Below are 57,160 nucleotides of genomic sequence, written 5' to 3' on the forward strand. Positions count from 1 at the left end.
TCTCGCTCTCCCAGGAGTACGCGGCCCGGCACCGGCTGCGGGTCGGCAGCAGACTGCCGGTGCGCTTCGCCGACGCCCGCAGGGCCACCTTCACCCTGCGGGCCCTGACCACCAGCCAGGGCACCCTCTTCGGGGACGACGCCACCTTGACGATGGGGCTCGCCACCGCCGAGCGCTATCTGCCGCAGAGCCAGGACGCCGCCCTCTACGTCAACGCGGCGCCCGGCACCGCCAAGCCGGCCCTCCGCGCCCAGCTGGAGAGGGCGCTGAAGCCCTATCCGCAGGTCGAGGTCCGCGACCAGGCCGACTACAAGAAGCTGGTGCGCACCCAGATCTCCGTGCTGCTCACCCTCGTCTACGCGCTGCTGGGGCTGGCGATCCTCATCGCGGTCCTCGGCGTCGTCAACACCCTTGCCCTGTCGGTGGTCGAGCGCACCCGCGAGATCGGGCTGCTGCGGGCCATCGGCCTGTCGCGCCTCCAGCTCCGGCGCATGATCCGCCTGGAGTCGGTGGTGATCGCCGTGTTCGGCGCTGTGCTGGGTCTCGGGCTCGGCCTGGTGTGGGGACTGGTGACGCACGAGGTGCTCGCCCTGAAGGGCATCCGAGCGCTCACGGTGCCCTGGACGACGGTCGGCGCGGTCATGGCCGGCTCCGTGGTCGTCGGCCTGGTCGCCGCCCTGCTGCCCGCGCTGCGCGCCTCGCGGATGAACGTGCTGGCGGCCATCGCGCACGAATGACGCCCCTGCCGGACGGTGGCCGGGAGTAGGGTCGTCCGGCCGGTTGCCGGTGACACGAGGAGGCCCGTATGGAGCGGCGGTTCCGGTTCGGCGTCAATCTGCTCGACCCCGCCTCGGGCGCGGACTGGGCGGCCAAGTGCCGGCGCGTGGAGGAACTCGGCTACGACGTCCTGCTCGTCCCCGACCACCTCGGCCGGCCCGCCCCCTTCCCCTCTCTCGTCGCGGCGGCGCACGCCACGCGGCGGCTCCGGCTCGGCACCTTCGTGCTCAACGCCGCCTTCTGGAACCCGGTGCTGCTGGCCCGCGAGGTCGCCACGACCGCCCTCCTGACGGACGGACGGCTGGAACTGGGCCTCGGCGCCGGCTATGTGCGCGAGGAGTTCGAGCGGGCCGGACTGGCCTACGGCACCGCCAAGGACCGCGTGGACCGGCTGGAGCACACCGTCACCGCGCTGCGCCGCCTCCTGGCCGAGACCGGGGAGGGGGCCGCCGCCCCCGCGCCCCCGCCGTTGCTGCTCGGCGGGAACGGCACGCGGATGCTGCGGCTGGCCGCCCGGTACGCCGACGTCGTCGCGTTCACCGGCGCGGAGGCAGAACCGGGCGAGGACGACGGCGCCCTGCGCCTGCTGCCGGCCGCCGCGATGGACGCACGGGTCGCCGCCGCCCGGGCCGCCGCCGCCGCGCACGGCACCGACCCGGAGTTCAACATCCTCGTGCAGCGCGTCGTGCTCACCGACGACCGGCAGGCCGCCGCCCGGGAGATCGCCGCGCACCTGCACCACCCGCCGGAACGGGAGCTCCTGGAGCTGCCGACCCTGCTCATCGGCAGCCCGCGCGAGATCGCCGCACAGCTGCGGCGCGGCCGTGAACGCTTCGGCTTCGGCTACGTCACCGTGCTGGAGCCCGCGATGGAGGACTTCGCCGAGGTGATCGCGGAACTGCGCCGGAATGATCCGTAAACCCCTCGACCCGCGCCCGGACGGCCTGCTTGGGTGAGGACCGTGGACGATCTGCGAATACGCGGCGCGGCGGCTGCCGACGCCGAAAGGGTGCTGGCGTTCTGGAAGGACGCCGCCGAGGGCACCACGGTCAGCGACGACCTGGCAGGGGTGAGCGGCCTCATCGCCCGGGACCCCGAGGCGCTGCTCCTCGCCGAACGCGGCGGGGAACTCGTCGGCACCGTCATCGCCGGTTTCGACGGCTGGCGCTGCCACCTCTACCGCCTGGCCGTGCACCCGCAATGGCGCCGCCAGGGTGTCGCGACCGCGCTGCTGGACGCGGCGGAACGCCGTTTCGCCGCGCTCGGCGGGCGCCGCGGGGACGCCATGGTGCTCGTGCGCAACGAGCGGGCCCACCACGCCTGGCGGTCGGCGGGCTATCTGCCGAACGAGCAATGGCGGCGCTGGACCAAGCCGCTGGTCGACGTCCGGCCGCCCGGCCCTCCGGCGGCCGGGTAGCCCGCCCGGCACCGCCGTCCCCCGCGGGGGCACGCGCCCGTTCCACCGACGGTGGCAAAAGCGCGCGCGCCACCGTCCGCTGACCGATCATGGGATCGAGGTGTCCCGATGACCGAAGTGCTCCTGCTGGCCGTCGCGCTGCTGCTCACCCTGGCGTGCGCGGTCTTCGTCGCCGCGGAGTTCTCGCTGACCACCGTGGAGCGCGCCGACCTGGAGCGCGCCGCGCGGGCCGGTGAGCGGGGCGCGTCCGCCGCACTGCGTGCCGTGCGCACCCTGACGCTGCAGCTGTCCGGGGCCCAGCTCGGGATCACCGTCACCGGCCTGGTGATCGGCATGCTGGCCGAGGCCTCCATCGCGAAGCTGCTGGCCGGGCCACTGCGCGCGCTCGGGATGCCGCGTCCGGCGGCGATGTCCCTGGCACTGGTCCTGGGCACGGCGATCTCGACGGTCGTGCTGATGGTGGTCGGCGAGCTGGTCCCGAAGAACTGGGCGATCTCCCGTCCGTTGCCGGTCGCCAGGGCGGTCGCCCCGGCGCAGCGGGCGTTCACCGCCGCCTTCGGTCCGCTCATCCGGCATCTGAACAACTCCGCCAACCGCATTCTGCGGCGCCTCGGCATGGAGCCCGCGGAAGAGCTCGCGTCCGCCCGCAGCCCGGAGGAGCTGGTCGCGCTCGCCCGGCACTCGGCGCGGGCCGGTGCCCTGGAGGCGGACACCGCGGAACTGTTCGTCCGCACCCTGGGCCTGGCGGAACTGACCGCCGAGAACGTCATGACGCCCCGGGTCCAGGTCACCTCCCTGGACGAACGGGCGAGCTGCCAGGACGTCGCCGACGCCACCCGGGCCACCGGCCTGTCCCGTTTCCCCGTGCACCGCGGCGGCCTGGACGACGTGATCGGCATCGTCCACATCAAGGACGTGCTGGCCGTGCCGGCCGAGCGCCGACCGGGCCACCCGCTGACCCCGCTGCTGCGTGAACCGCTGCTGGTGCCCGAGTCGCTGACCGTGGACCGGCTGCTCGACCGGCTCGCCGGCGACACGGGCATGGCCGTGGTCATCGACGAGTACGGCGGCACGGCCGGCGTCGTCACCCTGGAGGACATCGTGGAGGAGGTCGTCGGCGAGGTGCGCGACGAGCACGACCCGCAGGAGACGCCCGACCTCGCCTTCATCCACCAGGACCGCACCGGCCGCCGGGTCTACGACGCCGACGGCGCCACGCGCACCGACCAGCTCGCGCAGATCGGGCTGCGGGCGCCCGAGGGACCGTACGAGACGCTGGCCGGACTGATCGCGGAACGGCTCGGCCGGATCCCCGTCACCGGGGACACGGCCGAGGCCGCCGGGTGGGTGCTGGAGGTCACCGACGACTCCGGGCACCGGGCGGCCCATGTGCGGCTGATCTCCCCGCCGCCGTGCGAGGACCCCCCGCCCGGCCCGGCCGCGGAGCACGGGACCGACGACGGCGCGGCGGAGGTGCGATGACCTTCCTGCAGATCCTCGTCGGGTTGCTCACGCTGGTGGTGAACGCGTTCTTCGTCGGCGCCGAGTTCGCCATGATCTCCGTGCGGCGCAGTCAGATCGAGCCCCGCGCCGAAGCCGGGGAACGCGGCGCGCGCCACGTCCTGTGGGGCCTGCAGCACCTGTCGCCGCTGCTGGCGGCGGCGCAGCTGGGCATCACCCTGTGCACCCTGGTGCTCGGCATCGTGGCCGAGCCCGCCATCGAGCACGTGCTGTCCCCGCTGTTCCAGGCGCTGCACGTCCCGGAGAACGCGGTCCACGTGGCGTCGTTCGCCATCGCGCTGACCCTGGCCACGTACGCGCACATGCTGCTGGGCGAGATGGTGCCGAAGAACATCGCGCTCGCTGAGCCCGAGCGCACCGCGCTGGCGCTCGGGCCGCCGCTGGTGACGCTGGCGCGGGCGCTGCGCCCGGTGATCTTCGCGATCAACGCGTTCGCCAACGGCCTGCTGAAGCTGCTGCGGGTGGAGCCGAAGGACGAGGTCGCCGCGGTGTTCTCCGACGACGAGCTGGCCCGGATGGTCACCGACGCGGGGGCCGCCGGGCTGCTGGACGAGCGGGCCGCGATCCGGCTGCAGGACGCCCTGGAACTGGGTCGGCGCCCGGTGGGCGAGGTCGTGGTGCCCGCCGACCGGGTGGTCACGGCGCGCTCGGACATCACGCCCGAGGGGCTGGAGCGGCTGAGCGCGCGTTCGAGCTTCTCCCGCTTCCCGGTCGCCGAGGACTCCGGCCGCGTCCTGGGCTACCTCCACGTCAAGGACGCCCTCGCCTTCGGGCCGGACCACCGCGACCTTCCGTTCCCGCGCGGCGCGCTGCGGCGCATCACCCGCGTGGGCGCGGCGACGCCGCTGGACGACGTGCTGGCGGCGATGCGGGCCAGCGGCGCGCACCTGGCCGCGGTGGTCGACGACGAGGGGCGCGGCATGGGTCTGGTCACCATGGAGGACGTGCTCAGGGAGCTGATGGGGCACACACCGGCCGCCTGAGGCGGCGGCGGGACGGCCCGGTAGGATCACGGCCGCCATGGAGATGAATGCCACCCACACCAGCTTCGTCGCGCTCGGCGACTCCTTCACCGAAGGCATGTCGGACGCGCTGCCCGACGGCACCTACCGCGGCTGGGCCGACCTCCTCGCGGGTCGGCTCGCCGCCCACAGCCCGGACTTCCGCTACGCCAACCTGGCCGTGCGCGGCAAGCTGATCCAGCAGATCGTCGACGAGCAGGTGGAGACCGCCGCCTCGATGGGCGCGGACCTGGTGACCCTGGTCGGCGGGCTGAACGACGTACTGCGGCCCAAGTGCGACGTCCCGCGGGTGTGCGCCCTGCTGGAGGAGGCCGTCGAGCGGCTGGCGCCGAGCTGCCGCCAACTCGTCCTCATGCGCAGCCCCGCCCGCCGTGGCCCGGTCGCGGTGCGCTTCCTGCCCCGCATGGAGGAGCTGTTCGGCTTCATCGACACGCTGGCCGCCCGGCACGGCGCCCTCGTCGTCGACCTGTACGGCGCGGACGTGCTGGGCGACCGGCGGCTGTGGGCGGACGACCGGCTGCACCTGGACGAGGAGGGTCACCGCCGGGTCGCCGAGGCGGTCTGGCAGACCCTCGGCCACACCCCCCGGTTCGACTGGACCGAGGTCCTGCCCGCCGAGGTGAAGCTCCCCTGGACCGTCCGTCGCACGGCGGACCTGCGCTTCACCCGGCAGCACCTGGTGCCGTGGATAGGCCGCCGCCTCACCGGCCGCTCCTCGGGCGACGGCCTGGCCCCCAAGCGCGCCGAGCTGCTCCCGCTCCCGTCCGTGGACGCCTGAGGCCGGGCCCCGGGCGGGGCCGGGCGCTACGCGCATAGACCACGCCGGGACGCTGACCTGCGCGGACGCGCAGTAGAATCTCGCTACGTGACTTCCAAGCCCCGCATCCCCGACGTCCTGGCCGGCCGCTACGCATCCGTGGAGCTCGCCACCCTGTGGTCCCCCGAGCAGAAGGTGGTGCTGGAGCGCCGCCTGTGGCTGGCGGTGCTGCGGGCGCAGAAGGACCTCGGGATCGAGGTGCCGGACGAGGCGATCGCGGATTACGAGCGGGTGCTGGAGCAGGTGGACCTCGCGTCCATCGCGCAGCGCGAGAAGGTCACGCGGCACGACGTGAAGGCGCGCATCGAGGAGTTCAACGCGCTCGCGGGGCACGAGCAGATCCACAAGGGCATGACCTCGCGCGACCTCACGGAGAACGTGGAGCAGCTGCAGATCCGGCTGTCGCTGGAGCTCGTGCGTGACCGCACGGTGTCCGTGCTCGCCCGCCTGGGCCGGCTGGCCTCCGAGTACGGCGAGCTGGTGATGGCGGGGCGCTCGCACAACGTCGCCGCCCAGGCCACCACGCTCGGCAAGCGGTTCGCGACCGGCGCCGACGAGCTGCTGGTCGCCTTCGCCCGGGTCGAGGACCTGCTCGGCCGCTATCCGCTGCGCGGCATCAAGGGCCCGGTCGGCACCGCGCAGGACATGCTGGACCTGCTGGGCGGCGGGGCCGAGGGCGAGGCACGGCTCGCGGAGCTGGAGCGGCGGGTGGCGCAGCACCTGGGCTTCTCGCACGAGTTCACCTCGGTGGGCCAGGTCTACCCGCGCTCGCTGGACTACGACGCCGTGACCGCGCTGGTGCAGCTGGCCGCCGCGCCCTCCTCGCTGGCCAAGACGATCCGGCTGATGGCCGGCAACGAGCTGGTCACCGAGGGCTTCCAGCCCGGGCAGGTCGGCTCCTCGGCCATGCCGCACAAGATGAACACCCGCTCCTGCGAGCGCGTCAACGGCCTCGCCGTCGTCCTGCGGGGCTACGCCTCGATGGTCGGCGAGCTGGCCGGCGACCAGTGGAACGAGGGCGACGTCTCCTGCTCGGTGGTGCGCCGCGTGGCGCTGCCGGACGCGTTCTTCGCGCTGGACGGGCTGATGGAGACCTTCCTGACCGTGCTGGACGAGTTCGGCGCCTTCCCGGCCGTCATCGCCCGCGAGCTCGACCGCTACCTGCCGTTCCTGGCGACCACGAAGGTGCTCATGGCCTCCGTCCGCGCCGGGGTCGGCCGTGAGGTCGCGCACGAGGTCATCAAGGAGCACGCCGTGGCGTCCGCGCTGGCGATGCGCGAGAAGGGCGCCGACCGCAACGAGCTGCTGGACCGGCTCGCCGAGGACGAGCGCATCCCGCTGGACCGCGCGCAGCTCGACGCCCTCATGGCGGACCGGCTCTCCTTCACCGGTGCCGCGTCCGCGCAGGTCGCCGAGGTCGTCCGGCGTGTGGAGGAGGTCACCGAGCGCCATCCGCTGGCGGCCTCGTACCGGCCCGGGGCCATCCTCTGACCACCCGCAGGCCGACGCGGGACGAGCTGGAGGCCGCCCGCGAGCGCACCGTCCCGGATGTGATCGCGGACGGTCTGAGCGTGCTCTTCTGCGGTATCAACCCCGGGCTGATGTCCGCGGCCACCGGCCTCCACTTCGCCCGGCCGGGCAACCGGTTCTGGCCGGTGCTGCTTCTCTGCACTTCACCCGATCAGGTGAGCTGAGCTGCCGACAGTCATCGTGAGGCCGGATGCACGTCTTCGGACCTTGACGTCGTGGCAACGTCGGTAGGTGGTCTCCCGAGGCCACATAGCGACGTTCGTGGCAGACTCCACGGATGCTGATATCTCGCCTCCGTACTCGTGCCCGGGGGATCGACGACAGGGAGTTGGCCGCGCTGCTCGCGGACAGGGCGCTCTGGGAGATTCGCGTATTGGCCGTCGACGCGAGATCGCAGACTGGGGAGGACTCGTCTGCCGAGGCTGTCGAGAAGATCAACAACTGGGCCGACTTCTGCCACGCGATGCTGGGAGTCTCCAAGAAGCACCATTGGCCACCCTCCCGCGGCACGCCCAGCAGGCGGGAGCAGGCGATGCTGGATCGGCCGATGAGCTATAGGTGGACCGTCAGCAGTCCCGAGAGACGCGCCTGGATCGTCCGTCAAATCGACAGTGCCGGGTTCGACTGGACGCCCCCGCCTCCTCTCCCAAGGCCCCGTATCGGTGTGCCTGCCCTCAGCATGTGGCAGCACCTTCGCTTGCTGAAGGGCTGGCCGGTGAAGACGCCTCCCGGCCGTCAGCGGCTGCCCCGTCAGGCTCGCGTCCTCAAAGCCCTGGACCGCGAAGCGATCTTCGCCCTCTACGAGGAAGCGGGGCGCCGGCGTCTCGGCCTGGGAAAGGCCAGCCCATGGCTCCACGCTCACCTCGACCCCGACGCCCCGCACTTCCTGTTCCCTGATCCCGCTGACTACTACTGGCCCGCTCCGGACACGGGACGCCCCTGGTGGCAGTGCCGTGTGCTCCTTCGTATGGTCGACGGCGAGCAGGTGGGCGGCAGCCTCGCTGTACTGCCCGAGACGTTCACCGCCCTGCCCTCGACGGTCCCCCGCCTCCGGCAACGCCGCTTGGCCCTGATTGCGCGTGCCACCGAGCGGGACGCGGGGCTCTGGAACCGGGACCACAAGTCGGACTGCGGCCCAGAGACCTGCGAATACGCACCAGCCCACGACCCCGGAGTGAAGTCATGAGCCTGGCTGTGGACGTGTTCACCGTCGACGAGCACGACGAGCTCAATGTGCTCGATGTCCCAGAGGGCCAATCGGACTTGGCCGGCTTCGAGAGCTGGCGCACCGCCGTGTGGGGGTCAGATGCCGTTCGGACCCTGGGCACGCGGTTCTTCCCGGTCTTGGCCGACGGCGACCTCAAGGTTGCCCCGCACCAGGTGGGGGATTTCCTCCGCGAATGCGCCCTGGTCCGGAGCAGCATTGAACTCGTTGCCCCCAGCACTGATCCGGCGAAGTCGCACGCCGAGTACGTCCGGCAGATCTCGCAGCGTCTGAAGAACATCGAGGAGGCGGCTCGGCGCGCGCAGAGCGTCTCGGGCGGGGTGATCATCTGGTAACGCTTCGTGGGCTAGGAATACCCAGGTCGACTGCAGGGCGACGCACTCGCCGTTCGGTGTCTTCTCTCTTCGCGCGCAGGAACCTCAGCGTGAGGTTGATGCCTTCGATCTCGCCGACCCAGCCCTCGCCCTCGGCTCGGTGCAGGCGGGCGAGGAGGTCGGCTTCAAGTTCTTCGAGCCGACTCAGCATCTTCGGGTTGATGTGGAGCATCGGGCAGCGGATACAGGCGTGTGCGTGTTGGCAGGGGGTGCCGTAGGGACGTCCACACGAGCCGAGTTCCACCTTGCGGCGGTCGAAGTGCTCATCGAACTCCGCCCACTCGTCCTTCGTCGTCTCCCGGTACTCGTCGACCGGGCGCACCTGCCGACGCTGGTGGAGGTGAGCCTGGTAGTGGCGGATGACGTCCTCGTTGAAGACCGCCACATAGCCGCGAGTGGTTTGGATGTTGATGTGGCCGAGAAGGGCAGCGCCGATGTGGATTGGCAAGCCGCTATTGACGAGTTCCGTGGCGAAGATCCTGCGAAAGTCGTGCGGGGTGAACTTCAACCCACGGAAACCGGGATGGCTCTCAGCGAGCGCTTCGCCGCGCCTACTGATCATCTCTTGAACTGCCCGGCGGCGCGTGGTTCGCCGATCCGCGCGCCGCGATCGGTCCGCAGGAGCGGACGGTCGGCGACACGCGGATCTGGGCCCTGCCCAACCCCAGCGGGCTCAACGCCGGGTGGACGACCGGGGCGATGGTGGAGGAGTTCGGGCGACTGCGGGCCGCGGCCGGTGACTGAGCCTCAGCAGCGCGGCACCGGCTTGGTGTACGTGGTGCCGCTCAGGGTCGCCACGTAGTGGTCCGAGACGTAGCGGCCGCTGTCGAGCCGGTCCCAGATCTTCGTGGTGCCGACCGCCGACCCGCTCCTCTGGCAGATCACCCAGGCCAGCGCCCCGTTCGCCGCCGAGCCCTGCGCGGCGTACGAGCTGCCGGGCCCGGCACGCACGGTCAGGCCGCCGCTGGCGGTGACCTGGTAGGGGTAGACGCAGCGCGGGAGGGGTGCGCTGTAGCCGGTGGCCGAGGGTGTGCTGACGTAGTGGTCGGTCACGTAGGTGCCGTCGGTCAGTTTGTCCCAGACCGTCGTGGAGCCGACCTTCGGGCCGGGCGTCTGGCAGACGACCTGGAGTGCCGAGCCGGACGCGTGGGTCCGCACCAGGGGGTAGCTGCTCGACGGCCCGGAGCGGGCGTTGAGCGCGCCGGGGCTGGTCACCGTGTAGGTGTACGCGACCGTGGCGACGGGGGCGTCGAGACGGTCGTTGTCGATGTTGACCGTGACGCCGCCGTAGGTCTCGTCGTGGCTGCCCCGGTACTGCTTGGCCCGCTGGTGGACGGACCACTTGCCGTCCGCGACGCCGGCCCAGCCCTTGAGGGTGTCGGTGCCGTCGTAGCGCGCGATCCACAGGGCGTCGGGGCGGGCGTAGGAGGCCGAGGTGAAGGCGTCGGACAGTTGCTGCGCCCCGAGGTTGAGGTTCATGTAGACGCCGGAGAGGTAGCCGAGGCGGTGCAACTCCTTGGTCCAGCCGGACACATAGCTCAGTACGGCGGTGCGGCAGCCGACGTCGGCCTGCGCGTAGTTCTCGATGTCGTTGTAGAAGGCGCTGCCGGGACGCATGCCCAGCGCCTTGGCTGCGGCGACGGCGTCCCCGGCCGCGGCGGTGCCCTGGGTACGGGCGGTCGCGGCGGTCCGGCTGATCTTCGCGTCGGTGGGGCGGCCGCCGCACGGCGGTTGCAGGCCCTTGTGGATGGGCAGCAGGCGCCACTTCAGCCGGGACACCGAGCTGACCCAGTCCGCCGTCAGCTGGGGCTGGGCGCAGGTGCGGTTGACACCGCTGATGTACACGCCGAGCGCGCGGTACGGGGAGGCGCCCCAGGCCTGGATGGTGGTCAGCGGCGGCGCGGTGCAGGCGTCGAAGGCGAGTCCGGAGAAGCGGGTCGCGGTGGCCCCCGCCGGGTAGCCGGTGCTCGTGGCGGGTTCGGCGGCGGCGGCCGGTGCCAGCACCAGTGCGGTGGCGGCGCCCAGGACGGCGGCGAACGACGCGGCAAGCAGCCGCCGGAGCCACCGTCGGAGAACACGGTCGGGCAGGCGGTGAAGGATACGGCGCGGGTGCGGCATGGCGGTCCCCCTGGGTGGCGCGGCGCGGCGCCGGGACCGGTGGACGTCCAGCCGTCGGCCCGCCGGGAGTTTCGGTTCGCCGGACCGAATCGGGGACGTCTCCGGGCGCGCGCCGCCGCGCTTGATCTCGCGTCAGAACTGTCCTGCACGCAGCGTAGGCGTGCGGTCACCCCACCGTCGAGCACCGTGGGCGGGAAAGCCGCTCTAAGGGATGAGGTCCGTGTCGGCGACGGCGGCCAGCAGATGGGGCCGCGCGTCGGCTATCGCTATCCAGTGCCGGTCGACCCGCCAGGTGAAGGCCTCGTCGGCATGCCCGCTGAGCACCGCCAGCGGCGCCGCGACCGGCTCCCCCAGGGCGGAACGCTCCAGGTGGGTCCGGAGGTCGACCAGCACGGCCGGCGTGCCGTAGCGCGCGGTGAGTGCGGCGACGAGGGACTCGCAGGCCGCCCCCACGTCGTCCTCCCCTTCCGGGAGCAGTGGCTCGTCGGGGTCGCGGCAGCCGTCCCCGGCGGCGAGGTCCGCGAGGTGGAATCCGGGGTCGCCGCCGGCCGCGTCGAGGCGGGCGCGCAGCGCCTCCACGGCGGCGAGGTGGCGTACGAGATCCATGGGAACAGTAAACCCCCAGGGTCGGACACTTGACGTCACGTCACGGAAGCCTCCGCCGGGCCACTCGCCGCGGACGGCCCGGACGGGTACGATCCGGCCAACACGCGCGCAAGCTGGGAGGACGTACGTTGGGGCGGCTCACCGGCGGGGATCCGTCCCTGCTCCGGCGGATCAATTCCGCTGTGGTGCTGCACGCGCTGCGTGGTGCCCCCGGCCCGAGCCTGACCGAACTGGTGCACAGCACCGGGCTGTCGCGCCCCACCGTCGAGGGCGTCATCGAGGGCCTGATGGAGTCGGGCCTGGTGGTGGAGGCACCGCAGGAGCCCGGGGACGCGCGCAAACAGGGGCGGCCCGCGCGCAGGTTCCGCTTCCACGCCGAGGCGGGGCATCTGCTCGGCATCGAGATCGGGGCCCGCCAGGTGCGGGCGCTGCTGTCGGACCTGAGCGGCCGGGTCCTCGGTTCCCTGGCGCACGACGTGGCCGACGCCACCCCCGCGGAGGAGCGGCTGGAGCGGGTGCGGGGCGCCGTCGCCGAGCTGCTGCGCAAGGCGGGAGTGGCGCGCAGCACGCTGTGGGCGGTCGGTGTGGGCAGTCCGGGAATCGTGGAGACGGACGGCGCGGTGCGGCTGAGCACGGCCCTTCCGGGCTGGACGGGGCTGCCCCTGGGCGAGCGGCTGCGCCGGTCGTTCCGCTGCCCGGTGCTGGTGGAGAACGACGCGAACGTGGCGGCCGTGGCGGAGCACTGGAAGGGCGCGGCCGTCGGTACCGACGACGTCGTCTTCGTGCTGGCCGGGCTGAGCCCGGGGGCGGGCTCGCTGATCGGCGGCCGGCTGCACCGGGGCTTCGGCGGGGCGGCCGGCGAGATCGGCGCCCTGCACCTGCTCGGCCGCGAGGCGACGCCGGAACGCCTGCTGTCGACGACCGGCACACCGCTGCACCCGCTGGACGAGCCCGCGGTGGCCGAGGTGTTCGCGCTGGCGAGGGCGGGCGACCTGCAGGCCCGCGAGGCCGTCGACCGCTTCCTGCACCGCCTGGTGCACGACGTGGCGGCGCTCGTGCTGGCCATCGACCCCGAACTCGTGGTGATCGGCGGCTGGGCGGCGGGGCTGGACGGTGTGCTGGAGCCGCTGCGCGCCGAGTTGGCCCGTTACTGCCTGCGGCCGCCGGAGGTGGCGCTGTCGGCGCTGGGGCAGGAGGCGGTGGCGACCGGAGCGCTGCGGCTGGCCCTGGACCACGTCGAGGAGCAGCTCTTCGCGGTGGCACGCACCTCGCTGCTCAACCGCTGAGCAGAATCGGGCGCCCGGAAAGCCGATTCCAGGGCAATTCGAGGGCAATTCGGGGGAAATGTGGCGACTTATCGGCCTGCCTGTTTTGCCGTCTAGTCCGACCAGCCGACGATCCGTGCCATCGGCAAATGACGCCGCGCCGCGGTGGCGCGGCCGGTGGAAGGGCGTCCCGCGTGCGGCGAGCTGTGATCCTGGGTGTGTCCGTGGTCCTGGCGGCGGGGGCGCTCACCGCGTCACCCGCCTCGGCCTACCTGCCCGGTCCCGTGGACGACCCCTTGCGGACGGCGGGTGTCGCCCTGGCCGCGGACGCCGCCGCGGACACCGGGATCACCTTCGGCGCCTGCCCCAAGGACAGCGGGCTCGCCGCGCCGGTGCAGTGCGGCAAGGTCAGGGTGCCGGTGGACTACGCCGAGCCGGGCGGCCGCCGGATCGACCTGATGGTGAGCCGGCTGCGCGCCACCGGTCCGGCCTCCGGGCGGCAGGGCGCGCTGGTCTTCAACCCGGGCGGCCCGGGCGCCCCCGGGCTGTGGTTCCCCGCCGTCGGGCTGAAGAGCGCCGGCCCGGTGACCCGCAAGGTGTGGGGGACGGCCGCCAGGACGTACGACCTGATCGGCTTCGACGCGCGCGGGGTCGGCCACTCGGCGCCCATCTCGTGCGTGCGCCCGGAGAACTACCTCCACGCGCCCTCGCCCGACCCCCGCACCGCGAACGCGGCGACCCAGACCCGTGAGCGGGCCAAGGCCCGGGGAATCGCGGACGGCTGCGGCCGCCGCTCGGCGGCGATGCTCGGCCACATGACCAGTGCCGACATGGCGCGCGACCTCGACGTCATCCGCGCCGCGCTCCACGAGACCCGGCTGAACTACTACGGCGTCTCCTACGGCACCTACCTGGGCGCGGTCTACGCGACGCTCTTCCCCCGCCATGTGCGCCGGATGGTGCTCGACAGCGTCGTCAACCCGGACCCGCAGGGCGTCTGGTACGGCGCCAACCTCAGCCAGGACGTGGCCTTCGAGGGCCGCTGGGCCGACTGGCGCGCCTGGGCGGCCCGTTACAACTCCGTGTACGGTCTCGGCTCCACGGCGAGCCGCGTGCAGGCGTCCTTCGACCTGGCGATGCGCAAGCTGGCCAAGAAGCCCGCCGGCGGCACGGTGGGCCCCGGCGAGCTGCACTCCGCGGCGGAGAACGCCGCCTACTACGACCAGCGTTGGGTGACGTTCGCCCACCAGCTGTCGCGCTATCTGCACGGCGACGACAAGCCGCTGGTGGCGGCCGAGGCGCCCGACCGGTCCGGGGCGAAGGCCGCGGAGAACGGCGACGCGGTCTACCTGGCGGTCCAGTGCACGGACGCGGCCTGGCCGCGGGACTGGGGCACCTGGGACCGGGACAACTCGCAACTGGCGCTCCGGCACCCCTTCGAGACCTGGCCCAACGCCTGGATGAACCTGCCGTGCGCCACCTGGCCGGCCCGGGCCGGGGAGCCGGTCGACGTCGGCGCCTGGTCCGCCGAACTGCCGCCGGTGCTCCTGACGCAGTCCGAGCGGGACGCCGCCACGCCGTACGAAGGCGCCCTGGAAATGCACCGCAGGCTGCAGGGCTCGCGGCTGGTCACCGAGGTGGGTCGCGGTTCGCACGGCCTGGTCAGCATCTGGAACGCCTGCCTGGTGTCGCGGGTCGACCGCTACCTGACGTCGGGCGACGTCGGGGACGCGGACGCGCGCTGCGCCGGGCACCCGGTCCCCGTACCGTCCGGCACGCTGGGCGCGAAGGACGCCAACACGGGCCGCTACTACTGAGCGAGCGGCCCGGACCGGTGCCTCAGGAGGCCGCCGCGTGCCGATCGCCGTCGTGGTGGGTGATCTCCATGGCGCCGCTGTCGCCGAAGGTGAGCCGGCAGGTGTCGGCCCGGTAGGTGGAGACCGCCACGGCCGCGACGCGGCCGCCGCAGAAGTAGCGGGTGGTGACGACGAGGACGGGGGCGCCGGGCAGCCGGTCGAGCTGCTTGGCGTCCTCGGCGCGGGCCGAACCCAGCTCCACGGCCCGGTCGTCGCCGTCGAGTTCGAGGGCGCGCAGCGCGCGCAGCACGGCCGGCGCGTGATCGGCGGGCGTCAGGTCGTCGCCCAGGCCGGAGACGGACGCCCGCGGCACGTACAGCAGCTCGGTGGCGACGGACTGGCCGCCCATCGCGCGGACCCGGCGGACGGTGTGGACCGGCTCGTCGGCGGCGATGCCCAGGGCAGTGGCGACCACGGCGGGCGCGGCGGCCTCGGCGCAGCCCACGGTGCGCCAGGCGTCACCCGTGGCGCCCGGCCAGCTGCCGCGCGAGGGTCCGACGGAGACGCCGACCCGGGGCGGCGCGACGGTGGTGCCGACACCGCGGCGCCGCTGCAGGCGGCCCTCCAGCTCCAGCTGCTCCAGCGCCTGGCGCAGGGTGGCCCTGGCGACGCCGAAGCGGGCGGCGAGGTCGCGCTCGTTCGGGAGGATCTCGCCCACCGCGAACTCGGAGTCGAGGGCGTCGACGAGCACGGTCTTGAGGTGCCAGTACTTGGGCTCCGGCACATTCTCGAGCTGCGTGGTCCCCACCCTGTCCTCCGCAATCGGCCTGGCCCCGCCGGGGGGTTGTTCAGCCTTGTTTCCGAACGGCTCTTTATTAAAGGTTCTTGCACTACTAGGGGACGATAGGGCCGCTCCGGCGGCTTGGTCAAGACCAATGCTCGCCGCCGGCGCGCGATCCGGCCGCGGCCGCCGTGCAGCGTTCACAAGGTGTTCGCGCTCGTCACGGGCCGTTCGCACGCTGGTAGCGTTCGTGATCGTCAGGGGACGGTCGAACGGGCGGACGGGCGAGGGGGCAGGTCATGGCAGCGGTCACGGTGGTCACGGGCGGCGGGCGCGGCATCGGCGCGGCCGTGGCACTGCGGCTGGCACGGGACGGGCACGCCGTGGGCATCGGCTACGAGCGGTCGCGCGAGGCCGCCGAGGACGTCGCCCGGAAGGTGCGCGAGGCCGGCGTCGAGTGCGTCGCCGTGCAGGGCGACACCAGTGACGAGGCCGACGTGGAGCGGCTGTTCGACACCGTGCGGGAGAAGCTGGGCGCCATCACCGGACTGGTCAACAACGCGGGGGTCACCGGGCCGCTCGGCCGCTTCACCGAGACGCCGGTCGAGGAGATCCGCCGCGTCGTCGACGTCAACGTGATGGGCGCGATCCTGTGCGCGCGGCGGGCCGCCCTGGAGATGTCCACGCGCTACGGGGGCGGGGGCGGCGCCATCGTCAACATCTCCTCGGGCGCCGCGACGCTCGGCAGCCCCGGGGAGTACGTGCACTACGCGGCGAGCAAGGCGGCCGTGGACGCGCTCACGGTGGGCCTGGCCAAGGAACTCGCCCCGGACGGCGTGCGGGTCAACTCGGTGCAGCCCGGCATGATCCTGACCGGGATCCACGCGGCGATGGGCGACCCGGAGCGGCCGTGGCGGAACCCGGACCGGGTGCCCGTGCGGCGGCCCGGGGAACCGGAGGAGGTGGCCGGCGCGGTGGCGTGGCTGATGTCGCCCGAGGCGTCGTACACCACCGGCGCGGTGCTGCGGGTCACGGGCGGCCTGTAGGGATCAGGCCGGCGCCTGCGCTTCGGATGCGTCCTCTGTGTCCTCGGCGTCGATTGCGTCGATTGCGTCGATTGCGTCGGCGGTCTCGATGGCGCGGAGCACGTCGGCCGCCAGCGCCGCGACCTCGGGGATGACACCCGGGGCGGCGAGGGCGAGATGGCACAGCGACCAAGTGAGCGTCACCACACGGGTCTTGCGGGCCTCCAGGGCGTCCAGCAGGCGGCGGGCGACCAGCCGGGCGGCGTCCTCGCGGGCCGCGGGGTCGACCCAGGCGGTGGCGACGATCGCGAGCGCGGCCGCCTCGCAGACCCAGTCCTCGGCGCCCGCCAGCACGTCGGCCAGGAGAGCGCGGCGCCGGGAAGCCGCCCACGGCTCGTCGGTGCGGTGGTGGGCGAGCCCCAGGCACGCCCAGACCTGCACGGCGCGGATCCACAGGTCGGGAGCCTGCGCCGCGAGCGCCCGGCCGAGTGCGTCGTCGCGCGGGGCGGGCGGGTGGACCAGGACGCCCAGCAGGTCCACCGGGTCGAGGCCGGACAGCACGACCGCGTCGTCGTAGGCGGCGGGCAGGTGCGGCCAGCCGTGCCAGGCGACGCGGCGCACCGCCTCGGCGGCCTCGGGCGAGGGGGGCCGCACGGCGGGGCGTGCGGTGGTGCCCTCGTACGTCCACAGCGCGGTGGTCACCGGGCGGGGCGGCACCCGCAGGTCCGGCTCGGGGACGTCCTGGACGTCGAGGGAGGCACGGGGGAAGGCCGTGCGCAGGGCGAGCAGCGCGCTCGGGGGCTCCAGGGCGGAGACGGTGAGGCCCAGTGCGGCGTCGGCGGCGACCGACTGCTCCAGGGCCTGGTGGAGCAGGCTGACGATCGCCTCGTTGCCGCCGGGTATCCAGTTCAGCCAGGGTCGGCCGCGGCCGAGCCGGGCCAGCAGTTCGCCTGCGTACTCGTGGTCCGGCGCGCCGCGCAGGTGGTCGGCGAGCGCGACGAGGTGGCGCGTGTCGCCGTCGAGCGCGTGGCGCAGCGCGTGCGCGGCCGGGCGCGCCTTGGGGTGGTCGGGGTCCGCCGCGGCGGCGCGTTCCGCCCATTCCAGGCCCTCGGCCGGCCGGCCCAGTGTCTGCAGCAGTTCGGCGATGTCGATGTACAGGTCGAGGTCGGAGGGGTCGCGCCGCACCTCGCCGCGCCACACGTCCAGTGCCTGTTCGGGGCGGCCCGCGCTGCGCAGCGCGTACCCCAGCATGACGGCGGCGGGGTGGCAGGGCTCCAGGTCGTACGAGCGCCCGGCCCAGGCGACGGCGTCCTCGGCGCGGCCCATGCGGCGGGCGAGCGTGGAGCCGCACCACAGGAGCATGGTGTGGCCGGGATGGCGGCCGACGCTCGCGCGGACCAGGTCGAGCAGCGGTGTCAGGGGCGCGCGGTGCTCCTCGTCGACCGGGTCGGGCAACCGCGGGGCCACTCCGGCGGCGGCGCGGGCGACGGTGTCCGGGTCGACGAGCTCCGCGATGCCGGGGCGGCGCAGCCAGGCGACGTCCAGCCACGGCCGGTCCGGCTCGTGGCCCGCGCACTGGGCGAGCAGGGCCACCGCCTCGTCCCACCGCCCCGCGACCGCGCACAGGTGGCCGCGCGCGGCCACGGTCCCGATGTACGCCCGCTTCTCCGGCTCGAACCAGTCCAGGGCCTTCGCGGCGCCCCCGGCGCGGGCGGCGAACTCCGCCAGCGCCTCGTGCGTCTCCGGCAGGCCGGGATCCCGGGCGAGCGCGTCCTCCAAGTGGCGCGCCGCGTGCGTCAGATCACCGTCCGCCAGCGCGATGCGGGCGGTCGCCACCTCCCCCTCGGCCTCCAGCCGCTCAGCGTCCCCGCGCTCCCCGGACCGATCAGCCACGGCCAGCTCCCCACCCTCGCCCCTGCGCCGACTCCGGCACCCTAACCGAGCCCCTCCCGCCCTCCCGCCGCGCGGGGGCCGGGTCACAGCCGGCTGTCGTCGCTCAGCACGGGGCCCGCCGGCGCGACGCCGGTGAGCTTGCCGGGGTTGGTGAGCACGTAGACCGTCGTGACCAGGCCGTCGGTGAGTTCGAGGGAGATCACGGTGTGCGGCCGGCCGTGGGAGGTGAGGACCAGGGAGGGAACGCCGTTGACCTCGCGGAGGGTGAAGGCCGGGTCGGGGACCGGGGTGGGCGCGATCGCGTGGAGGAAGCGGGCGACCTTGGCGGCGGTCTCGATGACGCGGCGCGGGGCCTTCTGCACGCCGCCGCCGTCGCCCACCAGGCGGACGTCGGGGGCGAGGAGGGCGAGCAGGCCGTCGATGTCGCCGCCGACGGCGGCGGCGAGGAAGCGCTCGGTGATCCTGGCGGTCTCGGCGGGGTCGGCGTCGTAGCGGGCGCGCTTCTCCTCGACGTGCCGGCGGGCCCGTCCGGCCAGTTGGCGCACGGCCGGCTCGGCGCGGTCGAGCACGGCGGCGATCCGGGCGTACGGGTAGTCGAAGGCCTCGCGCAGCACGAAGACGGCACGCTCCAGCGGTGACAGCGACTCCAGCAGCACGAGGACCGCGAGGGAGACGGACTCCACGAGGACGACGCGCTCGGCCGTGTCGGGCACGGTGTGCGCGAAGTCGGTGGCGACCGGCTCGGGCAGCCACGGCCCGACGTACGCCTCACGCCGCGACTGCAGTTGCCGCAGGCGGTCGATGGCGAGCCGGGTGGTGACGGTCACGAGGAAGCCGCGCGGTTCCCGCACGGCCTCCCGGTCGGTGGCCGCCCAGCGCAGCCAGGCCTCCTGCACGACGTCCTCGGCGTCGGCGAAGCGGCCGAGCATGCGGTAGGCCACTCCGGTCAGGACGGGCCGGTGCTCCTCGAAGACCGCTGCGGCGGCGGTGTCGTCTCCCACCCTCCCATTCTCCCGGCCACGCCTGGCACCGGCACGGCGGGGGCGGCGGAGGCGGCAGCGGGTGCGGCACGCCGGGGGAACAACGCCGGTGTACACCACACTCGTTGAGCGGTACACATTCGTTAGCGCAAGGAAACACTTCCAAAACCCGAACCGTCCCCCGGGCGTCCACAATCCCCCCAACCATCAGCAGGCCGACGATCGCCGCACCCCGAGGAGCACCATGTCCGCTCAGGCCACCGACGTGGCGAAGGGCTCGCCACCCGCACCGAGCAACCCACTTGACCGCTACTTCCGCATCGGGGAGCGCGGGTCGACCTTCGGCAGGGAGATCCGCGGTGGCTTCGCCACCTTCTTCACGATGGCCTACATCCTCGTGCTCAACCCGATCATCCTGGGCAGTGCGAAGGACAAGTTCGGACACGCCCTGTCAACGGGCCAACTGGTCACCGCTACCGCCCTGGTGGCCGCCGTGATGACCGTGATCATGGGTGTCGGCGGCAATCTGCCGCTGGCGATCGCGGCCGGCCTCGGCCTCAACGCGGTGGTGGCCTTTCAGATCGCACCCCTGATGAGCTGGGACGACGCGATGGGCCTGGTGGTCCTGGAGGGTCTGCTGATCTGCGTCCTGGTGGTCACCGGGCTGCGGGAGGCGGTGATGCACGCGATACCCCAGCCGCTGAAACAGGCGATCAGTGTCGGCATCGGCCTGTTCATCGCCTTCATCGGCTTCGTCGACGCGGGATTCGTCAGCCGCATCCCGGACGCCGCCAACACCACGGTCCCGGTGCAACTGGGCGGCACCGGCGCGCTGTCGGGCTGGCCCGTGCTGGTCTTCTGCCTCGGTGTGCTGCTGACGGTCGCGCTGCTCGCGCGGAAGGTGAAGGGCGCCATCCTCATCAGCATCGTGACGATGACGGTGGTCGCGATCGTCATCGACGCGGTGGCCGACATCACGAGCTGGGGGCTGACCACGCCCAAGGTGCCGGACGACGTGTTCGCGGCGCCGGACTTCGGGCTGCTGGGTCACTTCAGTCTCTTCGGGGCCTTCGGCGAGATCAGCGCGATCACCGTGGTGCTGCTGGTCTTCACCCTCATCCTGTCGGACTTCTTCGACACCATGGGCACGGTCGTCGGCATCACCGCCGAGGCCGGGCTGCTGGACGAGGAGGGCCGGGTCCCCAACCTGGGCCGGGTGCTGCTGATCGACGGCGCCGCGGCGGTCGCCGGCGGCGCGGCCTCCGCCTCCTCCAACACCGCCTACATCGAGTCGGCGGCCGGTGTCGGCGAGGGGGCGCGCACGGGCCTGGCCAACCTCGTCACCGGTGGGCTGTTCGCGGTGGCGCTCTTCCTCAGCCCGCTGCTGACCATCGTGCCGCTCCAGGCGGCCGCGCCGGCGCTGGTCGCGGTGGGCTTCCTGATGATGACGCAGGTCAAGAACATCGGCTGGGACGAGTTCGAGATCGCCCTTCCCGCCTTCCTCACGATCGCCGTGATGCCCTTCACGTACTCGATCACCAACGGCATCGGGGCCGGCTTCGTCGCCTACGTCGTGCTGAAGACCGTGCTGGGCAAGGCCAAGCAGGTGCACTGGCTGCTGTGGGCGGTCTCGGCGCTCTTCGTGGTGTACTTCGCGATCGATCCGCTGGAGCAGCTGCTCGGCGTGAAGTGACCTGTCCTGCCACCGCGGGGCGGCCGTCGCGCGGCGCAGGGTCGCGCGGCGGTCGCGGCGGTGAGGACCCCGACCGGGACGGGGGCCCCCGGTCGGGGCCGCTGGCCGGGCCGGCGCTTTGCGCGACGGCCCGTATCTGTTCGAACTACGGGCGGACCGCCGTAGTTCCCGCCCCGCCCCTGGGGTCCGATGTGAAGTGCGGCACCCCGCCGCGGACGCTCCGCCGCTGCCGTACGAGGCGGCTCACGGCCCGGCCCGTCGCGGGTTACGGGCAGTTGTCGGGCACCCGGACGGCGGCTTGCCCCTATGGGGGCCGCGCGAGCGTTTGATCTCAATTCGGCAACGACAGGTTTGAGTTGCATACGCCCTCTTAACGGCGCACCTGGGTGCTTGATACATATGGTTGCGCGTTCCTGTCCGTCGACGGTCGCTCCTCCCCCACTTCTGCTCGCCGAGTCCTCGGCCGTCCATCTGGAACGCCCATGTCTTCGCGGACCGCGCCCTCGCGCGCCCTGCTGCCGCTCGTCGCCCTCTTCTGCGCCGGGTACCTCGCCCCGTACCTCATGCCGACCGTCGTCGGCCGGCTCTCCGGCGGGCTCGCCCTGAGCGGTTCCCAGGCCGGGGCCGTCGGGAGCGCGCTGCTGCTGGCCTCCGCCTGCGCCGGGTTCGTGCTGGCCTCGCGGGTCGACCGGATCGGCCGGGCGCGGCTGGCACGACGCGGTCTGCTGCTCGTCGCGGGCGGATTCTCGACGGCCGCGGCCACGCACCACGTCGCCCTCGTCGTGGCCGGCTGCGTCGTCGGCGGCTTCGGCTCCGGCACGTCGACGGCGGTGGCCGCCGTGGGCATCTCCGGGCAGCGGGAACCGCACCGGGTCACCGTGCTCGGCCTGCTGGCCACCTCCGCGGTGGCGGGCGCGCTCTACCTCGTCCTGCCGGCGCTCGGCGGCGGTCACGCACTGCCGTTCGCGGCCATCGCGGCCGCCGCCCTGCTCGTCCTCCCGCTCACCCGGTGGCTGCCGGCCGCGCCCGTCGTGGCGTCGCGGTCCGAGACCGCGGGACCGCTGCCGCACCGGCGCTCCGGGATGGTGCTGGCGGCGTCGATGCTGTGCTGGTCGCTGGCGCAGAACGCGCTGTGGGGCGTGAGCGGCCGCATCGGGCTGGACCGGGTCGGCCTTTCGGAGGCGGCGCTCGGCGTGGTCTTCGCGGTGGCGCTCGGCGGCGGGCTGCTCGGGGTCACCGCGGCGGGCGCGCTCGGCCCGAGGCTCGGCCGCACGCTGCCGATCGGCGCGGGGACGGCGCTGATCGCCGTGTGCGTGCTGGTCAGTTCCTCGGCGCGCGAGGCGTCGGCCTTCGCCGCGGGCGAGGTGCTGTGGAACACGTTCTACCCGGTGGTGCTCTCCTACGCGATCGGCCTGGCCGCCGCGCTGGACGGCCGCGGCCGGTGGGCGGTGTACGCCGGCTCCGCCTCGTCCCTGGGCGTGGCCTGCGGCCCGCTCACCGGTGCCGTGCTCGGCGCGCGGCTCGGATTCCCCGCCATGGGCGGTGTGCTGGCCGCTCTGCTCCTGGTCGCCGCCGTGCCGCTCACCGCCGTCGCCCTCGGCTCCGCCGCGGGGGGCCGAGGGCGCGTGGCGGTGGCCGTCCGGCGCCGCAGGAGCGCCGCCGTCGCGGCCCGCTCGGAACTCGGCCGGGCCGCCTGACCGGCGGGCCCGGCCGGGCCGGTCAGCCCAGCGCCTTGTCGAGGTTGAAGGCCGCGCTGATCAGGGCGAGGTGGGTGAATGCCTGCGGGAAGTTGCCGCGCTGCTCGCCGGTCCGGTCGATCTCCTCGGCGTACAGGCCCACGTGGTTGGCGTAGGTGAGCATCTTCTCGAAGGCCAGGCGCGCGTCGTCGGCGCGGCCGGCGCGGGTGAGGGCCTCCACGTACCAGAACGAGCAGATGGAGAACGTGCCCTCCTCGCCGCGCAGTCCGTCCGGGCTCGCCATGGGGTCGTACCGGTAGACCAGGGAGTCCGAGACGAGGTCCTTGCCCAGGGCGTCGAGGGTGGACAGCCACTTGGGGTCGGTGGGCGAGATGAACTTCGTGAGCGGCATCATCAGCACGGACGCGTCGAGCACGTCCTCGCCCTCGCTCTGGGTGAAGGCGCCGCGCTCCTCCGACCAGCCCTCGCGCATGATCCGCCGGTAGATCGCGTCCCGCGCCCCGCACCAGCGGACGTGGTTGGCGGGCAGGCCGCGGTGGTTGGCCATGCGGATGGCGCGCTCGATCGCCACCCAGCACATCACGCGCGAGTAGAGGAAGTTCTTCCGGCCGCCGCGGGTCTCCCAGATGCCCTCGTCGGGCTGGTCCCAGTTCTTCACGACCCAGTCGACGATGCCGCAGACGGTGTCCCAGTGGGCGCTGGAGATCGGCGCGCCCCACTTGTCGTACAGGTAGAGCGAGTCGATCAGCTCTCCGTAGATGTCCAGCTGCAGCTGGCCGACCGCGCTGTTGCCGATCCGGACCGGCGCCGAGCCCCGGAAGCCCTCCAGGTGCGGGAGCTCGTGCTCGGGCAGTTCGGTGCGGCCGTCGATGCCGTACATGATCTGCAGCGGGCCGTCGCACGGACCGGCCGTGCCGTCGCAGGGACCGAGGGCCACCCGCTCGGACAGGAAGCCCATGAAGGCCTCGGCCTCGTCGGTGAACCCCAGCCGCAGCAGGGCGTAGACGCAGAAGGCGGCGTCGCGGATCCACACGTAGCGGTAGTCCCAGTTGCGCTCGCCGCCGATGCGCTCGGGCAGGCTGGTGGTGGGCGCGGCCACGATGGCCCCGGTGGGCGCGTACGTGAGCAGCTTGAGCGTCAGCGCCGAGCGGTGGACCATCTCCCGCCACCGGCCCCGGTAGCGCGACTTGGCCAGCCAGCGGCGCCAGTAGCGCACGGTGGCCTCGAACTGGTCCTCGGCCTCGGTCAGCGGGCAGCCGCGCAGTTCGACGCCCTCGGCGATCTGGTCCAGCGCGAAGACCGCCGTCTCGCCCTCGGCGAGCTTGAACTGCGCCCACACGTCGGTGCCGTCGGTCTCCATCTGCACTCCCGAGGTGAGCGAGAGCGTCTGGACGGCGGATTCGAAGATCGCCTGCACCCCGTGGATGTGCGTGGTGTGCGGCTCCGTGCCGTAGACGAAGCGCGGCGCGACCCGCACCCGGAACGGCAGCATCCCGCGGACGCAGACCACCCGGCGGATCAGCCGGTGGCGGCCCTCGTCGTCGGGGTCGTCCACGACCGGCATGAAGTCCTGGACCTCGCCCATGCCCTCCTCGGCGAAGAAGCGGGTGATCAGGACATTGGTGTCCGGGAAGTAGAACTGCTTGGTGAGGGCCGGCACGTCGGCGGCCAGCTCGAAGCTGCCGCCGCGGTCGGCGTCGAGGATCGACGCGAAGATGCTGGGGGCGTCGAACCGGCCGCAGCAGTACCAGTCGATGGTGCCGTTGGTGCCGACCAGGGCGGCGCTGCGCAGGTCCCCGATGAGTCCGTGGGCGGCGATCGGCAGGTACCGGTCGCCGCCCGCGGCTGCGGACGGGGACGCGAGGGCTTCTGCTGTCACGGTGGCCTCCTCGGTCGCCGGGCGAACCGGATTAAGCGACAAAAGCCACCATTCAGACTAGTCCCCCTGGGCGTCCCCGCTCTCGCTGTGCTCCGCCGGCTCCGCTGACCCCGCCCGCGCGGCAGCAGCGTCATGGTCGTCGCGGTCGTCGCGGTCCGTGTACTCGAGCACGGCGTGCGCCTCGGCGACCCGGCGTTCGGCGACGGTGCCCTGCTGCCCCTCGTACGCGGCCAGCACCTCCCGGGCACGGGCCACCGCCCGCCCGGGCAGGCCCAGATCGGCCTCCAGCCAGGCCGCCATGAGCTGGGCGGCGCTGCGGTCGTCGCCCGGCTCGAAGGTGGCGGCCGCGCGCTCGGCGAAGGCCAGGCCCTCCTCGTACGCGGCACGGGCCGAGCCGTCGTCGTCCTCGTCCCCCGGCTCGTGGGGACAGGCCCGGACGACCAGCTCGCCGCTCTGCCGGTACGTGCCGGCCAGCTCCGCGCGCAGATGGCGTGCCTCGCCCGCGTCACCGGCCGCCGTCGCGGCCTCCAGCGCCGCCTCGCCCTCGGCAACGGCCCGGGCCATCAGGGCGCGGCCCTCGGCGACGCCGCCCCGGCCGTCGTGCAGGGCGATCCAGGCGCGGGCCCGCAGCGTCCTGACCACCTGCGCCGGGCACTCAAGGCCGCGCCACAGCTCCTCGGCGCGGACGTAGGCGCGGACGGCCTCGTCGGCCAGGCCCGCCCGTTCCAGGCAGTCGGCGGCGAGATGGGCGAGGACGGCGTGGTCCCGCTGCTCCTCCCAGCCCTTGGCGATCTCCGCGGCGAGCAGGAACTGCTCCGCGGCGGCCCGCGGCTCGCCCAGGTCCTGCAGGCACTCCCCGAGCCACCAGCGGGCCTGGACGACCCGGCCCTCGTGGTGCGCGGCCTCCAGGTCCGGCAGCGCGGTCTCCAGGACGGTGGCCGCCTCGGCCGCCCGGCCCTGCCGAAGCCGCGCGCCGCCCAGGACGAGCCGCGCCCAGGCGCCCAGACCCTCGGTCTGCCCGGCCTCGTCCGCCCAGTGCGCGCCCTCCAGTGCGTGCTCGGCGGCCTCGGTGTGCCGGTCGCCCGCCGCGAGCGCCGCGGCGAGGACGGTGTGCAGGTGAGCGCGCTGCACGGGTGCGAAGTGGGCGTCGCCGTGATCGAGCGCGGCGCGGGCGGACGATTCGGCGGTGGCGTGGTCGTCGCACTTCAGGGCGAGGTCGGCGAGCATCGCCTCCGCCTCGGCCGCGTACCAGGGCAGGGCGGCCTCGTGCCGGAGCCGGGCGGCCCGGCCGAACAGCGCGGCGGCCGTCCCCACGTCGCCGCGCGAGGCGGTCAGCCGGGCCTGCAGGACCACGGCGTCGGCGAGCCGGGACGCCATCCGCTCCGCGTCGACGTGCTCCTCGGCGAACGCGACGATCCGGGCGACCTCCTGCTCGGTCTCCGGCCCGGGGTCCCGCAGCCGGACGCGGGCCAGCAGCGCCCCACTGAGCTGGCGCGGCGTCGCCCGCCCCTCCGCGTGCAGCGCGCGCAGGGCCTCGCAGGCGGCGTCGAAGGCCGCCAGCGCCTCGTCCGTCGGATCCGCGAGGGCGGTGGCGCAGGCGGCCCGGGCGCGGCAGGCGGCTGCCTCGCCGGGGTCGCCGGCAGCCTCGAAGAGCCCGGCCGCGGTGGCGAAGAGCGGCACGGCGGCGCCGGGGTCCTCGAAGACGTCGATGCCGGCGTGGTCGGCGATGTCCGCGCGGGCCCGGGCGTCGAGCTCCGTCCCGGTGCGCTCGGCGGCGCCGGCCAGTGCGGCCCAGGCGGCGCCCGCTCCGGGGTGCTGGGTCCCGGTGAGCCGTCGCGCCTCCGCGAGCAGCGCGGGCACGTCGTCAGGGGCGGCCGCCGGCGGCTCGGGAACCGCGGCGGCGGGCGGACGCTCGGGCGTCACCAGGCGCTGCGGCCGTACGCCCAGCGGGAGCCGGTCCACGAGCGGGGCCCTGTCGAGCCGCTCGCCCACCCGGCGGCCGACGGCGTCGGTGCCGTTGCGGGCGTCGAAGCGCGCGGCGATCGCGCCGGCCTCGCGCTCGGCGTGGGTGAGCAGTTCCCCGGCGGTCCAGGAGGTGCCGGCCGGGCCCGCGACGGGGCGGCCGGCGTGGCCGAGGGCGACGAGGCGGCGCATGAGCAGCGCGGTGGCCACCAGGAAGTCCATGTGGGCGTCGGGGTCGCCGGTGTCGGTGAAGTAGGCGGGGTGCTCCGCGAGGATCTCCAGGGCGCGGGCCTCGTTGCCGGTCAGCGCGCAGAACTCGACGTGGCCGCTGACCGCGCCGCGCATGCCGTCCATGGAGCGCGCCATGCGGTAGCCACGCAGGTGGTGGGCGCGCGCCTCGTCCAGCCGGCCGAGCCGGACCAGGGGCAGCAGGGAGGAGGCCAGCACATTGTGCGGTTCGTGGGCGCAGGTGTGGACGCCCTGGAGGACGGGGCCCCAGGTCGCCAGCGCCTCCGCGTCCTGGCCGCAGTCCACCTGCCAGGTGCCCTGGCTGTGCAGCTCGCAGGCGTGGCAATCGGTCATGACGTCGCGGTCCGCGGCGAGCCAGGCGGTGAAGGCGGCCTTGGCGCGCACGATGTCGCCGAGATGCCGCGCGATACGGAAGTCGCCCTGGTGCACCGCACGTTCGGAGTGCCCGGCCAGCCGGTAGCGGTGCTCCATCTCGCGCTGCCACTTCTCGATGGAGGCGAGCGGGACGTCGGGCTGGTCGAGCATCCCGTTGGCGACCCACTTGAAGATCCAGTGCAGCTGGGCGGTGTTCGTACCGTCGAAGTCGCCCGGCCGCTCGTCCCACATGCGCAGCAGCCGCGCGAAGGGCACGAAGAACTTGTTCCTCTCGCTGCTGAACGCGTAGGCACTCGCGAGATTGAAGAGGGTGTCGAGGAGCAGCGCGGTGTCGCCGGTGGCCTCGGCCTCGGCGACGAGGCGCTCGGCACCGGCGTTGCGTGCGCGGCCCTCGGGCTCGTCGCGGTTGTGGGCCAGGGAACGGCGTACGGCCTCGACCGCCGGGTCCTGGGTGCTCATCGGCCGTCCTCCTTCTCGCCGTCGGCGGCGTTGGGGTTCTCCGTGGTCAGGGCGGCCCATTGGAGCAGGCCGAGGAAGGCGCGGTTGAGGAGCGCGGAGTCGGCCGGGCGCAGCGGGCGCTGGGCCATCAGCAGTGCCTGCCCGTACAGCGCTTCGGCGGCGGTGCCGGCGAGTTCGGCGTCGCCGAAGCCGCTGATCCGCCGGACCAGCGGGTTGAGGTGGTTGAGCACGAGCCGGGCGCGGGGCGCGCCGCCGCGCAGGGAGCCGAGGATGCCGGCCCACAGGTCGTCGGCCTGCTCCTCCTCCTCGGCGCGGGCGCGTTCGTGCCGCGCGGACCGGTCGTCCAGGTGCAGTGCGGGAACGGTGACGGGGTGGAAGGCGCGCAGGCTCACGTCGCAGCCGAGCGCGTCGAGCCGGGCGCGGGCGGCGGTCAGGAAGCCCGACAGGGCCAGTTCCTCGGCCGGGTCGACGGCGTCGAGGTGGGCGGTGACGGTGTCGGCGTCGAGTTCGGCGACGGAGGTGCCCGGCCGGACGGTGGGCAGCAGCTCCACCAGGTCGGTGTCGTAGGTGTAGCCGCCGTTGACGACCCCGATGCCCTGGGCCGCGGCGATCGGCGCGACCTGGCGGAACTCCTCGACGGTGCGGGTGAAGTGGACGACGGGGTGGCGGCGGGCGAACTCCTCCAGCGACAGCTGCCCGTCGGTGGTCTCGAAGGGCAGCCACGGCAGCATCGTGCGCAGCATGTCCGCGTCGTGGCGGGCCAGCGACTTGACGCCGAGGTGGTGCACGGCCAAAAACTCCGCGAGCCGGTCGGGGTCCTCGGCGGCGAGGCCGGTCAGCCACGCGCGGATGCGTTCGCCCAGCGCCTCGCGGACGGCGGCCAGGGTCTCGTCGGCGTACAGGCTCTCGCGGGAGGCGGTCGGCCGCAGGCTGTCGGTGTCGATGACGCACCGGACGAAGAACGCCCAGTCGGGCAGGAGGTCGTCGGCCCGGTCGGTGAGCAGCATGCCCTTGAGGTGGACGCGGTGCCCGGCGCGCTGGGCGGGGCTGACGGCCGCGGGCAGCACGTAGCCGACGCCGCGCACCCCGGCGAGCGGGACGTCGAGGTCGATGACGTCCAGCGGGCTGAAGCCGAACCGCTCGTGGCAGTGCCGGGCGAGCGCCACCCGGCGCGCGGCGGGGCCGGGGTGCGCGGCCTCCCACACCGGGGGCCTTTCGGTGACGGGGGCGCCGTCCACCCGCACGTCGTACGGCAGCAGCGACCCGAAGTCCTTGGCGAGCGCGAGCACACGCTCCCCGGTGAGCCATTCGCCGCTGCCGGGCCGGGCGGTGAGGTGCACCGTGGTGCCGGGCTCGGGGCGGGCCTCGTCGGGCAGGGTGCGCACGGTGTACGAGCCGTCGTCGCGGGCGGTCCACTCCACGGGCGGCGCGTCCGGTGTGCGGGCGGAGCGGCTGACGACCCGGATCCGCTCGGCGACCACGAAGCAGGCGAGCAGGCCGATGCCGAACTGGCCGAGGAACTCGGCGCGGGCGGACTCCAGTCCGTCGCGCTTGGAGCTGCGGCCGATGGTGGCCAGCAGGTTGTGCACATCGGCCTCGGTCAGGCCGATGCCGGTGTCCTCCACGCGCAGCCGCTCGCCGTCGGCGAACAGCGCGACGCGCGCGGGCGCCCCGGGCTGCTCGGCGCGCCGTGCGGTGATGGCGTCGACGCCGTTCTGGAGCAGCTCCCGCAGGTAGACCTTGGGGCTGGAGTAGAGGTGGTGGGACAGGAGGTCCACCAGGCCGCGCAGGTCGACCTGGAAGGTGTGCGGTGTCTCGTCTGCAGTCATCGTGTCTGCGCCGGCAAGGCCCGTGAGGGCGGCGCGGGTTGGGCGATCTGGTGATCGCGGCCGCCGAATCCGCACATCGTACGGCTGTGCGATCCGGGACGACCAGCGCTTTCCGCCTCCGCGTGGCGATGTGCGGGGCCGGCGGGGGCGCTGTCGACGACCGAGGTGCTGGGCGGTTGTTCACCGGTCGTTCCGGCCGACGGCACACGGTGCGAGTAGGAACGGTGACGGACACTCAAGGGCCCACTCGGTTGCGGACTTCGGAGGTCAGGATGGGACACGGAACGGAGAACGGCGTCGGACGGCGCGCGGTGCTGCGGGGCGGTCTCGCCGCATCGGGGGCATTGCTGGTGCCGGCTACGGTGGCCGCTCCCGCGCTGGCCCTCTCGGGGCGGCCGACGGCGACGTCCGGCGTGCAGAGCGGTGACGTGACGGCGACGGGCGGCCTGGTGTGGGTGCGCTCGGACCGTCCGGCGCGCATGGTCGTGGAGACCTCCGCGACCGGGTCGTTCCGCAACGCGCGCCGCTGGACCGGCCCGCTGGTCGGCCCGGACACCGACTTCACCGGCGTGACCCGGCTGCACGGCCTGCCGCCGGGCGAGCAGATCCACTACCGGGTGCTGCTGGCCGACCCGCACGACCCGCGCCGCACCGGCGAACCGGTCACCGGCACCTTCCGGACCACGCCGCAGAGCCGGCGGTCCGGGGTGCGCTTCGTGTGGTCCGGCGACCTGGCCGGGCAGGGCTGGGGCATCAACCCCGACATCGGCGGCTACCGCATCTTCGACGCGATGGGCGCGCTGGACCCCGACTTCTTCCTGTGCAGCGGCGACAACATCTACGCCGACGGGCCGATCGCCGCGACCCAGGCGCTCCCGGACGGCAGCGCCTACCGGAACGTCACCACCGTGGAGAAGTCCAAGGTCGCCGAGACCCTGGCCGAGTTCCGCGGCAACTTCCGCTACAACCTGCTGGACGGGAACCTGCGGCGGTTCAACGCCCAGGTGCCCTCGATCATCCAGTGGGACGACCACGAGGTGCGCAACAACTGGTACCCGGGCGAGGTGATCGCGGCCTCCGACCCCCGCTACACCGAGAAGAGCGTGGACGTCCTCGCGACCCGCGCCCGCCGCGCCTTCAGCGAGTACTTCCCGGTCTCGACGCTGCGCCCGGCATCCGACGGCCGCGTCAACCGCGTGCTGCGGCAGGGCCCGCTGCTGGACGTCTTCGTGCTCGACATGCGCACGTACCGCAACGCCAACTCCCCCGACGACCAGGCGCACGACCCGCAGGGCATCCTCGGCCGCGAGCAGTTGGAGTGGCTCAAGCGCGAGCTGGCGCGGTCCCGCGCGGTGTGGAAGGTCATCGCCGCCGACATGCCGATCGGCCTGGTGGTGCCGGACACCACGGAGGGGCTGCCGAACATCGAGGCCGTGGCGCAGGGCGACCCCGGCGCGCCGCTGGGACGCGAGCTGCAGATCGCCGAGCTGCTGCGCTTCGTCAAGCACCGGCGGATCACCGGCACGGTGTGGCTGACCGCCGACGTCCACCACACCTCGGCCCAGCACTACCAGCCCTCGCGTGCCGCTTTCACCGACTTCGAGCCGTTCTGGGAGTTCGTCTCCGGCCCGCTCAACGCGGGCGCGTTCCCGGCGAGCGCGCTGGACGGCACCTTCGGCCCCGAGCGGGTGTTCGTGAAGGCGCCGACGGCCTCGAACGTCTCCCCGGCCGAGGGTTACCAGTTCTTCGGCGAGGTCGACATCGACGGCCACTCCGGGGACCTGACGGTCCGTCTGCGGGAGCAGGACGGCAGCGTCCTGTTCACCAAGGTGCTCCGGCCGGGCCTGGTCGGGCAGTAGCGGGCCCGGCAGGGGCGAGGAGCGTCCCGGCGGCGGCCGTCCCGTCCGCCGCCGGGACCGGCCCCACGGCCGGCCAGGCTCCGGGCCCCTGGGGCTTGGCATTCGCAAATCTCCCAGGCAAGAGGGCGAATTCGCGCCTCGTTGGGGCGGCGCGCACGCGCCGGGCGGTACATATGGGGGCCGTGACGGACGGACTCAGCTACGACCATGTCGGCATCACCCGGAACCCCGGCGCGGCGCCCCCGCCCGGCTTCCGCCGGCTGCGGGAGCGCACCCGGCTCGGCGACGGACCGGAGGCACTGGCGGCCGCCGCGCGGGCCTTGTTCGGCTGGCGCATGCACCGCGCGACGGGGCTGTGTGTCCCCGCGGACACCCCGGACGCCGCGCCGGGGGTGCGCGTGCGGCTGCGCATGGGCCCTCTGAGCGCGCCGTGCGAGGTGGTGTGGGCCGAACGCGGCCCCGGGCGGGCCGGGTTCGCGTACGGAACGCTCCCCGGGCACCCGGAGCGCGGTGAGGAGTCGTTCGTCGTCAGCCGGGAACCGGACGGTTCCGTGTGGCTGGATGTCACGGCCTTCAGTGGACCCGGCACGTGGTACATGGGTCTACTGGGCCCCTTGGGACACGTCACTCAGCGTGTCGTAGCCCGTCGGTACGGACGATGCCTGCGCCGATTGTCGCAGGACGAAACTATTGAAAAGGGGAGTTAACCGACATGGGACACCCTTTACCCGTCGGTCACAATGCGTTCGCGACCGCGCAACACGTGTTCGGCATGGTGTTTGCATGCCAGATCTGACGTCCGCCACGACCAACTGCCGTCGGCATCGCCATCATTGGCGCCGCGACGTCCTCGAGCTCGCCGCGCTCCTCGTCGCGGTGGCGACGGCCGAACTGATCGCCGATCTCGTCGGGCACGGCCCGCACAGCCCTGTCCTGCTGTGCTCCTCCGCCGCCCTGATCGCCACGGCCGGCTTCCACACGTGGTGGGCGCGCCGCCACAGCCACTCACCACCGAGCGGCGCCCCCGCCGGAACCGAGGTGGCGGAGCCGGGGGAAAGCTCCGCCGCCACCACGTCCGGTCCGGTCACCGGTCCGGACGCCGGGACCGCGCTGTGGCGCATGCGGACCACGGTGCGCGACGCCCCCGGCAGCCTCGCCGCCGTGACCACGGCACTGGCCGCCCGGAACGTGGACATCCTCACCCTGCAGACGCACCCGCTGACCAACGGGACCGTCGACGAGTTCCTGCTGCGCGCCCCTGCCGACCTGCCCGCCGGGGAACTGGCCCGCGCCGCGGACGCCGCCGGCGGCCGCGACACCTGGATCGAGCGGGCCGACGCACACGACCTCGTCGACACCCCGACCCGGATGCTGACCCTGGCCACGCGCACCGCGATGGACGCGGCCGAACTCCCTCTGGCCCTCCGCCAGTTGTTCGGACGCTGCACCATCGGGTCCACCCCGCCCGGACGGCCCGGCGGCGAGATCGCCGAGGACACGCTGGAGGAGACCGTGATGCGGCTGCGTGACCCCGCCGGAGGGACGATCACCGTGGAACGCCCCTACCTCCCCTTCACCCCGACCGAGTTCGCCCGCGCCCGGGCCCTGGTCGAGCTGGACGACCGGCTGGGTGTCCGGGTCCCCGAGCACCGGGACGTCCTGACCCTGCCCGAGGGCAACGAGATCACCGTCCGCCGCGCCGGCCCCGAGGACCTCGCGGCCGCCCGCGCACTGCACGAGCGCTGCTCGCCGGCCACGCTGGCCCACCGCTACCACGGCCCGGTCGCCGACGTGGACCGCTACCTGAACCACCTGCTCAGCCCGCGCTTCGGCCAGACCCTCGCCGTCCAGACGGTCTCCGGCCGCGTCGTCGCCCTCGCCCACCTGCTGTGGGACGGCGACGAGACCGAGGTCGCGCTGCTGGTCGAGGACGCCTGGCAGCGCCGCGGCATCGGACTGGAACTGCTGCGCCGGCTGGTCGCCCAGGCCGTCGAGGCCGAGTGCGAGAGCGTGTACGCGGTGACCCGGGCGACCAACACCGGGATGATCGCGACGATGCGCCGCCTGGGTCTGCCGCTGGACTACCAGGTCGAGAACGGCACGCTGGTCATCACCGCGACGCTGTCGCCGGCCGAGGCGAACGCTCCGCTGCGCTGAACGCACGGTCCAGGTCGTCCCACAGGTCGTCGACGTCCTCCAGCCCCACCGACAACCGCAGCAGCCGGTCGCTGACGCCCGCGCCCTGCCGGTCGTCCTCGTCCACGATGCGGTGGCTGATCGAGGCCGGGTGCTGGATCAGGGTGTCGACGCTGCCGAGGCTGACCGCCGGGGTGATCAGCCGCACCCCGGCGATCACCTCGTGCGGGTCGCCCTGCACCTCGAAGGCGATCATGGCGCCGCCGATCCGCGGGTAGTGCACCCGCGCCACCCGCGGGTCCGCCGTCAGCCGCTCCACCAGCGCGGCCGCCGTCGCCGACGCGGCCCGCACCCGGACCGGCAGCGTCGACAGCCCGCGCAGCAGCAGGTACCCGGCGAGCGGGTGGAGCACGCCGCCGGTAGCGAAGCGCACCTTGCGGAGCACGCGGGCGAACTCCTCGTCGCAGGCGACGACCCCGCCCAGCACGTCGCCGTGCCCGCCGAGGTACTTGGTGGCGCTGTGCAGCACGATCCGGGCGCCGCTCTCCAGCGGGCGCTGCAGGACCGGTGTCGCGAAGGTGTTGTCGACGAGCAGCGGCACCGTGCCGCAGGAGTGGGCCACCGCCCGCAGATCGACCTCGGCCAGGGTCGGGTTGGCCGGCGTCTCCACGATCACCAGACCGGTGTCGGGCCGGATGGCGTCGGCGATGCCGGCCGGGTCGGTCCACGTCACCTCGGTGCCCAGCAGCCCGCCCGTCAGCAGGTGGTCGCTGCACCCGTACAGCGGGCGCACGGCCACCACGTGGCGCAGGCCCATGGCGGCGCGGGCCAGCAGGGTGGCGGTGAACGCGGCCATGCCACTGGCGAAGGCGACCCCGGCCTCGGCACCCTCCAGGCGGGCGAGCGCCGTCTCGAAGCGCGCGACGGTGGGGTTGTCCAGCCGAGAGTAGACCGGCGACCCCTGCAGCGCGGCGCCCGTGGCGGCGAAGTCGTCCAGCCGGGCGGCCTCGGCCCGGCTGTCCCGGGAGGGGTAGGTGGTGGACAGGTCCAGGGGGACCGCGTGCAGGCCGAGGTCCGTGAGGTCCTCGCGGCCCGCGTGCACGGCCTCGGTGGCGAGGGCACGGGAACGGGATGAGTGCTGGGCTGTCGTGTCCATGGCCCGATGCTGAACAGCTACCGGTCCGTAGTGGTCATCGGCCGTGTTAATTTCGGCCGGTGTCCGATTCTGTGCTTCTGGATCCGGTCGACCTCGAGATTCTGCGCCTGCTGCAAAACGATGCCCGGACGACCTACCGCGACCTCGCCGCCGCCTGCGGGGTCGCACCCTCCACCTGTCTGGACCGGGTCAACCGGCTGCGCCGCACCGGGGTGATCCTCGGCTACGAGCTGCGGGTCGACCCGGCCCGGCTCGGACGGCCCCTGGAGGCGCTGCTGTCGGTCCAGGTCCGGCCGCACCGCCGGGAGCTGATCGGCCCGTTCGTGGACCGGGTGCGGGCGCTGCCCGAGTCGCGGTCGCTCTTCCACCTCACGGGCCCGGACGACTACCTCGTCCACGTCGCCGTCGCGAGCACCGGCGACCTCCAGCGCCTGGTCGTCGACGAGTTCACCTCGCGTCCCGAAGTCGCCCGTGTCGAGACCCGGTTGATCTTCCAGCACTGGGACTGCGGACCGCTGCTCCCGCCCGCGTCAGCAATATGATCCGCAATGGTGATGACGCGGCGGGGCGCTCCGTACCAGGATGTGACCATGTCCGACACCACCAGCAGCGCACTGCCCCGCACGGTCGCCGACGCCTACGTCGACGCGGCCGCCGAACTCGACCCCATCACCGCCACGTACCTGGGCGTCCGGACCGGGCAGGACCGGCTCCCCGACTTCTCACCGGCGGGCCACGAGGCCCAGGCGGACCTGGCCCGGCGCACCCTGGCCGCACTCGACGCCGCCGAGGTGCCGGACGACGACGAGCGTCGCTGCGCCCGGCTGCTCCGCGAGCGGCTCACCGCCGAACTGGCGGTCCACGAGGCCGGCGAGAACCTGCGCGCCGTCAGCAACCTGCACTCCCCCGTGCACTCCGTCCGCGGCGTCTTCATGCTGATGCCCATGGAGACCGACGAGGACTGGGCCGCCGTCGCCGCCCGGCTGCGCGCGGTGCCGGAGGCCCTGGCGGGCTACCGCGCCTCGCTGGAGGAGGGCCTGGACCGCAAGCTGTCGGCCGGGCCGCGCCAGGTCGCCACCGTCGTCGTCCAGCTCGGAGAGTGGCTGGAGGACGAGGCGGGCAGCTGGTTCACCCAGTTCGTCAAGGACGGCCCGCAGTCGCTGCGCACCGACCTGGACGCGGGCGCCGCCCTGGCCACCGGCGCCGTGGCCGCGCTGCGCGACTGGCTGCGCGACACCTACGCCCCCGCCGTCGAGGGCACCTCCGACGCGGTCGGCCGGGAGCGCTATGCCACCTGGGCGCGCTACTGGACCGGCTCCGACCTCGACCTGGACGAAGCGTACGCCTGGGGCTGGGAGGAGTTCCGCCGCATCGAGGCCGAGATGCGCACCGAGGCGGAGAAGGTGCTTCCCGGTGCCACCCCCATGGAGGCGCTGGCCCACCTCGACGAGCACGGCGAGGCCGTCGAGGGCGTCGACGCGGTGCGCGACTGGCTGCAGGCCCTGATGGACGAGGCCATGAGCGCGCTCGACGGCACGCACTTCGACCTCGCCGAGCCGGTCAAGCGCGTCGAGTCCCGCATCGCCCCGCCCGGCAGCGCCGCCGCCCCGTACTACACCGCGCCCTCGCTGGACTTCTCCCGGCCGGGCCGCACCTGGCTGCCGACGCTGGGCCGCGAGCGCTTCCCGGTCTGGGACCTGGTCAGCACCTGGTACCACGAGGGCGTCCCCGGCCATCACCTCCAGCTCGCGCAGTGGGCCTACGTCGCCGACCGGCTCTCCCGCTACCAGGCCACCCTCGGCCAGGTCAGCGCCAACGCCGAGGGCTGGGCCCTGTACGCCGAGCGCCTCATGGACGAACTCGGCTTCCTCACCGACCCGGGCCGCCGCCTGGGCTACCTCAACGCCCAGATGCTGCGCGCCACCCGCGTGATCCTCGACATCGGCATGCACCTGGAACTGCGCATCCCGGACGACAGCCCCTACCGGCCCGGCGAGACCTGGACCCCGGAGCTGGGCCGCGACTTCTTCGGTGCGTACAACGGGCTGAGTGCCGCCATGCTCGACAGCGAGATCATCCGCTACCTCGGCATGCCCGGCCAGGCGATCGGCTACAAGCTCGGCGAGCGCTCCTGGCTCGCGGGCCGGGAGGCCGCCCGCGCGGCCCACGGCGACGCCTTCGACGCCAAGGCCTGGCACATGGCCGCCCTGTCCCAGGGCTCCCTGGGCCTGGACGACCTCGTCGACGAGCTGTCCCGGCTCTGACCGCGCCCGTCCGGCGGCGGTCCCGTACCGCCGCCGGACGGCAGCCGGGAGAGGCGTGGCGGATTCCGCCGAGTGACTGTCCGGTAACGCCCTGTTGACCGGACGCGGGGCGGATAGGCTGCCCGTATGGGGGTGTTGCTCGACTTCTGTGCGGATCCGCCGTGCCGTCGCGGCGCGACCGCGGCAGCGCGGACGGACACCGTCCGGGTGCCCGGGGTCCGTGGGACCCGTGGGACATCACGGCCACCCGACCGGGGCGGGCGCCGAACGCCCTCCGCCCCCTGTCCACGCCGCCCGCGCCGCCTCCGCGGCACTGCCGGTCCCCGAAAGAACGGTGCCACCCGATGATCCCGCACGCCTGCCATGACGAGGGCCGCCTGGTGCTCACCCACGGCCGGATCGTCCTGCGCGAACAGCTCCCCCAGGAGGCGGCCCGGCTCGCCGACGGCAAACCGGCCGGCCTGTCGTGGATCGACGGCGGTCCCGGCGAGGGCACGATCATCGCCGCGGGGATGATCACCATCGCGGCAGCCGCGGGGGTGTACGCGCCCGGGTGGGGACTGTTCGTGATCCAGCGCTCCGACGACGGCCTCGCCCTCGGCGGCATAGGCTTCCACGGCCCGCCGTCCGTCGACGACAGGGTCGTCGAGATCGGCTACGACCTCTCGGAGTCGGCGCGCGGCGCCGGCTGGGCCACCGACGCCGTCCGCGTCATCGCGCACTGGGCGCTGACCCGTGCCGAGGTGCGCACGGTGCTGGCCACCACCGACCCGGGGAACCGGCCGTCGCAACGGGTGCTGGAACGCGCGGGGTTCGGGCGGGTCGCCGACCGCGACGCACAGCGGGCGTACGAACTGCGACTGCGAGCCGCCTGACCGGCCGGGTAAATCAGTGTCGCCGGGCTCTTCCCCGGGGCATCATCGACGACCGTGAACACCTCGGCCCGTACGCTCTTCCTCTCGCCCCGCACCACGGCCACCGGCCGGGCGCTGGCATCCGCCGCGCACCGGCGCGGCATCCCCGTGCACACCCTCCGGGACTGGCGCGTGCCGGCCGAGCTGAAGGACGCGCCCGGCCCGTCCCTGTACGCCGGACCGCTGTTCGCCGACACGGTCGCGGGCGACCTGGGCCTGGCCCTGCTGGAGGCGGACGCCGACTGGCTCACCCGTCTCCCGCAAGAACTGACCGGCCGTCACATCGCTTTCACCACTCTGGCGGAAGCGCGCCGCCTGCGCCGGCCGGCCTTCGTCAAGCCACCCAACGACAAGAGCTTCCCGGCCCGCGTCTACCGGGACGGCAGCGGACTGCCGGGCCCGGACGCGGTGGACGACGACGTACCGGTGCTGGTCAGCGACATCGTCACCTTCGACGCGGAATACCGGCTCTTCCTGCGCGACGGGGCCGTGCGGACGGGCAGCAGGTACGCGACGGACGGCCAACTCGACATCGCGCCGCTGGACGCCGACCCCGCACGGGACGAGGTCCTGGACTTCGCCGCCCGCCTGTTCGCGCCGGGGGTGCCCGAACTGCCCTCCGCGATCGTGGTCGACGTCGGCCGCATCGCCGCGCAGTGGGCCGTGGTCGAGGCCAACGCGGCTTGGGCGAGCGGGCACTACGCCTGCGACGAGGACGCCGTGCTCGACGTGGTGCTCCGCGCCGCCGCCCCGGCGACGGACCCCGCGCCGCTCGACGCCCGCTTCCGGCGGCCTGTGCCCTCCGTCGTCCGCTGAACGGCGCGTTGGCGGCGGGACGAAGTCGGGGTCCTGGTCTCTCGGCGGTACGCCACGCGCTGCCGGAAGCGTCACCCCGGCGGCGGGACCCTGCCCTGCGGCCCGTTGCTTCCGTCGTCCGCTGAGCGGCGCGTCGGCATCCGCGGGGGCGAGGCCCTGGTCGCAGCCGCCGGGGTCCCGGCCTCTCGGCCGTGCGCAACGCGCTGCCGGAAGCGTCACCCCCGGAGGCGGGACCGAACCGCAGACGGCACGCTGCCCCGCGACCCGTCGGGCCCGCCGCCCCCTGAACACCGCGTCAGCAGCGGCGGGGCGAGGCCACGGACATTGTCCCGCCGCTCTGGCCGCCCGAAGTGCCGTCCCGGTCGCGGCCGGCGTCACGCTCAACACGGCACCGTCTGACGCTCCCTGGTCGTCGCCCACCTCGACCCCGTCGACCCGGACATGCTCGTCGGCCTCGCCGCCCAGTCCCGTCGCGGCCCAGCCGGTCGACGCCCGCCGCTTCGGCGGGGTGGTGGAACTCCCCGACGCGTGGGCCGGCTCTACCGCGACCACGCGGTGCTCGGCACGGCCCGACCCTTTCCCCCGCGGGTTGCCCGATCAGCCGGGGCCGGCCGCTCAGCGCCCGCCGCTTCGGCGGCGGGCGGCGGGGACCCGGCTGCACGCCGCCCGCGCCCCCGCGCCTCCGCTAAAACGGCGCATCAACAGCCGCAGTCGCCCGCGGCGACCGGCGCGGTGAGGGGGTCGGCGGGGCGGCGCTCAGGGCCCGCGGCCGTTTCGTAGGCGAAGCCCTCGCGGATCCAGTACTCCATGCCGCCGAGCATCTCCTTGACCCGGTAGCCGAGTTCGGCCAGCGCGAGCGCGGCCCGCGTGGCGCCGTTGCAGCCGGGGCCCCAGCAGTGGACGACCACGGGGACCGCGGGGTCGAGCAGGGCGGGTGCCTCCCGCGGGATCCGCGCGGTCGGCAGGTGGACGGCGCCGGGGATGTGCCCCTGCTCCCAGGCCTCGGTGGAGCGGGAGTCGAGGAGCACGAAGCCCGGCTCGCCGCCCGCGGCCAGCGCGGCGGCGACATCGGAGACGTCGGCGTGGAAGGCGAGGCTCGCGGCGAAGTACGCCGCGGCGTCGGCGGGCGCGGCGGGCGGCACCCGCAGCACGGGGTTGTCGGTGAGGGGGACGGGCGGCGTGGCGCTCTGTGTCATGGTCAGGAATCTACGGTCGGGGGTCCCCACCCGGAAGGCACGTTTCCCGGCACCATGCTTGCCCTGCCGGGGAATCCCCTGCTAGACACCACCCATGACCGTGGAATCCCTTGATGCGACCGATTGGCGCCTTCTGGACGCGCTGCAGCGCGACGGCCGGGCCAGTTACGCCGACCTCGCCAGGGCGGTGGGCATGTCGGCCAGCGCCGTGACCGAGCGCGTGCGCCGGCTGGAGGAGGCCGGGGTGATCACCGGCTACTCCGCGGTGGTCGACCTCGACCGGATCGGCCGTCCGATCCTCGCCTTCGTGCGGCTGCGCTATCCGCACGGCAACTACAAGCCGTTCCACGACCTGCTGGCCTCCACGCCCGAGGTGCTGGAGGCGCACCATGTCACGGGCGACGACTGCTTCGTCATGAAGGTCACCGCCCGCTCGATGCGTCACCTGGAGGAGGTCACCGGACGTATCGGCGGGCTCGGTTCGGTGACGACGAGCGTCGTCTACTCCTCACCGCTCGCCCGCCGCGCGGTGGCGCAGGGATGAGCCGCGCTGCCCCTTGACCACCTGGAGCTGCGCGGGGATGCGCTGCCGCAGGTCGGCGACGTGGCTGACGATGCCGACCGCGCGGTCCCGCTCGCGCAGCCCGTCGAGCACGTCCAGCACCTCGTCGAGGGTCTGCTCGTCGAGGCTGCCGAAGCCCTCGTCGATGAAGAGGGTGTCCAGCCGGGCCCCTCCCGCCTCGTCGGTCACGACGTCGGCGAGGCCGAGCGCAAGGGCGAGGGAGGCGAAGAAGGTCTCGCCGCCGGACAGGGTGGCCGTGTCGCGTTCGGTGCCCGTCCAGGCGTCGACGGCCATCAGGCCGAGGCCCGACTTGACGCCCCGTGAGGCGCGCGCGTCGGTGTGCACGAGGGTGTACCGGCCGGAGGACATCCGTTGCAGGCGCACGCTCGCGGCGGCGGCCACCTGCTCCAGACGTGCGGCCAGCACATACGTCTCCAGCTCCATCCGCAGGGTGTTCTCCCCGGCGCCGGTCGCCAGGTCGGCCAGCCGGCGCAGCCGCGCGTACTCGGTGCGGGCGGGGGCCAGTTCGCGGGTACGGGTCAGCGCGTCGGCGCCGAGGCGGTCGAGGGCGGCGCAGGTCGTGCGGGCCGCGTCCTGACGGGCCGTGGCACCGCGCAGCCCGCGTGTGGCGTCCTCGACGGCGCGCCGGGCGCCCTCGGGGTCAGCGGGCGGCAGCGCGGCCGCCTCCGCGACGTCCAGCGCGGTCAGTTCCGCGGTGACGGCGGCCTCCTCGCGGCGGCGCTCCTCCGCCCGCTGTCGCAGCCGCTGCACCTCGGCGGGAGGCAGCAGTGCCGCGCCCGCGGCTTCCGGGGTGTCGAACCCGGCGCGGTAGGCGGCGTCGGCGAGGTCCGCGTCGGCGTCCTTGAGCGCGCGGGCGGTGTCCTGTTCGGCGCGGGCGGCCGCGGCGGCGGCGCCGATCCGCTCGGCCAGCGCCGCGAGCCGGGCGCGGCGTTCGGCGACGGTGGCGAATTCGCCCCGCGCGCGGGCCAGCTGCCCGGTGAGCGCGGCGTGCTCCTGGTCCAGCACCTCGCGGCGGGAGGTGACGGAGGCGACCCGGCTCTCGGCGTCGTGCCGCAGCCGGGTACGCCGGGTGTGCTCCGCGACGGCCCGGTCGAGGGCCTGCCGCGCCTCGGGCAGCGCGGCGGCCTCGGCGGACGCCTCGCGGCCGGAGCGCTCCAGTTCGGCGTGGGCGGCGGCGAGTTCGGCCTCGGGGGTCCGTCCCGCCTCGGTGGCGGCGGCGTCGCGGGCCGCGGTGACGCGGGCGACCTGTGCCTGGGCGCTCTCGCGGGCGGCGGCGGCCTCCTGGTGGGCGGTCTGGGCGGCCTCCTCCTCGGCGCGGCCGACCTGCCGGTCCGAGGGCCGGGCCGGGTGCGGGTGCTCGGTGGCGCCGCAGACCAGGCAGCCCTCGCCGTCCCGGAGCCGGGCAGCCAGTTCGGCGGCGATGCCGTTGATGCGGGCCTCGCGGACGTCCTGCCAGTGCTCGCGGGCGTCGGCGGCGGCCTCCCGGGCGGTGCGGAGCCGCTCCTCGGCTCCGCGCAACTCCCTTTCCCGGGCGTCGCGTTCACGGGCCGCACTCAGCCGGCGGCGGGAGGAGTCGAGGGTGCCGGCCAGCTCGGCGGCGCGGGTCGCGGAGGCCTGGGCGGTGTCGATGCGGCGCTCGTGGCCGAGACGTACCCGCTCCCAGTCCTCCAGCCAGGCGCCGGCGTCGGCGATCAGCTGCTCGTCGGCCCCGGTCTCGCGCTCCAGCCGGGCGCGTTCGGCGGCGAGCTCGGCCGCGCGGTGCTCGGCTCGGCCCGCCTCGGTGAGGCCGCCGAGCTCCTCGCGCAGCGCGTTCCCGTACGTCGTGAGCTGGTCGGCACCGGCGCCGGCGAGCTCCGCGGGCAGATCCCCGCGGGCGGCACGCTCCTCCTCGGCCGCGCGCCGGTGCCGGGCGGCGGCGCGGTCCCGCAGTTCCAGCGCGGGCCCTACCGTCTCGGCGCGCCGGGCGGTCTCCAGGACCGCCTCCTCGCGGTCACGGACCTCGCCCTGTTCCGCGAGGGCGGCGGCACGGCGCGTGGCCGTCGCGTGCCGCCGCTGGAGCGCGTGCAGTTCGTGCACGGCCTCGGCCGCGTGCTGGGCCTCGGCGTGCGCCGCCTCGGCCGCGGTGGTGGCGAGGTCGGTGACGGTGGCCTGCTCGCGGGCCGTCGACCGCAGCACGGCCGCCCACTGCAGTACGTGCGGGGCGAAGTCGGGATGCCCGGCGCCGGCGCCCTCGGGCAGCCAGTCCTCCAGGCGTTCTGAGCCGTCGCCGGCGGCCTGCTGCATCCCGTGGGCGAGCCGCAGCAGCTCGTCGTCGCCCTCGCGCACCCGCGACTGGGCGGCGTTGCGCCGCGCCTTGAGCCATTCCTCGGCCGCCTTGAAGCGGCGGGTGTCGAAGAGCTTCCCGAGCAGGGCGGCGCGATCGGTGGCGGTGGCCCGCAGGAAGGTCGCGAACTCGCCCTGCGGCAGCAGCACGACCTGGCAGAACTGCTCACGGCTCATGCCGATCAGCCGCAGCAGCTCCTCCCCCGCCTCCTGGTGCGACTTGCTGAGCGCGCGCCACTGCCCCGCTGCCTGCTCGCGCAGCAGCGTGACGGCCTTCTCCATGGTGAAGCCGCTGCCGCGCTTCTTCGGGCGCGGCTGCTCGGGGCGGCGGGTGACCTCCAGCCGCCGGCCGCCGACGGTGAGGTCCAGGACGACCTCGGTCGGTGTGTCGGGACCGGCGTGGTCGCTGCGCAGCCGGTTGCCGGGACGGCTGCCGGGGACGCCGCCGTACAGTGCGTAGCAGACGCCGTCCAGCACGGAGGTCTTGCCGGCGCCGGTCGCGCCGTGCAGCAGGAACAGCCCGGCCGAGGACAGCTCGTCGAAGTCGACGGTATGGCTGCCGGCGAAGGGGCCGAAGGCGGTGAGGGTCAGGCGGTGCAGACGCATCAGTCGGTCTCCGCGCGGGCGGCGTCGGTGCGGACCGCGTCCAGGGCGTCGCGCAGGACGGCCCGTTCCGCGGTGTCGGGTGCGGTGCCGCGTACGTGGGCCACGAAGTCCTCGGCGATCTGGCGGTCGGTCCGGCCGCGCAGGCGTTCGGCGTACGAGGCGAGCGGGTCGTCGTCCACCCGCTCGGGCTCGAAGGCGAGGGCGAGGGCGTGCGGGAAGCGCCCGCGCAGCCGGGCCATCGCGTCGTGCGGCCGGTACGGGTCGGTCAGGGTGACCTCGACCCAGGCGTCCGTGTGGCGCTCGTGGGCGGGGTCGGCCAGCAGGTCGTCGATGCGGCCCCGGATCCGGGCCAGCCGCCGCGGCACCGGGCAGTCGATCCGGTCGGCGGTCACGGACCCGTCGGCACCGAGGTCCACCAGCCACATGCTCTTGCGGTGGTCGGCCTCGGAGAAGGAGTAGGCGAGCGGGGAGCCGGAGTAGCGCACCCGCTCGGTGATCGTCTGGGAGCCGTGCAGATGGCCGAGGGCGACGTAGTCGACGCCGTCGAAGACCCCCGCGGGCACGGCGGCGACACCGCCGACGGTGATGTCGCGTTCACTGTCGCTGGGCGCGCCGCCCGCGACGAAGGCGTGCGCCAGGACCACGGAGCGGGTGCCGGCGGGGCGGCCGGCGAGGTCGGCGCGCACGCGCTCCATGGCGGCCGACAGCACCTCGGTGTGCCCGGCGCGCTCCACGGCGAACTCCTCGCGCACCAGGGCGGGTTCGAGGTAGGGCAGCCCGTAGAGGGCGACCGGCCCGTGGCCGTCGGCAAGGACGACGGGGGTGGCGCAGCCCGCGGGGTCGGTGCGCAGGTGGATGCCGGCGCGGTCGATGAGGCCGGAGGCGACGCCGAGCCGGCGGCCCGAGTCGTGGTTTCCGGAGATCATCACCGTCGGCACCTCCAGGGCGGCGAGCCGGTGCAGGGTGCGGTCGAAGAGGTCGACGGCGGGCAGCGACGGCAGCGCCCTGTCGTACACGTCCCCCGCGACGAGGACGGCGTCGACCTCCTGCGCGCGCACCGTGGCCACCAGGTGGTCGACGAACGCCGCCTGGGCGTCCAGCAGTCCGACCCGGTGGAAGGACCGCCCCAGGTGCCAGTCGGAGGTGTGCAGCAGCCTCACCGCGGCTCTCCCGCCCGCATGTCGCGCTCCTCCGGCTCTCGTTCGGCGTGCGCCGCATGGTCCGCAGGGGACCCGGTGTCCCCACCCTTCCCATGCGCTTCGGGGATCAGGCTATCCGCCACCTGTGACAACGCGTCGCGGGAGTCCGAATCCGGGCAAGGTCGGTCAAGCCGTGTCCCCGGCGGTCGGTGGGGGCCCGTACGATGACCGCCATGACGGCGAGCGACTCCGGCAGACCCCCCGTCCCCCTGATAGACGACCGCTTCGAGCTGCTGGAACGGCTCGGTGGCGGGGGCATGGGCCTGGTGTGGCGGGCCCGGGACACCGTCCTGCACCGCGAGGTCGCACTGAAGGAAGTCCGCCCGCCCGAACCGGACTTGGCCGGCTCCGACCCCGAGGCGGCGGCGAAGCTGCGGGAGCGCGTGCTGCGCGAGGCCCGCGCGCTGGCCCGGGTGCACCACCCCAACGTCGTCACGATCCACCACATCGTGGACAGAGCGGACCTCGCCCACCCGTGGCTGGTCATGGAACTGGTCACCGGCGGCACGTTCCAGGACCTGATCGCCCGGGGCCCGCTGGCGCCCCGGGAGGCGGCCCGCATCGGGCGCGGCGTCCTCGCCGGGCTGCGCGCCGCGCACGCGGTCGGGGTCCACCACCGCGACGTGAAACCGGCGAACGTGCTGATGCGGCCCGACGGCACCCCGGTGCTCACGGACTTCGGCATCGCCACGCTCGGCGACGCCCCCCGGCTCACCACCACCGGCGGCCTCATCGGCTCGCCCGAGTACATCGCCCCCGAGCGGATCCGCGGCGAGGAGGGCAACCCCGCCTCCGACCTGTGGTCGCTCGGCATGATGCTGTACGTCGCGGTTGAGGGCGTCCATCCGCTGCGCCGCGAGACCAGCATCGCCACGCTCGTCGCGGTCCTCGACGAGCCCCTCCCGCCGGCGGCGCGTTCCGGGCCGCTCGCCCCGGTGCTCGCCGCGCTGCTCGTACGTGACGCGGGCGCGCGGCCCGACGCCGGGCACCTCGACCGGATGCTCGCCGAGACCGAGACCGAGACCGCCCCCGGCGGCTCGCCCGCGCCCCACCTGCCGGCCCCGCCCGTGGACGCGGTGCCCGCAGGCTTCGGGCCGCCCCCGTCCGCGTACCCGCCGCGGCCGGTCGCCGCTCCTTCGCGCCGCCGCGGGCGGGCCCTGGCGGCGGTGTCCTCCGTCGCGGCGGTCGCCCTCACGGGCGTCCTGCTGTGGACGCTGCTTCCGGAGCTTCGCGGCGGGGGCGACGCGGACGCCTCCCCGACGCACTCCGCCTCGTCCCCCGGCTCCCCCTCCGGGGCGACGTCCCAGCCGTCGTCCCCGGAGGCCCCGACCGCGGGGACGCTGCTCAGCGTGTCGGGCGGCCGCTCCATGGCCGGCGTCGTACGGGGCGTCTCGGGCGGCACCAAGGTGCTGAGGCTGACCCTGTACCCCGACTTCGCGACCTTCGACGCCCCCACGAAGTCCGACCGGACCATCTACGACGGCTCCGTCTACCGAGACGGCACGACCGGCGCCTGGGGGTCGGGCGGCACCGTCGACCCCGACGACGCGCTCATCGACCTCGGCTCCGTCGACTGGGACGCACTGCCGCTTCTGATGAAGCGGGCCGAGAGGGACTGCGGAGTGGCGCACCCGGAGTACGTGTACCTGATCGTCGAATCCGGTCTCATCGACCACGACCGCTACATGTCCCTGTACCGCACGGACAGCCGTCGCACCTGCTACGTCCGGGCCACGCTCCGGGGCAAGGTCACGCTGGTCATGAAGCCGTGACGCCCACCGCCGGGGCGGCACCCGGGGACCGTACGATCCGCGCCACCCCGCGGGCCGCGAGTACCCTGCCCAGGCACGACGAACACCGGGACTCCGAGGACACCAAGGAGAAGCATCGTCATGACCGACTACCTTCCGACCGGACTGCGCGCCCTCGCCGAGGCGGGCGACAGCGACGCGATCGACCAGCTCATCGAACTGGCCGCCGAGCAGGGCGACATGGACCTGCTCCGCACCTTCGCGGACGCCGGGAACAGCGATGCGGCCGACCTGATGGTCGAACTCGCCACCGAGAACGAGGACATGGAGGAGCTCCGCCGCCTCGCGAACGCCGGCAACACCACCGCCGCCGAGCAGCTGACCGAGCTCACCACCGAGTGACACCGGCGTGTCCCGGTGGCCGCCGCCCCGCCGCACCATCACCCTGCGGGTATGACCGTCTTCCATCTGGTGCAGCACGCCGAGAAGGAACGCACGCCCGGCGACCCGGGGTTGACCGGGGCGGGACGCCTGCAGGCCGCCAGGACCGCCGACCGGCTGCACCACGCCGGTGTGCGCGCCGTCTTCAGCAGCCCCTTGCGCCGGGCGCGCGAGACCGCCGCATTCATCGCGCACCGGACCGGCCTGCCCGTTCAGGAGGACGTCCGCCTGCGCGAGCGCATCAACCGGGACGCGTCCCGTTCCGCGGAGGACTTCCTGAGGGACTGGGCCGCCACCGTGGAGGACCGGGATTTCCTGCCCGCGTCCGGTGACTCCTCCCGCGCCGCCGCGGAGCGCCTGCGCGCCTGCCTGGCCGACCTGGCCGGAACGCCCGGCCCTGTCGCCCTCGTGACCCACGGCGGCGTCACCGTGGACCTGCTGCGCACGCTGCTCGGTGACGCGGCGGTGCCGGCCGCGCTGATGCGCGACGGCGTCCCGCCCTGCGCGATCACCACCCTGGACGGCCTGTCGGTCGTGACCGTCGCCGCGACCGCGCACCTGGTGACGGGCTAGACGTCCACGTACGCGCTGCCCGAGACCTCCATGCCGGCCGAGCCGGCCGAGGCGTCGGCGAGCCAGCCGCGGAAGGACTCCAGTTCCTCCTCGGGGACGCCGAGCTCGATGCGGACGTCGGCCGCGTAGGCCACTCCGCGCACCGCGCGGCCGGCGGCGCGCAGGTCGTTCTCGATGCGGCCGGCCCGCTGGTGGTCGACGACGACGGTGACGAGGGCGAGCTTCCGCCGCTCGACGGTGCCGAGCTCGTCCAGTGCCGCGGAGACCGCGCCGCCGTACGCACGCACCAGTCCGCCCGCCCCGAGCTGGATCCCGCCGTAGTAGCGGGTGACGACCGCGACGACGTCGCGTATCTCGCGGCGCAGCAGCACCTGCAGCATGGGGGTGCCCGCGGTGCCGCCTGGCTCGCCGTCGTCGCCGGCCTTGTGCACGCGGCCCTCGGCGCCGATGACATAGGCGAAGCAGTTGTGGCTCGCGCCGGGATGCTCCCGGCGGACGCGGGCGATGAACTCCTGCGCCGCCGCCTCGCTGGACACCGGTGCCAGGGCGCACAGGAAGCGCGATCGCTTGATCTCGCTCTCGTGGACGCCCGCGCGCCCGATCGTCAGATACCGCTCCACCACCCCGCCACCCTACGGGAATGGGCGGGCGGCCCCTCTGGTTGACTGCTGCGGACGGCTGTCGAAGGCCGCAGGTCCGAGGGAGGACGACGTGCACGAAGACGACGCGGCGGTACGTGAGCTGCTGACCGGTCTCGGGGACACCTGGGCCGTGGTGGGCCTGTCCAACAACACCTCGCGCGCCGCCTACGGCGTGGCCCGCGTGCTGCAGCGCTACGGCAAGCGCGTGGTGCCGGTACACCCCAAGGCCGAGGCGGTGCACGGCGAGCAGGGCTACGCCTCGCTCGGGGACATCCCCTTCCCGGTGGACGTCGTGGACGTCTTCGTCAATTCCGACCTCGCCGGCGCGGTGGCGGACGAGGCCGTCGCGATCGGCGCCAAGGGCGTCTGGTTCCAGCTGGACGTGATCGACGAGGCGGCGTACGCGCGCACCAAGGCCGCGGATGTGGTCATGGTCATGGACCGCTGCCCGGCGATCGAGATCCCCCGTCTCGGCTGATCCGCGCACCCGCCGCCCACGGTCTCCGCCGCCGAAGGGCCCAGCATTCGGACGAACGCCGGCACCGGCTGGTTCCTTGCCATCGATTCATCAGGACAAGGATGTGATCATCGTCGCCGGGGGCTCAGCCGGTCTGAGCGCCGGCGACGACATCACGCGGACTGTGCGCGAGTCCGGCATCTCCGTCCATCCGGCGTCGCGTTTCCCCACGAGCACGAACGGTGGCCATGAAAAAGCATCGCCTTGAGCGCCTCCGTAGTCTCGCCGTGTGCGCCGGCGCCGGTGGCCTCGCTCTTGGCCTGGAGCAGGCGGGTTTCGATCCCGTGCTGCTCCTGGACAACCGTCCCGTGGCCTGCGAAACGCTGCGCCTTAACCGCCCCACGTGGCGGGTCCTCGAGACCGATCTGCTGGGTTTCGATCCCGTGGAGCACCAAGAGGCCTACGACGTGGATCTCCTCGCGGCCGGATTGCCACGGGTGAAGGCCAGCGCTGCCGTGCGACGCGAGAGCAGCGACGAGGAGATCCGCATGCTCGAGGCGACGATCATGCTGATGCACGGTGTCCAGCCGCGTGCCCTGCTGATCGAGAACGTCCCCGATCTCGTCTCCAAGCCCGCGTACGAGTCGATCCGAGCGTACGTCGCCACGGAACTCGAACACCTCGGTTACCGGCACTGTTGGTTCGTCGTCAACGCGATGCACCACGGCGTTCCCCAGGACTGGAAACAGGGCGTCCTGGTCGCCTTCAAGGGGAACGTCATCGACGGCTTCGTCACGCCGGCCCCCGATACGGAAGTGCCGATCACCGTGGGTGAGGCACTGTGTGCCTCCATGGCAGCACGTGGTTGGCCCCACGCCGCCGCCTGGGCGGCGCAGGCCGATCGAGTGGCGCCGACTCTCGTCGGCGGCTCCTGGAACCGCGGGGGAGCCGATCTGGGGCCGACCGGATCGAAACGGTCGTGGGCACGCATGCGCGTGAACGGCGGCACCGTCGCCGACGAGGTCCCCGGACCAGGCTTCCCCTGGGATATGTCGCTCGGCGTCAGGGGGATGGTGGCGCTGACCGTCGAACAGGCTGCGTGCCTGCAGGGATTCCCGGACGAATGGTCATTCACCGGCCGCAAGACGGCCCGCTACCGACAGGTGGGACACGCCTCACCGCCACCGGTGGCACGCGTACTCGGGCTGGCCGTCAGGGCCGCGTTGGGGTATTGAGGCATCGGCGCCCGTCAGGTGGACGGTTCGATGTGGGTACCTCTCTGAGCGCAACCGGTGACCTATGGATCGGCCGGCGAGCAAACATGCTGGTGAGAGCTGCATGCGATCTGCCGCTCCCGCCGCACCGGCAGTGTCCGCACGCTGAAAGTGATCAACCGGGGACCACGTGAGCCGGTCCGAGATCGCGGATCTCTTCGCCGGGCCCGGCGAACCCGCATCCTTACGGCGGCGCTCGATCTCCCGCGGCGTGCCGACAGGAGATCGAGCGCCGGACTACGACGGCTTCTGACCCGCGACCCGCACAGCGCGACGCCGCTGGGGCGAAAGGGCAGCCGCCGCCTCCCGCGCCGATGCCGTCTCCAGGCGCTCAGGGAGTGAGCAGATGGGAGAAGAAGCCGATCGACGGATCCTCCGGGCTACCGACGAGAAGTGCCCTGTCGAGGAGGCCGTTGTTGTACTCGCAACTGGTCTCCGGCAGCATCACGCAGGCATGGCAGGCGGCCACGTTGGTACCGCCCGCACCGGAGGCGCCGCTCTCCAGACAAAGAGGGTCATTGGAACACCATTCGGCACGGAGGATCGACGAACGCACGGCCTGGGCGAGACGCTCGGGTTCGCCCTGGGCCACGAGGCCACCGAGGCTGCCGGCCGAGTCGCTGGTGGCCGTGTAAATCAGCACCCCCGCCATCTCATCGCCCGAGTAGATCCGTTCGCGGAGCGACGCGGAGGGATAGCCCGAGTCCAGGCTCCACTCGTTGATCATCACGTGAGCGAGGACGTGAAGTACGGCCATGCGCGCGGTGGCTGGCGAGAGCGGAACACGAGTGGGGTCCGAGGCCCGCTCCGTGAGCACACGCTGGTGGCGTTCGCGCATCCGCTCCACACGGGCGACGACGGCGGGCCGCTCGGCCCAGGCGTCGAGCCGTGCCTCGTCGAGCCGGAGGAACACGCCCTCCCCGTTGACCTCCATGGCGGGCAACCAGCGGGTGGGGTCGAGCGAGAGGTCCGCTTCGTGGCCCTCCGAGGAGGTCTCGGGGTCGATCACCCGGGTGAAGGCCTTCAGTGCGCGCACCTCGCGGAGCTTCTTCACAAGCATCGGTCCGACCAGGCCCGTACCGCCCAGAGGCTTCTCGTCGCCGACGGGATCCTCGCAGACGAACTGCTCGGAGTGGGAGCCGGAATCCTCCGGGTTGCCCGCGCACAGCCGCTCGTACTCGCGGTCGCGCAGCGCCCGGTAGCGCCGCTCCTGATCGGCGTCCGGACCGTCGTCGCCGGCGAGGTCCTCGGCCTCCATGGCGGCGAGCAACTTCACGACCTCGTCGGCACTCACGGGGGAAGGCGCCCCCTTGAACGCGCCCTTGAGATAGATCTCGATCTCCGCGGCGGTTGAGTACGAACGCAGAGCTTCCCAGTGCTCGTCCAAGGCGTGGACTCGGGTGTCGCTCCACGGCGGGATCGACAGCGCAGAGCGGAGTACCGGCTGCCACACCGAGGACGAACCGCGCTGAAGGGTCCGGGGCGGCTGGGAGCAGGGGATGTCGGGTGCGTCCTTCAACCAGGGGCGCCTGCCTTCACAGCGGATGTTCAGGTCCTTCAGGGCACCGCGCCGGAAAGAGCCTTCCATGGACACCTCCGGCACTCCGCAGGAGCAGGAGAGAACCACCGCACGGAGCGAGGAGCTGCGACCCGAGGATTTCAGGCTCATCCGGCCTCCGCAATGGCCGGCCTCGCCGTCGGCGCGTCGGCCGCGGTGCAGCCACTTCCAGTAGGGGAAGTCGGCAAGATGGCCGTCCTCGCAGGCCACCACGAAACGGGAGGGCACCAGCGGCTCGGAGCACTCGGCGCACTCGTTTCGGCCGGGCGGCGAGTTGAACTTCCGGACGTGGTCGAGCGCGTGGCATTCGGGGCAGTGGTGCCACAGCGGGAAGCGGCGCACCCGCAGTCCGTCACGGCTGTCGTCGCCGGACGCGGGCGGCAGGCGGAAGTGGTCGACGCCCAGTACCCGGGCGAGGCGCGGCTCGTGGATCACGGGTGCCTCGTCGCGGGACCAGTAGCGGTCCGCTCCGTCGATGCCGGCGACGATGAACGACTCCTGCTCGACGGCGATCAGCGACCCCACTCCATAGGTGGTGATGGCCTGGGCACGCCGAACCGCACCACGGCGGGGCAGCGAGCGGGCCGGCGCGGAGGAGCCGTCGGCGCCGCGGCGGCGCCGGGAAGGGGGCGGGGTCATCGGGATGCCTCCATGAACAGGGCGGACTCGGCGTCGACGTCGCGGAGGGACCACAGGGTCTCCCACGCCTCGAGGTCTTCCAGGGCGTCGTCGAAGGATTTGAGCAGCGAAGGGACACGGCGTCCCCGCTTCGGCTCGTAGTGCAGGCCACCGAGCGACTCGGCCTGCCCGTGCCACCAGTCCACGAACTCGTCGAAGGCGGCCTCCACGTGGGGCAGCTCCTCGGGGGCGACGGCCTCGACCCGTTCGAGGATCCGCGGACGGACTCGTTCCCGGAGCTCGTCCCGGAAGAGGTCGATGTCGCCCGCGGCCTCGTCCTTGCGAGCGGCCGGGATGAGAATGCGGGCGAGGGCGACGACCACGGCGTGCAGGCCGCGGTCGCGGGCGCGGGCGGAGAACGGGGTCACCGAGGTGGATTCGACCTCGCGGTAGAGAGCGGAGTGGAAGTGCTGGAAATTCTCGTAGTGGGAGCGGTCCCGGGAGCGACCGGCGTTGAGCATCACCGCGACAAGGCCCGGGTGGGCACGGCCCACGCGGCTGGTGGCCTGGATGTATTCGGCGGTGGTCTGCGGCTGACCCATGACAGCCATCAGGCCGAGCCGGTCGACGTCCACGCCGACCGCGATCATGTTGGTGGCCAGGAGCACGTCCACGACGTCGCTGCCGGGCAGCTGCCGCTCTATCTGCTTCAGGCGTGCTGGGATGTCGCTGGCGTCCACGCGGCTGGTGAGCTCCGAGTAGTTGTCGACGGAGCGCGGCTCGCTTCCGTCGCGCTCGGCCAAGTGCTCCAGGTAGGCCACCACGTCGTCGTGGACCTGGAGTTCAGCGGCGGACAGCAGGCGCAGGCTGTTGAAGTAGCCGACCAGCGTCCAATAGGCGTCGCGCACCTCCTCCGGTGTTCCGGCCCGCTTCGCCTGGTGGAGCAGGGTGGCATACGTACGGATCAGCAGCGTCGACTGGCTGGTGCCCGGGGCGAGCAGGCCGACGTAGCGACGGGATGCCTTGTCCCGGGCCGGGGTCTCCACAGCGAACCACGAGTCCCGGGAGTCCAGGCCGGCTGGCGGGAACTGGCGCACCTCGCGGGAGAACAGGGCCCTGCCCTGATCGGCGGCACGCCGAATGGTCGCGGTCGAGGCGATCACCTTGGGCCGCTCGGCGAGCACGTCGACCGCCGTTTCGTACAGTCCGGTGAGGGTGCCCAGCGGACCGGAGATCAGATGCAGCTCGTCCTGCACGATCAGCTCGGGGGGCGGCGTGGAGTCCTGACGGTCCCGGTTGAACAGAGCCGCGGTCTGCGGCCGCCAGGGCATCGAGGCGAACTTGTCGACGGTGGCGATCACCAGGGTCGGACGGGCCCGGTACACGGTCTCGTCCACCAGATGCACGGGCAGTCCGCCGGAGAAGGCGCAGCCCGATCCGGGACAGCGCACGTGCATGCGGACGGCTTCCTCGTCGACCGTGTAGTGGTGGGCGTCGAGGGCGGTTCCGCACCACGGACAGGCGTGCAACTGGACGGGGTTCTCCTTCTGGAGCACCTTGCCGGAACGAGCCGCGAGCAACTGCCCGGAGGCGCTCCCCAGCGTGTTCGGGGTGGCGGAGCGACCCACCCACATGCCGATGGAGATCTCCTCGTCACCCAGCTCGGCAGGGTTGTCGCGGCGCATCCGCTCCATGGCGCAGATCAGAATCGCGGCACGCTCGAACTGCTGGAGGGTCAGCAGGCGCAGGGTGTAACGCATCAGGACGGTGACTCCGCCGCCGGCCGCCCCGCGCCGCATCCGGCGCAGGAAGGCGGTCAGCGCGATCAGGCCCAAGTACGCCTCGGTCTTGCCGCCGCCCGTGGGAAACCAGAGCAGGTCCGACACGCCTCGATCGCGGTGCTCGGAGTCGTCCACCCCGGCCAGGCACAGGAGCACGAAGGCGATCTGGAACGGACGCCAGCGCGCGGACGTCGGATCCGGCTCGCCGACACGCCCGCCCTTGACCCATGCACTGCGGGCCCGCTGCGTCGCCATGGCCCGGTTGGCGAGTCGGAAAGCCGCCATGAGATCGGCTTTGCCCCGCAGCAGGGCGATACCTTCCCGAATCCGCAAGAGGGATTCCTGGCACGCGCCGATCTGTGCCGAAGCGGCCTTCTCGTACGACGTGCCGGCGAACGCGAAGGCCTCGGCCCGCTTGCGGTCGATCCATCCCTCGTAACCCGCCGCCAGACCTTCCAGCGCGGCGATCACCTGCGCGTCGGAAGCTTGAGCCAGGCCCAGCATTGTGAGTGCCCGGTCGTCGATCTCCGGGTTGGAATCGGTCAGCAGCACCTCGTGCGTCGGGACGATCTCGGTGCGGACCTCCGCCACCGCGGCACGCTCTATGTCGGCGACACCGACCGGGGGCGGGTTCCAGTCCCACACCGCCGCGCATCCGTGACCAGTGGCGAAGGTCGGGGCGTGCCGGTGCAGCAGTCGGCTGGTCTCGAGTTCGGTGTCGATGGCGGACAGTGCCGCCGGACGCTCCACGAACGCGCTCGCGCCATCGGCGGCCCGGACCGTCAACCCGACCTGGAACAGGGCGAAGGCGTCCTGGAGTTCCTTCTCACCGACCTTCTGGACGTTGACCAGCGTGACCGTGACCGTCACCGTGTCGGTGTCCGGGGACGGACGGCGCACGTGCACGTCGAGGCGGACCGTGCCGTCGATCAGGTCGCGCGAGGCACCGCGCCCCGGAAACGTCACGTCGACCGGTGTGTCGGGCAGGTCCAGCTCCACTCGACGCCAGCGTTCCCGCTGGTCGGATGTGGTGCGGGCCTCGCTGCGACGAGCCGAGACCTTGCGTCCCTCCGCGTCCTCCGGCTCGTACACGGCGGCGCGGGCCAAGACCACGATCTCCCGGCACACGGCCCGGTCGACAGCGAAGGTCAGACCGACCGTGGAGGGGCGCCGGTCACCGGCGTTGGGACGCTCGGCCGCCGAGCCGGACTCGTCGAGGCTCTCCGCCCCGCTCACGGGCTCCTCGTCCAGGCCGTCCTCCTCGGAGGCGTCCTCCCGCAGACGAAGGCCGGCCTCGGCGTCCGCCGGACGCGGGAAGAGCACGCCCATGGGATAGCGCGTGACGGGGGCATCCTGGTCGAGCACCTCGGCGCGGTCCTCGGCCGGGGAGTCGGCGTCGGGACCCGACAGCTCCCGCCGGAGGCGGGCCACCAGGTCCTCGCGTACCTCGTAGTGCGCGGCGTGCCGCCCTGCGTGGATAGTCATTCCTGCTCCTCCTCGGTCCCGGCGGATCGCCGGAACCGTCCGATTCCACTGATGCGCGGGGCGATCCACACGCCATGGTCACCGAGGCCCGCGTTGGCCCCGGCGGCTGTGCTTCCCGCGACGGACTCCAGGCAGTCGACGCGCAGACCGACGATCTCCTCGGGCCACTGGATCTCCCATTTCGTGCCAACCTTCAGCACGGAATGGAGCTCGCCCCTGAAGGTCTCGGATACGTCGCCGATCTCCCGCCCCTCGTGGAGCAGCGCGTACCGGGGGCTCTGCTCGGCACCCATGGGCAGGGAATCACGCAGCCGCAACGTCACCGCGTCCCCCCGTCGTACCCGCCCCACCAGGTACGACTGGGCTCCGGAGGCGTCGTTCGAGGCGTCGGCCGGTTCGAGGGCGGATACATCGCCGGCTCGCACCTCGACGCCGTCGCGACGCCATTTGTGTCGCGAGGTCGGAACCCCTCGGTACCAGCGACCGGTCGGCCTGTGCTTGAGCACCGTCACCGTCTCCGGCGCGGCCACCCGGTACAGGTCCTGCCGAGCCCTTGTCATCGCCACATACAGAGCACGTGCCTCGGCGGGCACATCGAGTCCTTCGTTGCGGCGACGCAAATCGGCGATGGTCGGCGGGGTCAGGAGCACCACACGGTCGAACTCCAGACCCTTCGAGCGGTGCACCGTCGACACCACGAGTCGCGCCGGTTCCGGGTCGGCCAGCTCGTCGGGGAAGCGGCGTTCCGCCACCAGCCTGCGCAGCCGGGTCACATCGAGCGTGCCCCGACCGGCACCGCGCGCCGCCACTCGCAGGGCCCGCCACACCCGGTCCGGGTCTACGCCCTCGGGCAGGAGCATCGAGTCGAGCAACTCACGCAACCGTCCCTCGGTGAGCGTGGCGGCCTCGGCGCGACGCAGCAGCTCGGCAGCCCAGTACGGCACCGGCCGGTCCTGGAGCGAACGCCTCAGTGCGTGCGCCACTCCGTGGGTGTGCAGGAGTTCCGAGACGAGCAGGGCCTGTCGGTTGTCGCGGGTCAGGATCGCGCAACTGCCCGGGAAGGACCGCAGCGAATCCAGGGTGAACGCGTCGCTGATCGAGCCCAGCTCGGGAAGGTCGAACAGCAACTCACGCAGCTGTCCGTGAAGCCGTTCCGCCGCCGCGTCCGCCCCTTCGGTGGCGCTGCCGATGCCCTGCACGGCCGGACCGAGCGGGAGCGCGGTGCGCGCCTCCGGCGTGACAGCGCGGAAGTTCCGCGTCAGCCGCAGCTCCACCAGGTCGTCCGGGTAGGAGGCGCGCACCCAGCGGAGGAATAGATCGGCCCGGTCGGCGTACTCCTCCGGATCCTGGATCTGGAAGTCGTAGATCGCCTGGGCGGAGTCGCCGACGAGGGTGAACCCGCAGGAGTCCTGGAGCCGGTCGAGCAGCGACTCCACCATCTCCCGGCGCGCGCCGACCAGATCCTGCACCTCGTCGATGATCACGTGCGTGGGCGGGCCGGCCTCCAGCGACTCCAGGGCTCCCTTGTCGATCGCCTCGGTCGCGGCCCGGATGCGTTCGTCGAAGGAGAGCGACGACCACTGCCCGTCCGGGTACACCTGCACCAGCAAGGAATACGCCCAGGCGTCGAAGGTCTGCACGCGCACCCGCCGGGCGTGCTCGCCGTGCCGGGCGATCCGGTCCCGCAACTCACGGACCGCGGCACGGGAAAAGCTGAGGACCAAAAGCTCCGAGGCCTCGAGTGCCTCGTCCGGGTCGACATGGCCGACCAGGGCGTCCATGCGACGCACCAGGGTGTGGGTCTTGCCCGCGCCCGCCCCGGCGGTGACCAACAGGCGAGTGTCCCAGGGCCGGTCCACGACGGCCTGCTGCTCGGCCGTGAGGCCGGGGCCGTCTTCTAGGGAGAAGGTCACTTCTTGCTCCACAAGTGCTCGAACTTGGTGAACGCGAGAGCCGTGTCGAAGTTCCGGATGTTGTCCCGGACGTTGAGGATCAGGCACGTGTCCTTGCCGCCGTTGCGGGGACCGCGCAGACCGCGTCCGATCATCTGCTGGTACACATTCGGGCTGTAGACAGGACGGGCAACGACCACCGCGCGCGTGGCGGGGGCGTCGAAGCCCTGCGTGAGGACCCCGTAGTTCGTGAGCACTCGCACCCTGCCGTCACGGAAGTCCCGGACCCGGGCCCGACGGTCACTGTCGGAGGTGGTGGAGTCCACGGAGGACGCGGAGATCCCCTGG

Annotated in this window: 45 protein-coding genes and 2 pseudogenes (2 of these 47 only partly in view); 29 read left to right on the plus strand and 18 right to left on the minus strand. The window is 73.3% G+C overall.

The genetic code is table 11. From position 1 onward, the window contains the following. From ACFYXS_RS13990 to ACFYXS_RS14035, 10 genes and pseudogenes are all read left to right on the plus strand, one after another. On the plus strand, positions 1-737 hold the 3' portion of the coding sequence (locus ACFYXS_RS13990; RefSeq protein ID WP_389247509.1) for an ABC transporter permease. The gene continues 1,831 nt to the left of window position 1, outside the view; the window shows 737 of its 2,568 coding nt (coding positions 1,832-2,568); its start codon lies off the left edge, out of view; the stop codon is at positions 735-737. Positions 738-805: 68 nt separating this feature from the next. Beyond that, entirely contained in the window at positions 806-1,696 is an 891-nt protein-coding gene (locus ACFYXS_RS13995) for a TIGR03621 family F420-dependent LLM class oxidoreductase (RefSeq protein WP_389247511.1), read from the plus strand. A 42-nt stretch (positions 1,697-1,738) separates the two neighbouring features. Then, a complete protein-coding gene (locus ACFYXS_RS14000) occupies positions 1,739-2,194 on the plus strand; it encodes a GNAT family N-acetyltransferase (protein ID WP_389247513.1) in 456 nt (151 codons plus the stop codon). Between the two features lie 108 nt (positions 2,195-2,302). Beyond that, complete coding sequence (locus ACFYXS_RS14005; RefSeq protein WP_389247515.1) at positions 2,303-3,676, plus strand: hemolysin family protein; 1,374 nt, start codon at positions 2,303-2,305, stop codon at positions 3,674-3,676. Next, positions 3,673-4,698, plus strand: coding sequence for a hemolysin family protein (locus ACFYXS_RS14010; protein ID WP_389247517.1), 1,026 nt, complete (start codon positions 3,673-3,675; stop codon positions 4,696-4,698). The genes ACFYXS_RS14005 and ACFYXS_RS14010 overlap by 4 nt, the downstream gene beginning before the upstream one ends. Before the next feature lie 37 nt (positions 4,699-4,735). After that, positions 4,736-5,515, plus strand: a complete 780-nt coding sequence (locus ACFYXS_RS14015; RefSeq protein ID WP_389247519.1) for an SGNH/GDSL hydrolase family protein — start codon at positions 4,736-4,738, stop codon at positions 5,513-5,515. A gap of 87 nt (positions 5,516-5,602) precedes the next feature. Then, complete coding sequence (gene purB / locus ACFYXS_RS14020) at positions 5,603-7,045, plus strand: adenylosuccinate lyase (RefSeq protein ID WP_389247521.1); 1,443 nt, start codon at positions 5,603-5,605, stop codon at positions 7,043-7,045. Beyond that, positions 7,042-7,215: pseudogene (locus tag ACFYXS_RS14025) on the plus strand (uracil-DNA glycosylase family protein); the annotation flags it as partial. The gene purB and the pseudogene ACFYXS_RS14025, both read left to right, overlap by 4 nt. A gap of 146 nt (positions 7,216-7,361) precedes the next feature. After that, a complete protein-coding gene (locus ACFYXS_RS14030; protein WP_389247523.1) occupies positions 7,362-8,270 on the plus strand; it encodes a hypothetical protein in 909 nt (302 codons plus the stop codon). Next, positions 8,267-8,644 (plus strand): hypothetical protein, encoded by a 378-nt coding sequence (locus ACFYXS_RS14035; RefSeq protein ID WP_389247525.1) that lies wholly within the window; start codon positions 8,267-8,269, stop codon positions 8,642-8,644. The genes ACFYXS_RS14030 and ACFYXS_RS14035 overlap by 4 nt, the downstream gene beginning before the upstream one ends. On the opposite strand, the gene ACFYXS_RS14040 is transcribed toward ACFYXS_RS14035, so the two are convergent. Beyond that, positions 8,634-9,245, minus strand: coding sequence for a site-specific integrase (locus ACFYXS_RS14040; protein WP_389247527.1), 612 nt, complete (start codon positions 9,243-9,245; stop codon positions 8,634-8,636). The two genes, ACFYXS_RS14035 and ACFYXS_RS14040, sit on opposite strands and share 11 nt — an antisense overlap. A 26-nt stretch (positions 9,246-9,271) precedes the next feature. Here ACFYXS_RS14040 and ACFYXS_RS14045 point away from each other — a divergent pair. Beyond that, positions 9,272-9,427 (plus strand): annotated as a pseudogene (locus ACFYXS_RS14045) (mismatch-specific DNA-glycosylase); the annotation flags it as partial. Positions 9,428-9,430: 3 nt separating this feature from the next. On the opposite strand, the gene ACFYXS_RS14050 reads toward ACFYXS_RS14045, so the two are convergent. Both ACFYXS_RS14050 and ACFYXS_RS14055 read right to left on the minus strand, forming a co-directional pair. Beyond that, positions 9,431-10,801 carry a glycoside hydrolase domain-containing protein gene (locus ACFYXS_RS14050; RefSeq protein WP_389247529.1) on the minus strand — a complete coding sequence of 457 codons (1,371 nt, stop codon included), beginning with the start codon at positions 10,799-10,801 and terminating at the stop codon, positions 9,431-9,433. Between the two features lie 204 nt (positions 10,802-11,005). Continuing rightward, on the minus strand, positions 11,006-11,407 hold the full coding sequence (locus ACFYXS_RS14055) for a hypothetical protein (RefSeq protein WP_389247531.1): 402 nt from the start codon (positions 11,405-11,407) through the stop codon (positions 11,006-11,008). Between the two features lie 128 nt (positions 11,408-11,535). Between ACFYXS_RS14055 and ACFYXS_RS14060 the strand changes: the two genes are divergently transcribed. Together ACFYXS_RS14060 and ACFYXS_RS14065 are read left to right on the plus strand one after the other, a co-directional pair. Continuing rightward, the gene (locus tag ACFYXS_RS14060; protein WP_389247533.1) at positions 11,536-12,693 is read left to right on the plus strand and encodes an ROK family transcriptional regulator; all 1,158 of its coding nucleotides are present in this window, start codon (positions 11,536-11,538) and stop codon (positions 12,691-12,693) included. A gap of 128 nt (positions 12,694-12,821) precedes the next feature. Continuing rightward, a complete protein-coding gene (locus tag ACFYXS_RS14065) occupies positions 12,822-14,489 on the plus strand; it encodes an alpha/beta hydrolase (protein WP_389247535.1) in 1,668 nt (555 codons plus the stop codon). A gap of 22 nt (positions 14,490-14,511) precedes the next feature. Here ACFYXS_RS14065 and ACFYXS_RS14070 read toward each other — a convergent pair whose 3' ends face one another. Beyond that, positions 14,512-15,276: a GntR family transcriptional regulator gene (locus ACFYXS_RS14070; protein ID WP_389247537.1), complete on the minus strand. Its 765-nt coding sequence runs from the start codon at positions 15,274-15,276 to the stop codon at positions 14,512-14,514. Between the two features lie 272 nt (positions 15,277-15,548). Here ACFYXS_RS14070 and ACFYXS_RS14075 point away from each other — a divergent pair, with 272 nt between their 5' ends. Beyond that, positions 15,549-16,295: an SDR family oxidoreductase gene (locus ACFYXS_RS14075; RefSeq protein WP_389247539.1), complete on the plus strand. Its 747-nt coding sequence runs from the start codon at positions 15,549-15,551 to the stop codon at positions 16,293-16,295. A gap of 3 nt (positions 16,296-16,298) precedes the next feature. On the opposite strand, the gene ACFYXS_RS14080 is transcribed toward ACFYXS_RS14075, so the two are convergent. Together ACFYXS_RS14080 and sigJ are read right to left on the minus strand one after the other, a co-directional pair. After that, entirely contained in the window at positions 16,299-18,167 is a 1,869-nt protein-coding gene (locus ACFYXS_RS14080; RefSeq protein ID WP_389247541.1) for a hypothetical protein, read from the minus strand. Positions 18,168-18,250: 83 nt separating this feature from the next. After that, the gene (gene sigJ, locus ACFYXS_RS14085; RefSeq protein WP_389247543.1) at positions 18,251-19,168 is read right to left on the minus strand and encodes an RNA polymerase sigma factor SigJ; all 918 of its coding nucleotides are present in this window, start codon (positions 19,166-19,168) and stop codon (positions 18,251-18,253) included. Positions 19,169-19,391: 223 nt separating this feature from the next. Between sigJ and ACFYXS_RS14090 the strand changes: the two genes are divergently transcribed. After that, positions 19,392-20,840, plus strand: a complete 1,449-nt coding sequence (locus tag ACFYXS_RS14090) for an NCS2 family permease (RefSeq protein WP_389247545.1) — start codon at positions 19,392-19,394, stop codon at positions 20,838-20,840. 482 nt (positions 20,841-21,322) lie between these two features. Beyond that, on the plus strand, positions 21,323-22,537 hold the full coding sequence (locus tag ACFYXS_RS14095; RefSeq protein ID WP_389247547.1) for an MFS transporter: 1,215 nt from the start codon (positions 21,323-21,325) through the stop codon (positions 22,535-22,537). 22 nt (positions 22,538-22,559) lie between these two features. Here ACFYXS_RS14095 and ACFYXS_RS14100 read toward each other — a convergent pair whose 3' ends face one another. The 3 genes from ACFYXS_RS14100 to ACFYXS_RS14110 are packed head-to-tail and all read right to left on the minus strand — an operon-like array spanning position 22,560 to position 29,290. Further along, positions 22,560-24,416: a glycoside hydrolase family 15 protein gene (locus ACFYXS_RS14100; protein ID WP_389247549.1), complete on the minus strand. Its 1,857-nt coding sequence runs from the start codon at positions 24,414-24,416 to the stop codon at positions 22,560-22,562. A gap of 57 nt (positions 24,417-24,473) precedes the next feature. Then, a complete protein-coding gene (locus tag ACFYXS_RS14105) occupies positions 24,474-27,461 on the minus strand; it encodes a tetratricopeptide repeat protein (protein WP_389247551.1) in 2,988 nt (995 codons plus the stop codon). Then, a complete protein-coding gene (locus tag ACFYXS_RS14110) occupies positions 27,458-29,290 on the minus strand; it encodes an HSP90 family protein (RefSeq protein ID WP_389247553.1) in 1,833 nt (610 codons plus the stop codon). The genes ACFYXS_RS14105 and ACFYXS_RS14110 overlap by 4 nt, the downstream gene beginning before the upstream one ends. A 272-nt stretch (positions 29,291-29,562) precedes the next feature. Between ACFYXS_RS14110 and ACFYXS_RS14115 the strand changes: the two genes are divergently transcribed. The 3 genes from ACFYXS_RS14115 (at position 29,563) to ACFYXS_RS14125 (ending at position 33,306) form a co-directional block, all read left to right on the plus strand. Then, positions 29,563-31,149 carry an alkaline phosphatase D family protein gene (locus ACFYXS_RS14115; protein ID WP_389247555.1) on the plus strand — a complete coding sequence of 529 codons (1,587 nt, stop codon included), beginning with the start codon at positions 29,563-29,565 and terminating at the stop codon, positions 31,147-31,149. A gap of 173 nt (positions 31,150-31,322) precedes the next feature. Beyond that, positions 31,323-31,856, plus strand: coding sequence for a DUF1990 family protein (locus ACFYXS_RS14120; protein ID WP_389247557.1), 534 nt, complete (start codon positions 31,323-31,325; stop codon positions 31,854-31,856). A gap of 85 nt (positions 31,857-31,941) precedes the next feature. After that, entirely contained in the window at positions 31,942-33,306 is a 1,365-nt protein-coding gene (locus ACFYXS_RS14125; protein WP_389247972.1) for a GNAT family N-acetyltransferase, read from the plus strand. Here ACFYXS_RS14125 and ACFYXS_RS14130 read toward each other — a convergent pair. Then, entirely contained in the window at positions 33,260-34,441 is a 1,182-nt protein-coding gene (locus tag ACFYXS_RS14130; protein ID WP_389247559.1) for a trans-sulfuration enzyme family protein, read from the minus strand. The genes ACFYXS_RS14125 and ACFYXS_RS14130 overlap by 47 nt on opposite strands. Before the next feature lie 59 nt (positions 34,442-34,500). Here ACFYXS_RS14130 and ACFYXS_RS14135 point away from each other — a divergent pair, with 59 nt between their 5' ends. The 4 genes from ACFYXS_RS14135 to ACFYXS_RS14150 all read left to right on the plus strand — a co-directional run bounded on the left by ACFYXS_RS14135 (position 34,501) and on the right by ACFYXS_RS14150 (position 38,435). Beyond that, positions 34,501-34,983: an Lrp/AsnC family transcriptional regulator gene (locus tag ACFYXS_RS14135; protein ID WP_389247561.1), complete on the plus strand. Its 483-nt coding sequence runs from the start codon at positions 34,501-34,503 to the stop codon at positions 34,981-34,983. A gap of 48 nt (positions 34,984-35,031) precedes the next feature. After that, complete coding sequence (locus ACFYXS_RS14140; RefSeq protein ID WP_389247563.1) at positions 35,032-36,705, plus strand: DUF885 domain-containing protein; 1,674 nt, start codon at positions 35,032-35,034, stop codon at positions 36,703-36,705. Positions 36,706-37,049: 344 nt separating this feature from the next. Then, positions 37,050-37,580 carry a GNAT family N-acetyltransferase gene (locus ACFYXS_RS14145; protein WP_389247565.1) on the plus strand — a complete coding sequence of 177 codons (531 nt, stop codon included), beginning with the start codon at positions 37,050-37,052 and terminating at the stop codon, positions 37,578-37,580. Positions 37,581-37,634: 54 nt separating this feature from the next. Next, positions 37,635-38,435, plus strand: coding sequence for an ATP-grasp domain-containing protein (locus tag ACFYXS_RS14150; protein ID WP_389247567.1), 801 nt, complete (start codon positions 37,635-37,637; stop codon positions 38,433-38,435). Positions 38,436-39,133: 698 nt separating this feature from the next. Here the strand turns inward: ACFYXS_RS14150 and ACFYXS_RS14155 are convergent. Beyond that, positions 39,134-39,631 carry a rhodanese-like domain-containing protein gene (locus ACFYXS_RS14155; RefSeq protein WP_389247569.1) on the minus strand — a complete coding sequence of 166 codons (498 nt, stop codon included), beginning with the start codon at positions 39,629-39,631 and terminating at the stop codon, positions 39,134-39,136. A 94-nt stretch (positions 39,632-39,725) separates the two neighbouring features. Between ACFYXS_RS14155 and ACFYXS_RS14160 the strand changes: the two genes are divergently transcribed. Then, positions 39,726-40,175, plus strand: a complete 450-nt coding sequence (locus tag ACFYXS_RS14160) for an Lrp/AsnC family transcriptional regulator (RefSeq protein ID WP_389247571.1) — start codon at positions 39,726-39,728, stop codon at positions 40,173-40,175. Here the strand turns inward: ACFYXS_RS14160 and ACFYXS_RS14165 are convergent. Both ACFYXS_RS14165 and ACFYXS_RS14170 read right to left on the minus strand, forming a co-directional pair. After that, positions 40,140-43,142 carry an AAA family ATPase gene (locus tag ACFYXS_RS14165; RefSeq protein WP_389247573.1) on the minus strand — a complete coding sequence of 1,001 codons (3,003 nt, stop codon included), beginning with the start codon at positions 43,140-43,142 and terminating at the stop codon, positions 40,140-40,142. The two genes, ACFYXS_RS14160 and ACFYXS_RS14165, sit on opposite strands and share 36 nt — an antisense overlap. Beyond that, positions 43,142-44,302 carry an exonuclease SbcCD subunit D gene (locus ACFYXS_RS14170; protein ID WP_389247575.1) on the minus strand — a complete coding sequence of 387 codons (1,161 nt, stop codon included), beginning with the start codon at positions 44,300-44,302 and terminating at the stop codon, positions 43,142-43,144. The genes ACFYXS_RS14165 and ACFYXS_RS14170 overlap by 1 nt, the downstream gene beginning before the upstream one ends. A gap of 212 nt (positions 44,303-44,514) precedes the next feature. On the opposite strand from ACFYXS_RS14170, the gene ACFYXS_RS14175 reads away from it, so the two are divergent. The 3 genes from ACFYXS_RS14175 to ACFYXS_RS14185 all read left to right on the plus strand — a co-directional run bounded on the left by ACFYXS_RS14175 (position 44,515) and on the right by ACFYXS_RS14185 (position 47,106). Next, positions 44,515-46,113, plus strand: coding sequence for a serine/threonine-protein kinase (locus ACFYXS_RS14175; RefSeq protein ID WP_389247577.1), 1,599 nt, complete (start codon positions 44,515-44,517; stop codon positions 46,111-46,113). Between the two features lie 120 nt (positions 46,114-46,233). Further along, positions 46,234-46,494: a hypothetical protein gene (locus tag ACFYXS_RS14180; RefSeq protein WP_389247579.1), complete on the plus strand. Its 261-nt coding sequence runs from the start codon at positions 46,234-46,236 to the stop codon at positions 46,492-46,494. 51 nt (positions 46,495-46,545) lie between these two features. Continuing rightward, entirely contained in the window at positions 46,546-47,106 is a 561-nt protein-coding gene (locus tag ACFYXS_RS14185; RefSeq protein WP_389247581.1) for a histidine phosphatase family protein, read from the plus strand. Here the strand turns inward: ACFYXS_RS14185 and ACFYXS_RS14190 are convergent. Then, positions 47,103-47,729, minus strand: a complete 627-nt coding sequence (locus ACFYXS_RS14190) for a YigZ family protein (protein ID WP_389247583.1) — start codon at positions 47,727-47,729, stop codon at positions 47,103-47,105. The genes ACFYXS_RS14185 and ACFYXS_RS14190 overlap by 4 nt on opposite strands. 88 nt (positions 47,730-47,817) lie before the next feature. Between ACFYXS_RS14190 and ACFYXS_RS14195 the strand changes: the two genes are divergently transcribed. Together ACFYXS_RS14195 and ACFYXS_RS14200 are read left to right on the plus strand one after the other, a co-directional pair. Next, on the plus strand, positions 47,818-48,225 hold the full coding sequence (locus tag ACFYXS_RS14195; RefSeq protein ID WP_389247585.1) for a CoA-binding protein: 408 nt from the start codon (positions 47,818-47,820) through the stop codon (positions 48,223-48,225). A 227-nt stretch (positions 48,226-48,452) separates the two neighbouring features. Beyond that, a complete protein-coding gene (locus ACFYXS_RS14200) occupies positions 48,453-49,439 on the plus strand; it encodes a DNA cytosine methyltransferase (RefSeq protein ID WP_389247587.1) in 987 nt (328 codons plus the stop codon). Positions 49,440-49,809: 370 nt separating this feature from the next. Here the strand turns inward: ACFYXS_RS14200 and drmB are convergent, their stop codons facing one another. The 4 genes in view from drmB to ACFYXS_RS14220 are tightly spaced (each overlapping or abutting the next) and all read right to left on the minus strand, a layout consistent with a single transcriptional unit that may run on beyond the window. Beyond that, the gene (gene drmB, locus ACFYXS_RS14205) at positions 49,810-51,675 is read right to left on the minus strand and encodes a DrmB family protein (RefSeq protein WP_389247589.1); all 1,866 of its coding nucleotides are present in this window, start codon (positions 51,673-51,675) and stop codon (positions 49,810-49,812) included. Then, positions 51,672-54,920 (minus strand): helicase-related protein, encoded by a 3,249-nt coding sequence (locus ACFYXS_RS14210; protein WP_389247591.1) that lies wholly within the window; start codon positions 54,918-54,920, stop codon positions 51,672-51,674. Before ACFYXS_RS14210 ends, drmB begins: the two co-directional genes overlap by 4 nt. Beyond that, on the minus strand, positions 54,917-56,833 hold the full coding sequence (locus ACFYXS_RS14215; protein ID WP_389247593.1) for a UvrD-helicase domain-containing protein: 1,917 nt from the start codon (positions 56,831-56,833) through the stop codon (positions 54,917-54,919). The genes ACFYXS_RS14210 and ACFYXS_RS14215 overlap by 4 nt, the downstream gene beginning before the upstream one ends. Next, a protein-coding gene (locus ACFYXS_RS14220; protein WP_389247974.1) for a DEAD/DEAH box helicase crosses the window boundary here: on the minus strand, positions 56,830-57,160 show its 3' end. 4,436 nt of this gene lie beyond the right edge of the window; 331 of the gene's 4,767 nt are visible here — the last part of the coding sequence; the start codon falls outside the window, past its right edge; its stop codon occupies positions 56,830-56,832. Before ACFYXS_RS14220 ends, ACFYXS_RS14215 begins: the two co-directional genes overlap by 4 nt.

It is taken from the genome of Streptomyces sp. NPDC002574 (assembly GCF_042889545.1).
Lineage (GTDB): Bacteria > Actinomycetota > Actinomycetes > Streptomycetales > Streptomycetaceae > Actinacidiphila.

Coding starts and splice junctions, on each gene's coding strand:
- ACFYXS_RS14005 (WP_389247515.1), top strand. CDS start 2,303: ATGACCGAAGTGCTCCTGCTGGCCGTCGCGCTGCTGCTCACCCTGGCG.
- ACFYXS_RS14010 (WP_389247517.1), top strand. CDS start 3,673: ATGACCTTCCTGCAGATCCTCGTCGGGTTGCTCACGCTGGTGGTGAAC.
- ACFYXS_RS14155 (WP_389247569.1), bottom strand. CDS start 39,631: ATGACACAGAGCGCCACGCCGCCCGTCCCCCTCACCGACAACCCCGTG.
- ACFYXS_RS14140 (WP_389247563.1), top strand. CDS start 35,032: ATGTCCGACACCACCAGCAGCGCACTGCCCCGCACGGTCGCCGACGCC.
- ACFYXS_RS14200 (WP_389247587.1), top strand. CDS start 48,453: ATGAAAAAGCATCGCCTTGAGCGCCTCCGTAGTCTCGCCGTGTGCGCC.
- ACFYXS_RS14165 (WP_389247573.1), bottom strand. CDS start 43,142: ATGCGTCTGCACCGCCTGACCCTCACCGCCTTCGGCCCCTTCGCCGGC.
- ACFYXS_RS14090 (WP_389247545.1), top strand. CDS start 19,392: ATGTCCGCTCAGGCCACCGACGTGGCGAAGGGCTCGCCACCCGCACCG.
- drmB (WP_389247589.1), bottom strand. CDS start 51,675: ATGACCCCGCCCCCTTCCCGGCGCCGCCGCGGCGCCGACGGCTCCTCC.
- ACFYXS_RS13995 (WP_389247511.1), top strand. CDS start 806: ATGGAGCGGCGGTTCCGGTTCGGCGTCAATCTGCTCGACCCCGCCTCG.
- ACFYXS_RS14185 (WP_389247581.1), top strand. CDS start 46,546: ATGACCGTCTTCCATCTGGTGCAGCACGCCGAGAAGGAACGCACGCCC.
- ACFYXS_RS14160 (WP_389247571.1), top strand. CDS start 39,726: ATGACCGTGGAATCCCTTGATGCGACCGATTGGCGCCTTCTGGACGCG.
- ACFYXS_RS14210 (WP_389247591.1), bottom strand. CDS start 54,920: ATGACTATCCACGCAGGGCGGCACGCCGCGCACTACGAGGTACGCGAG.
- ACFYXS_RS14065 (WP_389247535.1), top strand. CDS start 12,822: ATGACGCCGCGCCGCGGTGGCGCGGCCGGTGGAAGGGCGTCCCGCGTG.
- ACFYXS_RS14040 (WP_389247527.1), bottom strand. CDS start 9,245: ATGATCAGTAGGCGCGGCGAAGCGCTCGCTGAGAGCCATCCCGGTTTC.
- ACFYXS_RS14145 (WP_389247565.1), top strand. CDS start 37,050: ATGATCCCGCACGCCTGCCATGACGAGGGCCGCCTGGTGCTCACCCAC.
- ACFYXS_RS14055 (WP_389247531.1), bottom strand. CDS start 11,407: ATGGATCTCGTACGCCACCTCGCCGCCGTGGAGGCGCTGCGCGCCCGC.
- ACFYXS_RS14095 (WP_389247547.1), top strand. CDS start 21,323: ATGTCTTCGCGGACCGCGCCCTCGCGCGCCCTGCTGCCGCTCGTCGCC.
- ACFYXS_RS14120 (WP_389247557.1), top strand. CDS start 31,323: ATGGGGGCCGTGACGGACGGACTCAGCTACGACCATGTCGGCATCACC.
- ACFYXS_RS14015 (WP_389247519.1), top strand. CDS start 4,736: ATGGAGATGAATGCCACCCACACCAGCTTCGTCGCGCTCGGCGACTCC.
- ACFYXS_RS14130 (WP_389247559.1), bottom strand. CDS start 34,441: ATGGACACGACAGCCCAGCACTCATCCCGTTCCCGTGCCCTCGCCACC.
- ACFYXS_RS14105 (WP_389247551.1), bottom strand. CDS start 27,461: ATGAGCACCCAGGACCCGGCGGTCGAGGCCGTACGCCGTTCCCTGGCC.
- ACFYXS_RS14180 (WP_389247579.1), top strand. CDS start 46,234: ATGACCGACTACCTTCCGACCGGACTGCGCGCCCTCGCCGAGGCGGGC.
- ACFYXS_RS14050 (WP_389247529.1), bottom strand. CDS start 10,801: ATGCCGCACCCGCGCCGTATCCTTCACCGCCTGCCCGACCGTGTTCTC.
- ACFYXS_RS14075 (WP_389247539.1), top strand. CDS start 15,549: ATGGCAGCGGTCACGGTGGTCACGGGCGGCGGGCGCGGCATCGGCGCG.
- ACFYXS_RS14035 (WP_389247525.1), top strand. CDS start 8,267: ATGAGCCTGGCTGTGGACGTGTTCACCGTCGACGAGCACGACGAGCTC.
- ACFYXS_RS14030 (WP_389247523.1), top strand. CDS start 7,362: ATGCTGATATCTCGCCTCCGTACTCGTGCCCGGGGGATCGACGACAGG.
- ACFYXS_RS14110 (WP_389247553.1), bottom strand. CDS start 29,290: ATGACTGCAGACGAGACACCGCACACCTTCCAGGTCGACCTGCGCGGC.
- ACFYXS_RS14115 (WP_389247555.1), top strand. CDS start 29,563: ATGGGACACGGAACGGAGAACGGCGTCGGACGGCGCGCGGTGCTGCGG.
- ACFYXS_RS14175 (WP_389247577.1), top strand. CDS start 44,515: ATGACGGCGAGCGACTCCGGCAGACCCCCCGTCCCCCTGATAGACGAC.